Here is a 57,671-nt window from a genome sequence, read left to right as displayed (position 1 = left end):
AAGTTAAAACTCTCAAGGCCGTAAAACGCGAACGGGCTGGTAAGGGGTCCTCCCGTGCACTTCGCAACGACGGTCAGATTCCAGCAGTCATCTATGGTGACAAGCAGCCTGCTCTTTCGGTCGCTATCGACTATAAAACAGTTTATTACCTGATTTATGGCGGCGGCTTCAAATCTACCGTTTTCAACATCGAAGTTGACGGTCAGACCATCAAAGCTCAGCCTAAAGACTACCAGATGGATCGCGTTAAAGACACGCCTCTGCACGTAGACTTCATCCGCGTAGCATAAATTTCAAGCCTTCAGGCTTCTGATTTATCAAACATCTCCGGTGCAAACCGGAGATGTTTTTGTTTGTGATAGTGCAACAGCCTGATAAAACGCTTGCCATATCGAACTCTCGGAGACGACCATGCTGCTGATAACCGGCCTCGGCAATCCCGGCGCGCAATATGCGCGGAACCGTCATAATATCGGTTTTATGGCCGTGGATGAAATTCATTCCCGCCATCGCTTTTCGCCATGGTCGAAAAAGTTTCAGGGCCTGATTTCCGAAGGGATGATTGATGGTGAAAAGGTACTGCTGCTCAAGCCGCAGACTTTTATGAACCTCTCCGGTCAGTCTGTCGGCGAAGCAATGCGTTTCTACAAACTGGCAATCAGTGACCTTGTTGTGATCTATGACGAACTTGATCTGCCGCCTGCCAAATTGCGTGTCAAAGCCGGTGGCAGCGCCAATGGCCATAATGGCATCAAATCCATTGACCAGCATATGCACGGGTTACTGAACTCCAAGGAATATCGCCGTATGCGCCTTGGTATTGGTCATCCGGGCTCAAAAGATCTGGTGCATCATTATGTGCTGGGTGATTTTGCCAAAGCCGATAATGAATGGCTGGATCTGCTCTTTACCGGCATCGCCGACAATCTGTCCTATCTCGTCAAAAAAGACGATAACGGCTTTATGAATAAGTTGTCACTGGTCATGGGCGGCAAGCAGGATGCCAAAGCGGAAGCGCCGGTAAAAGCTGCACCCAAAGCCCAGAGCCATATCCGTCAGGCACGGCAGAATAATACGATTGCCCCCAAAGTTCCGACAACCGGCCCTATGGCCGATATGCTGGCCAAACTCTTTGGCAAAAAGGGCGACTAAACACAAAACGCGCTGCAAGCTGCAAATTTCAGCGGCTTTTTCCCGCAATTTACACCACTGCCCTTGACCTGTGCTTGCCCCATAGCGCATAGGCAATGGCAATATTCATTACGTTTCATGCTGAAGGATAAGGGCTGAACCGCACCATCGCCGGTTACTCTTAAAATTCGCACCAGACCGGATAAGGTTCTACCATGGGTTTCAAATGCGGTATCGTTGGCCTGCCAAATGTCGGCAAGTCCACCCTCTTCAACGCACTGACCAAAACGGCTGCGGCACAGGCTGCAAACTATCCTTTCTGCACCATTGAGCCGAATACCGGTGAAGTTGCAGTGCCGGACAGCCGCATGCGCCAGATCGCCGATATTGCCGGCTCAAAAGAACTGATCCCGACCCGTATCAACTTTGTTGATATTGCCGGTCTGGTACGCGGGGCTTCCAAAGGCGAAGGTCTGGGCAACCAGTTTCTGGCCAATATCCGTGAAGTCGACGCCATTGTTCATGTGCTGCGCTGCTTTGAAGACGATGACATCACCCATGTCGAAGGCCGTATTGATCCGGTATCCGATGCGCAGACTGTTGAAACAGAATTGATGCTCTCCGATCTCGAAAGCCTTGAGCGCCGTATCGTGCAGATCCGCAAGCGCGCAACCGGCAAAGACAAAGAAGCAACAACGGTTCTGCCGATGATGGAAGAATCCCTGAAGCTGCTTCAGAATGGTGAGCCTGTTCGTATGCTGCTGAAAGGCATTGCACCGGATGATCTGCTGATCCTCAAGGGTCTGAACCTGCTGACTTCCAAACCTGTGCTTTATGTCTGCAATGTCGCCGAAGGTGATGCAGCAAACGGCAACGAACACACTGAAGCTGTTGCCAAAATGGCAAAAGAACAGGGTGCGGAAACTGTTATCATTTCCGCAGCGATTGAAGCGGAAGTTTCGCAGCTGCCTGATGAAGATGCACAGCTGTTCCTTGGTGAAATGGGTCTGGAAGAGCCAGGTCTCGATCGCCTGATCCGTGCGGGCTACACCCTGCTTGATCTGATCACCTATTTCACAGCAGGACCAAAAGAAACCCGCGCATGGACTGTTCATCGCGGTGCTAAAGCTCCGCAGGCAGCCGGTGTGATCCATACGGATTTTGAACGCGGCTTCATCCGCGCACAGACTATCGCGTTTAATGACTACGTTACCTTTAAGGGTGAAGTCGGTGCTAAAGAAGCCGGTAAAGCCCGCGATGAAGGCAAAGAATATGTGGTTCAGGACGGCGATGTGATGCTGTTCAAATTCAACACCTGATTTTATTTATTGTCGAATTTAAAGCCCTGCTCTGCAGGGCTTTTTTGTATCTGTGCAATTTAACAAAACATCATTTGACGTTTACGTAAAAGATCATAGGATACAACACCGAAAACAAAGCAGCCACATATCACTATTGCACGGCAGCTTGTCATATAAACGGAGGAGAGCGCCGTTGAGCCAGCCCCATTTCACCTATAATGATTTTATCGTCGGCGACAGCCTGCAACTCGGCTCCAGACTGGTGACTGCGGAAGAAGTCATTGCCTTTGCCAGCGAGTTTGACCCGCAGCCTTTTCATATGAGCGAAGAAGCAGGCAAGGCGTCTATTCTCGGCGGGCTTTCCGCTTCCGGCTGGCATACCTGTGCCATGCTGATGCGTATGATGGCTGACCGCTTTATCAGCAATTCAGACAGTCAGGGGGCACCCGGTGTGGAATATGTCAAATGGCTGAAACCTGTACTGGCCGGAGACACAATCAGCGCAACCACAACAGTGCTGGAAAAGCGTATCTCCCGTTCACAACCTGCACTCGGCATCATCCGGCTGAACCACAAGATCACCAACCAGAATGACATCCCGGTTTGCGAAGCGCAGGGTTCAATTTTCATGCGCGTGAATATTCAGGAGGTGTGATGATGGAAAAGACCAGCAAGCTGTCCATTCTTGAAGAGAATATCGGCAAAACAGTTACCATCGGCTCTTATGAATTTACCGAGGCGAAAATTATCCGCTTTGCTGAAAAATATGATCCGCAGGTCTTTCATACTGATCCGGTTGCAGCCAAAGAGAGCTTTTTCGGTGCACTCTGTGCCTCAGGCTGGCACACGACTGCGGTCTGGATGCGCCTGAATGTGCAGTCCATGATTGGTATAGTTAAAACCTGCATGGAGCGTGGAGAAACGCCGCCGGTTTTCGGCCCCTCACCCGGTTTTGAAAATCTGCGCTGGGAGCATCCGGTCTTTGCAGGCGATGTGATCGCCTATACCGCACAGATCACCGGTATTCGCCCGCTGGCGACGAAGCCGGGTTGGTCTATGCTCAGCCATCACTCCACAGGCACCAATCAGCATGGCGAGCGCGTGATGCAATTTGACGGTGCCGCTCTGGTAAAGCTGCCCTGACCGCAAGCACATTAGAAATATAAAAAGCCTGCCTGATTGCTCAGGCAGGCTTTTTATTAGAGCGCCGTGTGCCAGTCTTGGCAAACAAAACTCGCTCTAACACTTAAAAATGAGAGCATAGTTTTTACCTTAAACTGATCCAAGTTAAAGAAATTATGCTCTAATCTCACAGGTAAGCAGACTTAATCGCCTTCAAATTCCAGCAAGGTGCGAACCTGCACACCAAGCTCTTCCAGCTTTTTGCGTCCGCCCAGATCAGGCAGATCGATAATGAAACAGGCTGCAACAATTTCAGCTTTCATCTGGCGCAGCAGATTGACTGCCGCAACAGCCGTACCGCCGGTTGCAATCAGATCGTCAACGAGAATGACTCGTTCGCCCGGATGAATTGCATCACTGTGCATTTCCATTTCATCCAGACCATATTCCAGACTATAGGCAATGCGCACAGTCTCAAAAGGCAGTTTGCCTTTTTTACGGATCGGCACGAAACCGGCCGACAACTGGTGCGCCATTGCGCCACCGAGAATAAAGCCACGGGCTTCTACGCCGGCAATCTTGTCAGCTTTGCCACCGGCAAAAGGAAATACCAGTTCATCAATCGCACGACGAAACGCTTGGGGATTCCCCATCAGAGTTGTTACATCACGAAACATCACACCCGGATGCGGATAGTCCGGAATTGTACGCAAAGAAGCCTTCAGAAATTCTTGGGTCTCGTTATTCATGGCAAATCCTTGCTTATCATTCTCTGGCCGTAATCAGCGACTGGCGGTTATCCGGCAGATAATAGCTCTATAGCGTTACATTTTCCTCTGCCTCTGCGTAAACGCAGCGATACAGAGCCAACTTTCAAAACGTCACATAAAAAAGGACGCCTTAAGCGCCCTTTTTCTTATTTAAAGGATCACACGATCAGTGTGAAGCCAATTAGTGCTTAATACTCGCAAAAACACGACGTTTCGTTGCGTAAACAATTGCCCCCAGCAACAGCAGGAACACAATAACGCGGAAACCGGTCTTCTTACGCGCTTCCATATGCGGCTCTGCAGCCCACATCAGGAAGGCAGAAATATCGCGCGAATATTGCTCAACCGTTTCCGGCGAACCGTCATCATAAGTCACCTGACCGTCGCTGAGCGGCTTGGCCATAGCAAGTGACTTACCGGCAATAAAGGCAGGATTATAATGCGTGCCTTCCGGAATTTGCATACCCGCAGGCGGTGTCTCATCATAGCTGGTCAGCAGGGCGTGAATATAATCAGGACCCGCTTCCGCATATTGTGTGAAAATATCAAACACAAATGTCGGGAAGCCACGTTCAACACCACGCGCCTTGGCGATCAGCGAGAAATCCGGCGGAACTGCATTATTATTGGCAGCCGCCGCAGCTTCCGCATTCGCGAAAGGTGACGGGAAATAATCGCCCGGACGCGCTGCACGGGTGAACATTTCACCATCAGCATTCGGACCATCCTGCACTTCATATTCCGCAGCGAAAGCTTTGATCTGGTCATCATTATAACCAAGATCGCTCAGTGTGCGGAACGATACCAGTTTCATCGAGTGACAGGCGGAGCAGACTTCCTTGTAGATTTTCAGGCCGCGCTGCAACTGTGCCTTGTCATAGGTGCCGAAAGGCCCTGCGAATGACCAGCTTTCCTGTGTCGGATGCTTGATCGGGTAATGTGCCGGTTCTGCTTCACTGCCCGCAGTCTCAGCCTGTACAGCGCCCAGTGTGAGCGCTGTGGCCAGACCGAAAGCAGCAAGACCGGTAAAGAACATTTTCATAACTGTACTCTTCCTATCTGGTGCTGCAATCAGGCTTTAGCATCTGTTTTTGCAACTTCATCATCCGAGCCGAGAACCGCTTCAGTGATGGAGTTTGGTATACGCTTCGGCTTTTCAACCAAACCGAGTACCGGCAGAATGATGATAAAGAATGCGAAATAATACAGCGTACCGATCTGTGCCATCAGGGTATAGACACCCTCAGCAGGACGGGAACCGAGCCAGCCGAGGAAAATCGCATTGGCGACAAATACCCAGAAGAACATCTTGAACCAAGGACGGTAAACCGCCGAACGTACCTTCGATGTATCAAGCCATGGCAGCACAAACAGGATAGCAATCGAACCAAACATCACCAGAACGCCGCCAAGTTTGGAGTCGATCGGGCCGACATTGAAGGTGATCGCACGCAGCATCGCATAGAACGGCAGGAAGTACCATTCGGGAACGATATGCGCAGGGGTTACCATCGCATTTGCTTCAATATAGTTATCCGGATGGCCGAGATAGTTCGGCATATAGAAGATGAAATAGGCGAAGAAGATGAAGAACACGACCGCACCGAATGCGTCTTTGATCGTCGCATAAGGTGTGAATGGCAGTGTATCTGTCTTCGTTTTCACTTCAATACCGGTCGGGTTTGTCTGACCGGTCACATGCAGTGCCCATACGTGCAGCACAACAACACCGGCAATCATGAACGGCAGAAGATAGTGCAGCGAGAAGAAGCGGTTCAGTGTCGGATTATCCACGGCAAAACCGCCAAGCAGCAGCTGCTGGATCGGTTCACCGATAATCGGAAACGCCGTGAAGAAGCCGGTGATAACGGTCGCACCCCAGAAGGACATCTGTCCCCATGGCAGCACATAGCCCATGAATGCGGTTGCCATCATCAGCAGGAAAATTACCACGCCGAGGATCCACAGCAGTTCGCGCGGAGCCTTATAGGAACCGTAATACATACCGCGGGCGATATGCAGATAAACCGCAATAAAGAAGAAGGATGCACCATTGGAGTGCATATAACGCAGCAGCCAGCCGGAATTGACATCACGCATGATCTTTTCAACCGAGCCGAATGCCAGCTGGGTAGATGCTGCATAATGCATAGCCAGCACAATACCGGTCAACAGCTGAGCTATCAGCATGAAGGCCAGAATGCCGCCGAATGTATACATATAATTCAGGTTACGCGGAACCGGATAAGCAATAAACGAGTCATAGACGAGGCGCGGTAGAGGCAGCCTTGCGTCAACCCATTTTTCGATACCGGTCTTTGGCGTATATGAAGAGTGTCCGCCGCTCATAAAATTTCTCCTCAGACCACTCAACCGACTTTAATGACGGTATCGGAAATGAATGCAAATTCCGGAATGTGCATGTTTTCCGGTGCCGGACCGCTGCGGATACGGCCAGCCGTATCATAAGTCGAGCCGTGGCACGGGCAGAACCATCCGCCGAATTCACCGGATTCACCAAGCGGCACGCACCCCAGATGGGTACAAACGCCGATCATGACAATCCAGTTTTCTTTGCCTTCACCGGCAGTGCGTTCCAGATCCGAAGCCGGTGCGTCTGCTGCCAGATTGGCATTACGCGCCAGAGGGTCCTTCAATGCAGACATCGGTGTGTTCTTGGCATCTTCGATTTCTTTAGCCGTACGGTTACGGATAAATACCGGCTTACCGCGCCATTTTACTGTCAGCGATCCGCCTTCCGCGAGGGACGAAACGTCCACTTCAATGGATGCCGCCGCAAGGGTTGAAGCATCCGGCCGCATCTGGTCGATAAATGGCCATGCCAAGCCGGCAGCACCGACTACGCCGGCCATTCCCGTCGCTATGTACAGAAAATCACGCCGTGTCGGCTCAGCTGTGTCGTGTGCGCTCACGTACCACTTCCTTTTTGACTTGCATGTTGAACTGTCCTCTGTTGTCCGCGAGCACATTCGTCCGTAATTATGTGACGTTTTGTGCTGAGAGCTGTAAGACCTGAAAACAGATACAAACCGGACATAACTCCCCCACCTTGTTCAAGGTTTAGGCATGATAAAAAAGCTTGTCCAGTCATCTGAGGCACTTACGGCACCATGTCGCAGGCATGGAAACCGGCAAAGTGAAGGCCGCACTATGGTCAAAAAACGGCTTTATTCACCCGTATCAATCGCAAAACACCTGTGACTATTTCATGCAAAATCAAACGGGGAAGAACAGGCAAACGGCAATTCCGCACTTGTTATAAAATCACCCGCGAACATCTATCAAAACAGAACTGCTCTCTGCCTGAACCGGTCAGGAAATCCTGTTTACTTATATGCAATATAAAATAAGAAGCGGCAGGCTGCAGATGCAACAACCGCATAAAAAGTTATAAAACCGTCATAAAACGCTGCATTTCCGTCATCAACCGACATAAGAACTCTGTTTTGACCAATCACGCGCAAAGTTCACGCGGGGAGAATTCTCCCCGCAGTTCAGATTTCCTCATCAGTCTCACCAAGAAAGTCACCGGACTGACGCGCCCATAAACCGGCATAAATACCACCTGAAGCAATCAGCTCTTCATGCGTACCGCTTTCAGCAATCCGGCCATGATCCAGCACAACGAGGCGGTCAAGCTGTGCAATTGTCGACAGGCGATGTGCAATGGCGATCACAGTTTTACCTGTCATCAGCCTCGTCAGATTTTCCTGAATAGCTGCCTCCACCTCTGAATCGAGAGCCGATGTGGCTTCATCAAGAATAAGAATCGGCGCTTTTTTCAAAACGGCACGCGCAATACTGATTCTCTGCCGCTGACCGCCCGATAATTTAACTCCTCGCTCACCGACATAAGCATCATAGGCTTTACGGCCTTTGTAATCTTCCAATGCGCCGATAAATTCCTCAGCCTCGGCCTGACTGGCCGCAAAGCGCAGCTCTTCCTCAGAGGCATCAGCTTTAGCCAGCATAATATTGTCACGCAAAGAGCGATGCAGCAGCGCCGTCTCCTGACTGACCACCGCAAAAGCAGAACGCAGCGAAGTTTGCGTCACATCGCGCACATCCTGCCCGTCAATGCACACAGAGCCGGTATCAACATCGTAGAGCCGCAGCATCAGATTAATCAGCGTGGTTTTACCCGCACCGGAATGACCGATCAGTCCGATACGTTCGCCGCCGCGAATGGCAAGACTGATATCGCTCAGCACACCTGCCTTCTCCCTGTTTTCATTCTCAGAGCCATAACGGAAAGTCACATGAGCGATATCAATAGCACCGGAGGTCACCTTCAGTGGCTTGGCATCGCGTTTGTCTTCCATACCGAGCGGTGCAGAGATCAGCCGCATGGAGTTTTCAATAACGCCATAAGAGCGCAGCATACCGTTCATCTGCATCATCAAACGGCCAAGCAGCATATTCAGGCGCAGCACCAAACCGAGCGTAAAAGCCACCTCACCCACTGTCGCCTGTCCTTTGGTCCACAGGTCAATGGAAAATGCTGCTACCAATACAATCATCAGGCTGGAAAGCGCGGTCATAGAAACACGCATTCCTGTCAGCGTGCGCATAAAAGGCAGCATGGTCTTGATATAGCTGGCAAAACCTGATCGCAGATAGGCCTGATCCATATCCGGCGTATTCAGCTTGATGGTCTGAATATTGGTGTAGCTGTCGACAATGCGGCCATTGATAAGCGAACCGGCCTCAGCACTGGCCTCGGCCTGTTTACGCATAGTCGGCAGATAAAGCCGGGCGATCCACGCAAACAGCACCATCCACACCACCACCAGCGCGGCGAGACGCCAATCAAGCTGACCAAACAGCAACAGCGTCGTAACGCTGTAAATGATCATAAACCAGACCACCTGAATGAAGCTGGTAATCAGATCACCCGCCGCCTGCCCTGCCTGCCAGACTTTGGTGGCAATACGGCCTGAAAAATCATTCTGGAAAAAAGCATAGGACTGACGCAGCACATAGGAGTTCGCCTGCCAGCGGATCAGATTGTAAAATCCGGGCGTGATTGTCTGGTCATCAAGCAATGAGCTGAGCGCGGTCATCAGCACCCGCACGACCAGCACGATAAAACCCATCATCAAGAGTTCGGCACCGGCAGCAACATATAGCCCGTGCCAGCTACGCTCCATTGCGCTCTGGTCAAGAATATCCACAATGCGTCCGGTGAAATAGAACAGGCCGGCTTCCAGAAGCGGCAGAATACCACCGGCAATCAGAGCCAGCAGCAAAGGCCAGCGCGCCTGATAAATATAATGCCAGAGAAATCGTAATGTAGTTTGCGGCGGGCGTTTACCGTCAAAATCCTGTAACGGATCAATCCAGCTTTCAAACCAGCGGTAAATCATATTCATCGGAAAGCCTTTCCGCAGCACCCCGCAGCCAAACATGATGAAGTTATCAATGGAAAGGCGCATGTAAAACAATATCAGCAGGCATACTGCAAATGATCTTAAATTATAAAGTAAAAAAGAGTTCTGTCCGTTATGCAAACAGGACAAAATATTTTAAATAAGGGAAAATGACAGCCGCTTCGGCGAAGCGGCTGTCATTCTTATTCGTCTGCGCAATAATTACTGCGCAGGCTCAGACTGTGCTACTTTTTCTTCTTCATCGAAGCCAAGGAAACCACCGGACTGACGTGCCCACAGCGAGGCATAAATACCGCCCTGTGCAATCAGTTCGTCATGAGTACCATCTTCAATGATACGCCCCTCATCCATAACGATCAGACGATCAAGTGCAGCAATGGTCGACAGACGATGTGCAATTGCAATCACGGTCTTACCTTCCATCAGTCTGTACAGACTGTCCTGAATCGCCGCTTCCACTTCGGAATCGAGCGCAGATGTCGCTTCATCCAGAATAAGGATCGGAGCATCTTTCAGGATCACACGGGCAATTGCCACACGTTGACGCTGACCACCGGACAGTTTCACACCACGTTCACCAACATGCGCATCAAAGCCCTGACGGCCTTTGAGATCTGTCAGATGCGGCAGGAACTGATCGGCCTGCGCCTGTGCAACAGCTTCCAGCATCATTTCATCGGTTGCATCCGGACGGCCATAGCCGACATTGTCACGAACCGAGCGATGAAGCAGTGACGTATCCTGTGTCACCATACCGATATTGGCACGCAGACTGTCCTGTGTGACCTTGGCAATATCCTGACCGTCGATCAGAATTTTACCCTGCTCAAGGTCATAGAAACGCAGCAACAAATTGACCAGCGTCGACTTTCCTGCACCGGAACGGCCAACGAGACCGATCTTTTCACCCGGACGAATATTCAACGACAGATCATTGATGATGCCTTTGCCTTTGCCATAGTGGAAACCGATCCGGTCAAATGTAATCTCACCGGAACGCACATGCAGTGGTTTTGCACCTTCGTGATCAACCACTTTACGCGGCTGCGCGATGGAGCGCATACCATCCTGCACTGTACCGATATTCTCGAACAGGGCAGACATTTCCCACATGATCCACTGGGACATACCGTTCAGACGCAGACACAGGGCAATACCGATCGCCACCGCACCAACCGATGCAACATTGTCGATCCATAGTTTGATACCCAGACTACCTACCGAAAACAGCAGCACCGAGTTCATAAAATACAATGAACCGAAAAACTGCGTTACCATACGCATCTGACGATTCACTGTACCCTGAAACTGCTCCAGACTGTCACGGACATAGCTTTCCTCGCGATGGGTATGCGAGAATAGTTTGACCGTAGCAATATTGGTGTAGCTGTCGACAATACGGCCCGTCATTTCTGAACGGGCATCCGCCTGTGCTTCGGAGATCACACGCAGACGCGGAATGAAATAGCGAAGCAGGCCGATATAGGCCAGCAACCAGACAACAAACGGGATCATCAGACGCCAGTCAGCTGTGGCTGCAATAAACAATGTACCGGTGAAGTAAACCGCTACATAGACCATCACATCCGCAAGTTTGATCACCGTTTCACGCACAGCCAATGCGGTTTGCATCAGCTTGGTGGAGATACGTCCGGCAAATTCATCCTGAAAGAATGTCATAGACTGACGGATCAGATAACGGTGCATCAGCCAGCGCACCCGCATCGGGAAATTCCCGATCAGGGTCTGGTGTGAAACCAAAGATTGCAGCAAGACAACCAAGGGCAGGATCACCAGAATAACGCCGCCGATCAGAGCCAGCTTCAAGCCTTCCTGCTGCAGGAAGGTCTCACGACTATGCTCACCCAGCCAGTCCACGACATTGCCGAGGAATGCAAACAGCGACACTTCAAAGATTGCGATCAGCGCTGTCAGCAGCGCCATCACAATAATCCAGCCCCACGCGCCGCGGCTGTAATACATACAGAATTTGAACAAGCCCTTCGGCGGTTGTTCAAGCGGAACATCCGGATAGGCGTTCAGCTTCTTTTCGAACCAACGAAACATTTTCGACCTCAAATACGGGCTATCCCGTGCGAAAACCAATTCCCCCGCATCATTTTCATAAAACGAAGAAGGCAAGGGTCAGTTTTGATTCATTTGGGTTCTGCCATTCACTTCAGCAACTGAATATGAGGCAGAATTTCAGCATTTTTAAAGCATCAGGAAATCAACGGATACATAACCCGAAACACTCAGATGCGGTTTGAGGATTAAATGCGTGAGTACACTTAACCGGAAGATAGATGGAAGAATCGTATTTGACCTGCAGATCCGACGGCACAACTCATCATCGGTTTCAGGCTATCAGGTGGTTTGCTACAGCAATCTGATATATACGCTCATTTTAACAGTCCCGTTCAGCGCAACGCCCGCAAAAACAATTCGGGAGAAGATACCACAGCTTCGATTGGTGCGGTACCCGCCATGAAAGTTACCGGAGCGGGGTTAATCACGCCGGATACAGATGCGGCTGCAACTGGGCAAAGATTCAAAGAAATCTTAATGTTCATCACAGCCTCCTTCATGGTCAATCTGGTAAAATGGATGCCCCGTATAGCACTATGTTATTTTATCAGCTAGTCACGGATGGTTCTTTTCTTTTCACTTTACCGAGAACACATTAAACTGTGGCAGATTGCACACAATTCTTATTGTTTGAAATTATATGCTATAGGCCGCTTATCTGATGTCACCCGAAACAGAAGCAGCCTGATGACAATACATATCGCCCTCTTCCAGCCCGACATTCCCGGCAATACCGGAACCATCCTGCGCATGGCAGCCTGTCTCGGACTGGCCGTGCATGTGATTGAGCCTGCCGGTTTTGACCTCTCCGACCGCGGGCTGAAACGTGCCGGTATGGATTATCTGGAACAGGCAGCCCTGACCCGTCATCTCGACTGGGAGCATTTCAACAAATGGCGTCTGTCGGAAAACCGCAGGCTGGTATTGCTCTCCACCAAAGCCGCGCAACCCTATACGGATTTCAGCTACCGGCCGGATGACATTTTGCTGTTTGGCCGTGAATCTGCCGGCGTGCCGGATTACGTGCATGAGACCTGTGAAGAGCGGATTATCATCCCGATGGTCGAAGGCGCACGCTCACTCAACCTCGCTCTATCGGTGGCGATGGCTGCCGGAGAATTTATCCGACAAGGTAAAAGCTAGAGGCTATTCGACAGGGTAAAATCTAAATCCGATGCCAAAAAATTATTAAATACCAGATAGTTAAAAATAGAAACGGAATCATGTTCTGATCCCTTTGAATCAGAACATGAGCAAACAACGGTAACTTGCTTAGTCGGAGCTTGGCAGTCGTCGGATGGTGAATTCAATCACATCATTAGGACGCACATACCAGCTTTCAATTTCTGTCCAGTAAGCGGCTTTCGGATAGGTTTCAAACCATTCCCGTGCCTTAACCCGCGCTATACTGCGTGGCAGTGAAAATGTTTCGCGGATATAGCCGTCGCTGATATTCGGCTTCACGCCGGATGCTGCTTTGCGCATCTGCCTGCGCAAACCTTCCAATGGCGGTTTCGGCGGAATGGATGTCATAAGCGATCTCCTTTACAGCGCCCTGACGGGCTCAAAAGACAAAGCAGAATAAGCATCACGCTCAACACTCAAATATGTTTACACACACTACAAGCAGAAGCTGCACAGCGATTTACAACTCTACGGAGCATGTCTCCCAAAAGTGGAAACCGGTGTTGGGATCAAGACATGCGTCAAAACAAACTGTTAGAGCCAGCATCATGAATTCCACTAAATGCGACACGCTCTTGTGCAATTTACAGCAGAATCTCATCCGAAACGAGTCATTTCCGCGCCTGTTATCGCTGTAAAGTATGAATGAAATCTGTCATTTTCCGAAAAGCAGAAAGCTTTCATAAACATAATCCGGTTTATGAAGACTATATAACCTGTTGACAGCTGCTGATATGCTGGCGCTGCGGACTGAATCCGCGGCCTCCAAAACATAATAAGGAACCAAGCATGCAACGTCCGGATCTTCCAGCTCATCTTCCAGATAATCTTGAAGACAAAAAACAACTGGCACAAAACTGGTTCGAAGAATTACGTGACCGTATCTGCTCCCTGTTTGAAACGCTTGAGGACGAAGTCGCAGGCCCGCTCAGCGACCGTGAAGCCGGACGTTTTGTCCGCACCCCTTGGGAGAAGGACGAAGGTCGTGGCGGCGGCGGTGTCATGTCGATGATGCATGGCCGTGTTTTTGAAAAAGTCGGCGTTCATGTCTCTACGGTTTATGGTGAGTTTTCACCGGAGTTCCGCGCACAAATTCCTGGTGCCGATGAGGACCCGCGCTATTGGGCAAGCGGCATCTCGCTGATTGCACATCCGCAAAATCCGAATGTTCCGGCAGTGCATATGAATACCCGTATGGTTGTCACAACCCGCCAGTGGTTCGGCGGTGGAGCTGATCTGACGCCGGTGCTGGATCGTCGCCGCACACAGAAAGATGCCGACAGTCAGGCCTTCCATAAAGCACTGAATTTCGTCTGCAACAAACATGCAGGCATTGCCGATTACAACCGTATGAAACAATGGTGCGATGAATATTTTTATCTGCCGCACCGTCAGGAATCACGAGGTATCGGCGGCATTTTCTATGACTGGCTGCATACAGCTGACGAACAGGGCGGCTGGGATGCAGACTTTGCATTCACCCGCGATGTCGGCCGCTGCTTTGCCGTCGTCTATCCGCATATTGTGCGCCAGAATTTCAACCAGCCATGGACAGAGGCTGACCGTGAAGAACAGCTGATCCGCCGTGGCCGCTACGTGGAATTCAATCTGCTGCATGACCGTGGCACGATCTTTGGACTCAAGACCGGCGGTAATATCGCCTCGATCCTGTCTTCCATGCCGCCAGTGGTGAAATGGCCTTAATATAGATACTAAAACGGGGGCATCAGCCCCCGTTTTTTATTCGAGCGCCATGTACCAGACTTGGCACACGGCGCTCTAACGCTTTAAAATTGAAAGATAGCCTTTCCTTAAACTGATCCGGGTTTAAGGAGTTATGTTCCCGTCAAAATTTTTCAGGAATTGCCCGCGGATCAGCATACCCGGGCTCGTCTTTACGGGTTTATCAAAAACCTTCATATTGGCAAAAACCAGCTGACGGCCATCCTTTTCCGCCCAACCGACAAACCAGCCTAAGCGCTGTTCCCCTGCAAAATCGCCTTTTGCATCACGAAGCCGCGCAGCACCGGTTTTGCCGGTAACTTTCCAACCTTTCTCAGACATAAGAACCGTCATGGCAGCTTTGGTTTTCTGCTGCGCCTGTTTAGAAACAGGCAGTGTCTCATGCACAAGCTTGTTCAGAAACTGTACCTGTTCGTCGGGTGAAATTTCCAGTGAAGAACCAATCCATGAACCTGTCAGCCCGTCCTGTTTTCCGGCTCTGCCAGAAACATCCTTATTCCCGTAATCAAGTGCTGCAACAGCTTCCGAAAACTGCTTCTGTCCCAACTGTTTGGTAATCTCACGGGAATACCAGACAACTGATTTCTCCAGCCATCGTGCCGGATCAACGGCAATCCGGTCACGTTCCGGCGCTTCCATTTCAGGCTTCCACTGCCAGACCGGCTCATGTTCGGATTGCAGGATATTTTTATCAAAACCAATAACAGCAAGCGGCACTTTAAACGTCGATGCAGGAGTAAAGCGTTTGTCGCAAACACCTTTACGGGAAAGGATTTTCTGCGTTGCGGCATCCATGACCACAGCACATTCAGCCACAATCCCCTTCTCTCCGGCGTGAGCCTGAAAACTCGTGCCGCTTGTCAGCGCGAAAGCCAGCAATGCCGCTGATCGCAATTTTTTATCCATGATACGCAACTCCGGAATTCTGAAAATATTTAAATCATCTCAGATGAATCTTTTTACGTAAAAACCGCACTAATCATCTGAACCCGCAGCTAAAAACACAAAAGGGGCGGAATTTCCGCCCCGCTGTGTCAGGATAATGTTGCTAACAAGTTTTCTTTACTGTGCTCAAATCCGGAAGCCAGCCATGCCGCCTCCAGTGCTTTGAGCTGCTTGCCAAGCTCGGGACCTTTCTCAAAGCCCAGCTTCATCAGATCAGCTCCGCTAACCGGAAATACCGGTATCTCCGCATGTTCTGCCACATCCAGCAAACGACTATATTGCCCTGCCCGCATCATCGCCTGATTATCATTTTCAGCTTCTGCGCGCGCAGACACCAATGCCAGTTTAATCCGGTCAACCAATGCCTGCCGTGAGCCGCCATAGATAAGCTTGATCAGACCTGTCTCTGATAGTTCCGGCTTTGGCACATCAGCCAGCGCCCATGCCTCAAGACGGGCTTTATCCGCATTAGACAAACGCAGTCTCTTGCCAAGCTCAGCCATGCGCGCTGCATCCGGCGGCACAATCGCCTGCAAACGCAACAGAGCATCCGGCTTCCAGCCCAGATCGCGCTCAGAGCGCACCAGCGCATGAATAGCATCAATGCCCCATTTCTCACTCTCCGGCAAAATCTGGGTCAGCACACCGGATTGACGCATCCATAGCAATGCGCGTGACGGATCGGGGGCAGAAAGCAGCTTTTTCAGCTCTGACCACACCCGTTCGGCGGACAATGTTTGCAAATGGCTTTTCAGCTTGGCACAGGCTTTCAGCCCCGTCGCATCCGGCCGCCCTGAGCCATACCACGCGAAGAAACGGAAGAAGCGCAGAATACGCAGATAATCTTCCGTAATCCGTGTCTCCGCATCACCGATAAAACGCAACTCGCGCTTTTCAATATCTGCAAGCCCGCCGACATGATCCACCACTTCACCATTGGCACGGACATAAAGCGCATTAACGGTAAAGTCCCGCCGCTCGGCATCAACCTGCCAGTCGCGGCCAAAAGCGACTGTGGCCTGCCGTCCGTGTGTTTCCACATCGGCGCGCAGCGTTGTCACCTCATAGGGCACACCATGGGCAACAACAGTCACTGTGCCATGGTCAATGCCGGTCGGCACGACTTTAAAACCACATTTTTCGGCGCGCGCTTTGGTCTCTTCCGGCAGGGTTGTGGAAGCAATATCAATATCACCCACCGGTTCACCCAGAAGCGTATTGCGCACGGCACCGCCAACCACCCGCGCCTCTTCACCATCTTCTGAAAGTGCTGCCAGCAATTGCTGCAAAGACGGCACGGCAAGCCATTCCGCACGATCTGCAATATTCAGCACTGTCATTGTCTTTTTACTCACGCATAGAGCCTTTCATAGAGGCTGCGGATAATCCCCGCTGTTGCGCCCCAGATATTCCGATTCTGATAATGGATGGCATAGAAAAACCGCTCATGCCCTGCAAACATCCGGCTCTCGCGCTGATGTTGTTGCGGGTCCATCAGAAAATGCAGCGGCACTTCAAAAATATCAGCCACCTCATCGGGATTGGCTTGGAGTTCAAACGGTGTCTGTATCACAGCCAGCACCGGCGTAATCGTATAGCCGCTGCCGGTCATATATTGCGGCAAACGGCCGAGCGTCTGCGTCTGTCTTGCATCCAGTCCGATTTCCTCATGGGCTTCACGCAGAGCCGCATGTTCAGGACTCAGATCCTCAGCATCAATCTTGCCGCCGGGAAAAGCGACCTGACCGGAATGGCTGCGCATTTGTGCATTGCGCGTGGTCAGCAGTACACTGGCATGGTCACCATGATCCACCACAGGGATCAGCACCGCCGCCGGTTTGAGTTTAATTTTCAGCCGCGGATCAGCTCCCGTCATTACATGAGAGGCAGTCCATTGCGGATTGAGCGCATGATCGCCGGACAAAGGCAGGCCGCCTGAATCAAATTCATCAGATCCCGCCATAACGCTTTGTTTCTGTTCAACTCTCCGCATCAGATCCTGTGCGGTAAAAATACGATCAGTCATCAGATCTTTCATTCTGTCACTGTAAATTTTCAGCAGCCATCACCGGAAATATCCGGCCATTGGAACGCAGGGCAAACATCCGCTGTCCGTCAATCATCAGTTCCTCCCCGAGAGCTGCCAGATCATACATAACCGCACGGCTGACCAGCGCCTCCAGACGCCCTCTCACCAATATATAAGGTTTGAAACCGCCGGTTTCACTATCGGTCACAAAACGCAACGGATGCTGCTCCCCTGCCTCAACCACATCACCGACATTGGTGCGGAAAGTGAGAACCTGCGTCTCCCCCTCACCGGAAACATGCATCTCCACAGCATTGAAATGCGCATCCTCCACCCGAATGGCGATTTTCTCAACCGGTGTCACCAGATAGGTTCTACCGTCGGCATCCTTGCGCAGCACAGTCGAGAACAAGCGCACCAATGCAGGGCGGCCGATTGGCGTGCCCATATAGAACCATGTGCCATCGGCTTTGATTTCCATATCCAGCTCGCCGCAAAAATCCGGCTCCCAGCGCTCCACCGGCGGCAGACCTTTGCCTTCTTTGCCTTCAGGCAACTGACTGGCGGCACGGCGCATCAGCGCATCAAGTCCGCTTGCAGAATGAGAATCAACATCGGCAGTTTCTTTATTTTTCGATATATTACCGCTGTTCATTTCAGTTTCCTGTTAAGACCTGTGCCTGACAGTCCGGTGCATTCCGGTTAATGCGAACTGTGCCATTTACGCTCCCGTCAGCATGACATAGTCTTGCCCGATGATTCAAGTAAACCAGATAAAGCATCTGATCTGGAATAAAGAGGACATCATGAATTTTACCGCTGCGTCGAAAATTGATCCTGATGCCGTGATACGGGCTGCCGATCAGGCTGCCAGTGACATTAATCTGATCCGCCAGCAAATCGGACAGGTTATTTACGGTCAGGAGCAGGCGGTTGAAAATACACTGGTCGCTTTGCTGGCCGGTGGCCATGCCCTGCTCGTCGGTGTACCGGGGCTTGCCAAAACCCGTCTGGTGGAAACGCTGGGTACTGTCCTCGGCCTTGATGAAAAGCGCATCCAGTTTACACCTGATCTGATGCCGTCCGATATTATCGGTTCTGAAGTCATGGATCAGGACAGCGACGGACGCCGTTCATTCCGTTATATTAAAGGGCCGGTTTTCGCCCAGCTGCTGATGGCCGATGAGATCAACCGTGCCTCCCCGCGCACGCAGTCTGCTTTGTTGCAGGCGATGCAGGAATATCATGTCAGCGTTGCCGGTCAGCGCCATGATCTGCCAAGCCCGTTCCATGTACTGGCAACCCAGAACCCGCTGGAACAGGAAGGCACCTATCCGCTGCCGGAAGCGCAGCTCGACCGTTTTCTGATGCAGATCGATCTGGATTATCCGGATATCGATGCGGAACGTGCGGTGCTACTCAACACCACCGGCACAGCACAGGCACGGCCAGCCAAAGTGATTGAAGCCGCGCGATTGCAGGAAATCCAGCAGCTGATCCGTCAGATGCCGGTACCGGAAACCGTGCTTGAAGCCATTCTGAAGCTGGTGCGCTCAGCCCGTCCTGATGCCGATAACGACCATGCGAAAAACCATATCAGCTGGGGTCCCGGCCCGCGTGCCGGACAGGCACTGATGCTCTGCACCCGCGCCCGCGCGCTCTATGAAGGACGCCTTGCTCCTTCTGTTGATGATGTGAAAGCCTTGGCAGAGCCGGTTCTCCAGCATCGTATGGCTCTGAACTTTGCCGCGCGCGCTGATGGTGTGGGCGTGCGTGATGTGATTGCCAAACTGACACAGGCGCTCAACTGATGACAGCAACCGGTGCCATAACCCGTTCTGAACAGGCTGTCGACCTGCTGGCGCACTCGCGCAGGCAGGCAGCACTGATGCCTGATCTGATCACGCAGGCACGCCATATTGCCGGCTCTGTCATCAATGGCTGGCATGGCAGGCGCAAACGCGGCACCGGCGATAATTTCTGGCAGTTCCGGCCTTATATGCAGGGTGATATGCTCTCGCGTATCGACTGGCGGCGCTCAGCCCGTGACGATCATACCTATATGCGTGACCGTGAATGGGAAACGGCGCATACAATCTGGTTATGGTGTGATCCGTCGCCGTCTATGCTCTATCAGTCCCGTTTCAGTCCGGTTTCCAAACAGCATCGCGCATTGGTGCTGACGCTGGCTTTGGCCGAATTGTTCAGCCGCTCCGGTGAACGTATTGCTTATCCTGATGTATTGCCGCCATTGCTCGCCCGCAATGGTGCAGAGCGTCTGGCAACCGCCTTATTGCAAACCGGTACTTTAGCAGCGCAACCTGATCTTCAGCCTTTGCAGCGTTTTAATGAACTGGTGCTGATCAGCGATTTTCTGCAGCCTGCCGATATACTCAGCACCCAGCTTGACCAGATTGCCAGACGCGGTATCCGTGCGCATCTCATCGCCGTTGTCGATCCTGCAGAGGCGGATTTTCCGTTTTCCGGCCGCACAGAATTCAGGGACCCTGTGTCCGGTCAAATTCTCGTCGCCGGTCGTGCGCAGAATTATGCGGAAGATTATCGCAGGCTCTATCAGGCACAGCGTGATTTTTTGCGTGAAACCTGCACCCGTTTTGGCTGGAGTTTTATCACCAGCACTACAGATAAACCGGCAGCACAGGCTCTGACCACATTATATGGCTTTCTCGGACATCTTTCTTCCACCGGCGGAGGCGCCGCGTAAATGCCGCTGATTTTTACTGCTCCGTGGCTGCTTGCCGGTCTTCTCACTCTGCCCGTAATCTGGTGGCTGTTGCGTGCAACGCCGCCCAAACCGGCACAGGAACCGTTTCCGCCACTTGCCATCCTCGCCAAGATTGCCCGTCATGATCAGGAGGCCAGTAAAAGCCCGTGGTGGCTGACGCTGCTGCGTCTGGCTCTGGCCGCTCTGGTGATCTTCGCCGTTGCAGGGCCGGTGTGGAAACCACAGCCGATCACTTTCACCGGTGCGCAGCCGGTTGTCATCATGATCGACAATGGCTGGGCTTCAGCGCCGCAATGGGCAGCTTATGAAAATCAGGCGCAATGGCTGATCGCCAATGCTGAGAAAAATGATGCGCCGGTCTATCTGATTGCCACTGCCGACCCGCAAAACACAGCAAGCGGGCCTTTCACGGCCGCGCAGGCGCTGGAACGCTTACAGGCACTGGAACCGCGCGCTGTTCCGGTTGAACGTCTGGCTGCCGCTGAACGTCTTGGCACTGCTCTGAACAATACAGCTGACAGCCGCATTTTTTATCTGAATGACGGACTGGAGACTGCGCAGGATCAGCAAGCCTTTACGGCTCTCGACAAGCTGAATGCCACGACCATCCAGCTGATTATGCCGGACAGCCAGCAGCTTTTTGCTGTTCAGGGGGTAGCCAATCAGCAAAACGCATTGGTAATTGATCTGTTGCGTCCGTCCAATGATGTGCAGGCAGCCAAAGTTCAGCTCAGCGCCTATGATAATCAGGGGCGTGTGCTGGCGCAAACACAGGCGGATTTTGCCGAGAAAGAAACCAAGACCGTAGCGCAAATGACCATTCCGGTTGAGTTGCGCAATGATATTGCCATGGTGCGGGCAGATCAGATGCGCCATGCCGCAGCCACATGGCTGCTGGATGAGAATAACCGCCGCCGCCGTGTCGGCCTGCTGGATGCAAGTAATGCGGACAAAGCACATTCGCTGTTATCGCCATTGCATTATATTTCCTCGGCGCTGGCACCTTTTGCTGACCTTATTAACGCCAATGATCGCGATCTCAGCCAGTCAGTTGACCGCCTGCTGGAACAGAAACCCTCCGTCATTGTTTTGTCGGATATCGGCAGACTGCCGGAAAACACAGCGGCGAAACTGATGCAATGGGTTGAAAACGGCGGCACATTGCTGCGTTTTGCCGGCCCGCGTCTGGCGGCAGCACAAAGTGATACAGACACCAAACGCGATCCGCTGCTGCCGGTACAGTTACGCAGCGGCCAGCGCAATCTTGGTGGTACTTTGTCATGGTCAACGCCGCAGCCCGTTGCGCCTGCACCGGAAAACAGCCCGTTCCGCAATATTCAGCTGCCCGATGATGTCACAGTGTTGCGCCAGGTTCTGGCAGAACCATCACCGGATCTGATGCAAAAAAGCTGGCTCAATCTTGCCGATGGTACACCACTGATTACCGGCGAGAACCGTGGTGCGGGGCGCTTGGTTCTGTTTCATATCGCGCCGGATATCGGCTGGTCTAATCTGCCGCTCTCAGGCGGGTTTGTTGATCTTCTGCGCAGGCTTACCGAAACATCCGGCGCACAGGCCGCCAATACAGCCGGTGAACAAACAATTACACTGCCTGCTTATCGTCTGCTGGATGCCGCAGGCAATCTGACAGGTCAGCCCGCCGCCGCGCAGCCGCTGGTGATTGAAAAAGGCAAAACACCGGAAGCATCCCTGCTTAATCCGCCCGGACTTTACGGCACAGAACAGGCTTATAAAGCACTGAACCTGATGAAGAGTGATACAATTCTGAACCCGCTTACCAAACCGGAAATAACGACCAATCTTGCAATGGTACCGGCCACCAAGGCACAGACAGTTAATCTGCAAGGTCCGTTCTTTGCGCTGGCCGCAATATTGCTGGCGCTAGATGGTTTGCTGATGCTGTGGATCGGCGGCACCTTCTCACGAAACAGGTCGCACAGTTTCACCGGCAAAGCGTCCGGCACAGTGAAATCCCTGCTTATCCTGTTCGCTTTATCCGCAAGTCTGACAGCTATGCCCTTCATAGTGCAGCCGGTTCTGGCACAGGAAAAACAGGTCAGAGACGACAGTAAGCCTGAGGATCAGGCAAAGATTGACGTGCTGGATGTTACCCATCTCGCTTATGTCATTACCGGCGACAAAGCGACAGATGATGTAAGCCGTGTCGGGCTCACCGGTCTCAACCAGTTTGTTGCGGATAAAACTTCACTGGAACCCGGTGCACCGGTCGGTATTAATCCCGAAAAAGATGAACTCGCCTTCTATCCGATGATCTATTGGCCGGTTGATGAAAAAGCATCTTTTCCGAGTGAAAAAGCGCTGCAGCGCATTGATGCCTATATGCAGCAGGGCGGCACGGTGATTTTCGACACCCGCGACCAGCTCTCCGGCGATACCGGCGGATTGAATGGCACCAGCCCTGCCACCCAGCGCCTGCGTGATATGCTGGATGCAATGAATGTCCCGCCTCTTGCACCCGTTGCCGATAATCATGTGCTGAGCAAAACCTTTTTCCTGATGCCGGATTTTCCCGGACGCTATCGCGGCAGCCCGCTTTGGGCGGAAGCTCCTGCCGATAATCTGGATGCCGCTGACCAGCCCGCCGACAGGCCTGTTCGCAACGGCGACGGCGTCAGCTCGATCCTCATTACCGCCAATGATCTGGCCGGTGCATGGGCGATGGATGAAAACTGGCAACCGCTATATCCGACCGTGCCGAATGATCCGATGCAGCGGATCTATGCGCTGCGCGGCGGTGTGAATATGGTTATGTATGTGCTGACCGGTAATTACAAAGCAGATCAGGTGCATGTGCCCGCTTTGCTGGAACGGCTGGGGAACTGATGATGAGCCTGTTTTCCCTGCATTTCTCCCCCCTGCTACCACCGCTTTGGCTCGGGCTTTGTCTGGCTCCGCTGGCTCTCATTACTCTGGCTGGCTTGTTCCTGCGCAAACGCGGCAGCTGGCTGCGTTTTGGCGGTTTTGCAGCGCTTGCACTGGCCTTATTTAATCCGGAGATTACGCGCGAACAGCGCGAGCAGCTTAAAACCATTGTCGGCATTGTGGTTGATCGCAGCGCCAGCCAGTCTCAGGGCAACCGTACACAGGATACAGATTCTGCGCTTGAAGCGCTGAAACAAAAGCTCGGCGCACAATCCGATATTGAAACACGGATTATCGAAGCCGGTTCCGGTACTGAAAACCGTGACAATACACGCTTATTTACAGCCCTGAATGAAGGCCTGCGCGATGTGCCGCCGTCACGCATCGGCGGTGCGGTTATGATTACTGATGGTCAGGTTCATGATGTGCCTGCCAAAACAGACGAGCTGAATTTTAAGGCACCGCTTCATGCGCTGATTACCGGCACCGGCGATGAATTCGACCGCAGTATCCGCTTCATCCGCGTGCCGCGCTTCGGCCTCAGCGGCAAGCCGCAGGAACTGGTTTTCCGTGTGGAAGATGCCGGTAAAATTCCGGTGGATGCATCACAGTCCAGCGTCACCATCCGTATCAATGGCGAACTGGTCGCCACAGTTCCGGCGGCTATTGGTCAGGATGTTAAAACCGAGATCACCCTGCCCCATGCCGGTCGTAACATTGTGGAAATCGCCACAGAACCGCTGAACGGTGAAGTCACCGCCGCCAATAATCAGGCCGTTGCACTGATCGATGCCATCCGCGAAAATCTGCGTGTGCTGCTGGTATCCGGTGAACCGAATAATGGCGAACGCACATGGCGCAACCTGCTGAAATCCGACACATCTGTCGATCTCGTGCATTTCACCATTCTGCGTCCGCCGGAAAAGCAGGATGACACGCCGATCAATGAATTATCGCTGATTGTCTTTCCGACGCGCGAATTATTCGTCGATAAAGTAGAAGATTTCGATCTGATTATTTTCGATCGCTATCAGCACCGTAATGTGCTGCCGCTGCTCTATTATGATTATATCGCCCAATATGTGCAAAATGGTGGTGCCCTGCTGATCGCCGCAGGCCCTGAATATGCAGACAGTATGTCGATTGCACGCACGCCGCTGCTTAGCGTTTTACCTGCATTGCCAACCGGTGATGTCACGGAAAAAGGCTTTTATCCGCGTCTGACGGAAGCCGGTAAGCGCCATCCTGTCACACGCGGGCTGGAAGGCAGTGAACAGGAACCGCCGCAATGGGGGCGCTGGTTCCGCTCGATTGATATTGCCACACCGCAGGGCGAAACCGTCATGCAGGGACCTGACAACAAGCCGCTGATGGTGCTCGGCCATCAGGGTAAAGGCCGTGTCGGTATGTTGCTGTCCGATCAGGGCTGGCTCTGGGCGCGTGATTTTGAAGGCGGCGGGCCATACGCATCGCTCTATCGCCGCATGGCACACTGGCTGATGCAGGAACCGGAGCTGGAAGAAGAAGCGCTGACGGCCAAAGGCACTGCGGATCGTCTGGAGATTACCCGCCAGACTATGAGCGACAAGGCTGCTCCGGCCAAAGTCACCACGCCATCCGGCAAAATCATTGAAGTGCCGCTGACGCAATCCGTTGCCGGACAGTTCACAGCGCAATTACCGGCCGATGAACAGGGACTGTATAAGATTGAGAACGGCGATTATTCCGTGCTCGCCCATGTCGGCAATGTGGACACGCCGGAACTGCGCGACAGTATTTCTACAACACAAAAATTACTGCCTGTGGCGCAGGCCAGCGGCGGTAATGTTCTGCGTCTGAAAGAAACAACTGAACAGGCTGCAATCTCCGTGCCCGATGTTTCGCTGATGAACCCGTCGCAAAAACAAAGCCCTGCCACTCTTCTGGGGCTGCGGCCTACTCAGGATACAAGTCTGGTTGCAGTGCATCGCATTCCGCTTTTCACCAGCCTGCTGGCTTTAGCCGCACTGCTGCTTATTCTCGGCGGCACATGGTATCGTGAAGGGCGATAGAGCATTTCACAGTCAAGTTGAATCAACTTGACGGCAGTGATAATGCGACCGCTCAAGAATCCAGAGCGTATCCCGAAAAATGTGAAGCGCCTACGCAGGGAAATCAGTTCACTGGACTGATTTCTCGTCCTGCTTCGATCGGAAAAGATACGCGGCAAATAAGGAAATGAAGCGGTTTCAGATCACTGAAACCGCTTTTTACATCAAAGCTGGTTGAGATGCTTAACCTGCCCCGCCAGCTGATTGAGCGTTGGGCCTGACAGAGTTTCAGCTCCCGGCAGAATACAGGCAAGAAGCCGCTCCGGATTAACCGGTGCCGGCATAATCACCTTATTGGCATCCACTTTTTCAAAGCCGAAAGCATTATAATAAGGCGCATCGCCAACAAGCAGGCTCAGCCTGTGCCCTGCTTTTGCTGAGGCTTCCATCGACTGGTTCATCAGTATCCGGCCAATGCCGCGGCTTTTCCAGCCATCCCGCACGACCAGCGGCCCCAGCAGTAAAGCAGGTGTAGTGCCGATAGCAATCGGTGTCATTCTGATTGAGCCGATCAGCCTTCCGCCATGAAGAGCCACAAAAGACAAGTCGCGGTCATGCGCCCCGCCCTCGCGGATACGCGCAGCGGCACGGACAAATCTGCCCGGGCCAAAAGCAAGCGCATTGATTTCTTCGATTTCCGCATCGTGGGCGCAGGTTTCCTGCGTGTAAGTCAGTTCAGACTGCAACATGGCACATCACTATTTCAGAGATTTAGACTTCAGAATTATCGCGTGATTTGTCGCCGCTATCGGGCATAAAAACGCAAACAGGTATCCACCGGTGCCGCGCACCGTTTACAATTTCATCGTCGGATGAACTGCAGACCTGTCAATTCCGTTCTCCTGAAAGGTGAATAGCCGCAAACTGATGCGGTGTGTTTGCTTAACATCATTTTTTTTGATCGTAAAGAGCCGAGCCGAAAAACAAAACATCGTCCTGTTTTCAGGACAGCGTGTTTCGTAAAAACAGCCAGATCAGGCGAGACTTTCCGATATTATGTATTACATTAAGGATACGAATTTATTGGCAGCAACTGTTGATGAGCAATCCGGTTCCGCCATCAGACAAAAGGAATATTCTTATGGGTCTCTTAGTTGACGGCAAATGGCACGACCAATGGTATGATACGAAAGCCACAGACGGCCGCTTTGTCCGCTCCGCTTCGCAATTCCGCAACTGGATTACAGCAGATGGCAGCGCAGGCCCCAGCGGCACCGGCGGTTTCAAAGCCGAATCCGGCCGCTATCACCTCTATGTATCACTGGCCTGTCCGTGGGCGCACCGCACACTGATTTTCCGCGCACTGAAGAAACTGGAAAATGTCATCAGCGTCTCTGTTGTTGATTATCTGATGGCGGAAGAAGGCTGGACACTGACCGGCAAAGACGGCGCAACGCCGGATCATCTCTATGGTGCCAAACGCCTCTATGAAATCTATACCCGTGCCGATCCGAACTATTCCGGCCGTGTCACCGTGCCGGTTCTCTGGGACAAACAGCAGCAGACCATTGTCTCCAATGAATCCGCTGAAATCATCCGCATGCTCAACACCGCCTTCAATGAATTCGGTGACGCGTCGCTTGACTTCTATCCCGAAGATCTCCGCGCAGAAATTGATGCAATGAATGAGTTCGTCTATCCGAACATCAATAACGGCGTTTACCGTGCAGGCTTTGCCACCTCTCAGGAGGCCTATGAAGAAGCCTATAGCAATGTGTTTGATGCTCTGGACAAGATCGAGACCATTCTCGGCAAACAACGCTATCTTACCGGCTCCCGTCTGACTGAAGCGGACTGGCGCCTGTTCACCACACTGATCCGTTTTGATCCGGTCTATGTCGGCCATTTCAAATGCAATAAAGCACGGATTGCCGACTATCCGAATATTTCAAATTATGTGCGTGAGCTTTATCAGATGCCCGGCGTTGCCGGTACAGTGAATTTCACACATATTAAAAACCACTATTATATGAGCCATAAAACGATCAACCCGACCGGTGTCGTCCCCCTCGGCCCGCAGCTTGATTATGATGCACCGCATGACCGTGCCCGTTTCAGCTAAGCCCGCATATTAAGTGACAGTTTTATCACACCGCATAGCGAACATACCGTTATGCGGTGTTTTATTATCTGCAATTGATTTCAATCAATGGAAAGCCGCCTGCCCGCTGTCAGTTTGCCTTCATTCTCAGACTTTAAGGAAAACAGACATGGCTATCCTCCCGGCAAATCGTCATACATGTGCTCTTCTGGCCGCAACTGCTCTCACCGCTATCGCTATGCAGCCTGCACTGGCCGCAGATGCGATCATCGCACCGGTTGAACCGCAGGTATCAGAGCCACTTCCGGTGGCACTCAGCCCGTGGCAGGTTCGTGTACGTGCGCTTGGCGTCATCACAGAAAATAAAGGCCATGTGAATGAAGTTCCGGGTTCCGGCCTGAAATATTCCAACACAGTGGTACCGGAACTCGATATTTCCTACTACTTCACCAATAATATTGCAGCTGAACTGATCCTCGGCACTACCTATGCCAATGTTAATGGTAAAGGCGCGATCGACGGTCTGGATGTCGGTAAAGTCTGGCTGCTGCCACCAACTCTGACCTTGCAATATCACTTCACAGATTTCGGCGCGTTTAAGCCTTATGTCGGTGCCGGTGTGAATTACAGCATCTTTTACAACCAGAAATCTCATGATGCCGATTATCTGAAAGTTAAAAACACTTTCGGCGGCGCACTTCAGGTTGGTTTCGACTATATGATCGACGATCATTGGGGCTTCAACTTCGACGTGAAGAAACTCTATCTGCGTCCTGATTTTGATGTAACCGTTGGCGGCGCTCAGATGAGCGGCAAAGCCAAACTTGACCCATGGCTGATCGGTACCGGTATCACTTACCGCTTCTGATATGAGTCATTAAAAAAGCCCGCTGAAAAGCGGGCTTTTTTGTATCTCAAATCTTATTCCGCACCGATCAGATCACCCCAGCCGGCGCGACGCGCCTGCGCAAACAAGGCTTTGTCCCGTTTGGTAATCAGATGTTCTGCAACCTGTCCGTCATCGCTGCATAGTTTAGCAATAACTTTCCCGCCACCGGTTTTCGGCTGCATCAGCACCCGCTGACCTGAAAGGGATACCGGCTGACGGCTGACAGCCAGATAACTAAACTTTTCATCCTCCCAAGGCACATCTGCCTCTTTGGTCAGACGGTGGATTTTGGAACGCGCCACGCGGCGGGAGAAATGACACCAGTCCGGTGTCTGCACAGCGCAAGCCTGACTATGGGTGCAAGGCGCTGCGAGATGCCCGCCCAGAGCCTGCAATTGTGCTCTGGCATCGAGAATGCGCTGCCAGCCTGCCGGTGTTCCGGGCTCCACAATCACAAACATACCTTCCGTCAGGTTCCATAATTGCACAATCAACTGTTGCCGTGCAGGCTCATTCAGTTCATCCAGCACATAGGCCAGTGTCACAAGTTCTGCAGCTTTGGCGTCTTTCAGCCCCGTTGTCACATCGGCAGCACGCCATTGCACATCGGCCACCGGCGCATGAGCGGAAAGCTTCTCGCCCACAGCGCGGATTGCATTGCTGCCTTCCAGAAGAAGCGATGTTTCAATCTCCTGCCAGACGACAGATGCCGCCCATAATGCGGTTCCGGGTCCTGCACCAATATCCAGATGACTGCGCGGGGCAAATTCAGGGCTGATATCAGCCGCTTGTTGCAAAGCAGAGGTCACAGCGGCAAAAGTCGCAGGCAAACGCGCAGCCAGATAGGCATGTGCTGCCAGTTCGTCGGATAGATGCCATTTTCCATCGCGCGTCTCGGCACGGTAACGACGGCTGAGGATGCCGGAAGCCCGCTGCAGATCCGCCAGCGCCACGCCTTGCAACTGCGCATCTACAGCCTGTCTCAATGCTGCCGGTAATTCCATAATTCTATCTCACGTAAAAAAACTCTGCCGCGCTATAGAGCATTTCCAGCAAAAGTGTGAAACGGTTTTGCGTAGGATAATGCGACAAAGAAATAAATAGAGCGGTTCCCTTAAACAGGAACCGCTCTAACACGCGGCAGAGCAATTTAAAACATTAACAATTGCGGCAATCAGCGTTCCAGAACCTGACGGATATCCACCAGATTGGAGCGTACGCGCAGAATGTGGAAACCCATCGTCGTCAGATGGGACGGCGTGAACCATGCATCCTGACGGCCATTGGAAACGATGGTTGGCTGCATATCCAGTGCCGAGCGTAATTGTTGCTCCATTGTATCCCACAAACCATCGAGATGCTTCTCAGCCAACACAGCTTTAAAGTCAGAATGCGTTGCGCGGATCAGTCCGTAATAAGCGTAGAGCTGACCATAGGCGAACCAGAACCGGTCATCGGCACGGGTATCAAACCAGCCTGCATGATAATTATCAGAACGGTCTTTCAGAATGGCAGATGTCGAGCCGAGATCGCTGGCAATACGATCCACATACTGGATCAGATTGTCCGCACGGGCATCGAAAGTTGCCTCGCATTTTTCAAGACGCGCATTGAAAGCACGCAGCTCTTTAATAGCGGAACGATAATAGCTTGGTGTCGGTGTTTTCGGGCCAAACGGGCTTAAGCCGAAATACCATGTATCCTCACGGAACTGCATATTACCGCGGGCTTTTTGCAGATCATTATCAATCTGCGACGTGCCGCGCAGGCGGCCGAGAGAATCCACCAGTTCAATCGTTGTGCGGCGTACTGCCGAATGCACACCGCGCTGGAACGAGGCTTTATTATCCAGAAACGGTGTCCGGTCCCAATCCAGCCCGAAGAAACCTGTTTTATAGAACAGCATGGAAGAGACCCATGCATTCTGGTTCACATTGAAATCGGTCAGTTCAGCGGTCACTTCAGCCAGAGCCGATGGTGCACAAACCCGCGCCCCTGCTGGTTGCGATAAAGCCATTTGCGGCGCAGGTTGCTGGCTGGCTGGCTCAGTCGAAGGCGCTGCATTATTTGTCGTGCTATCATTATTCCCAGCGGCACCTTCCGCTGGCAGTGCCGTCGGATCAGCAGGCGATGTGCTTTCTGCCGATGATGGTGATGGGGCTGACGGTGATGTAAGCGCTTTTGACGGCTCGACAATTTCACCGGGTGTGACAGCACTTTGATAGGCATATTTTGCAGGATAATCCGGATCAAAATTCGTCCAGACCTGTGTCTGCACTACGAAATAACCATACAGGCCCGCCCAACCGATAACGGCTACGGCGATAAGGGTTTTCCACAAGACGCTGAGGCTCTGAAAAACGCGCCACAACGCGCCGAAAGGCACTGCGATCAGCCGCACAAGTGCTGCAATCATACGCCCTATAAAAGCAAAGATATTTCCGATGACCGTCACGATCTTGTCCTTTGTGTCAGCTCTTGCCCCACGTCCTGAACAGAACGCAGCCCGAAAGGTATTTTCCTGTAAACCCTTGCATAGTTTCAAAGAAATACGCAACAGCGCCGGATTTTTTAAACAGCAATCATTCAATCCGATACAACCTGCTCAGCACGTCTTACCTGAAACAGGCACAAGCGGCACCAGTATGTCCGGCACCGGCGCCTTACAGAGAAACCCGGCGCTTTACAGAGAAACAATGTCATTACGACTTTGATATAAACCGCAACAGCGCAGGTTCAACCGGTGAGTCTGAATTTAATTTTCAGCTTTAGCCTTGAAATTACTGCATATTATTTTTAGCCTGCCTCATTCCGACGTTAATTGTCGTGTTTGCGGATTCCATGATCACAAAACTGCTTGAAGACTCCGGACTTTGATGCTTGTTTAGATTTGGGACCGGGACATGTCGCGCAAAACAGTGCTGCGGTTTTCTGATCAAACTGCATAAGAACAAACAACAGAGCAGTTTCGGGGAAGCGGAAATGCTCTGCTATAAATAAATATAATCCCGTCGATGGAGATATTCATGCGTTTTCTGCCAGTGAAACATCTGTACCCTGCCAACCTGTCCTTCGCTAAAAGCCGCAAATCCGTGCTGGCACTCACCTGTGCCGCATTAATGGCGGGCAGTGCCGGCAGTGCATGGGCGGCAGAACCTGAAGCCTGTTCCACAATCCGCTTCTCTGATGTCGGCTGGACAGATATTACCTCGACCACAGCCGTTGCCACAGAAATTCTCAAAGGTCTTGGCTATAAAACAGACATTAAAATTCTGTCTGTGCCGGTGACCTATGCTTCGCTCAGCAAAAAAGATATCGACGTGTTCCTCGGTTTCTGGAACCCGTCCATGGCTGCTGATCTCCAGCCATATCTTGATGACAAGACCGTCATCACCCTGCGCACCAATCTGACCGGCGCGAAATACACATTGGCAGTGCCTGCTTTCGCCTATGATGAAGGTCTGAAAAGCTTTGCCGATATCGCAAAATTCAAAGATCAGCTTGGCAATAAAATTTACGGTATTGAACCGGGCAATGACGGCAACCGCCTGATCCTCGACATGATTTCCAAAGGTGCTTTTGATCTGAAGGGCTTTGAACTGGCAGAGTCTTCCGAGCAGGGTATGCTGGCGCAGGTTGCCAAAGATATTAAAGCCAAGAAGCCGGTTGTGTTCCTCGGCTGGGAACCACATCCGATGAATTCCCGTTTTGAAATGCGTTATCTGGAGGGCGGCGACGACTTTTTCGGCCCTAATCTCGGTGGCGCGAAAGTCGAGACCAATATCTGGAACGGCTACACAGAACAATGTCCGAATGTCGGAAAGTTTCTGAGCAACCAAGAATTCACCCTTGAAATGGAAAACCAGATCATGGGTAAAATTCTGGATGATGGTGAAGATCCGGCCAAAGCAGCAGCGGCATGGATCAAAGCTAATCCGGATGCACTTAACGCGTGGCTGAAAGACGTTACCACTTTTGATGGTAAAGACGGCCTTGCAGCTGTCAAACAAACTTTCGGTCTCTGACCGGTAAACAGACAATCTGCTGCCGGTATCATACGGGCAGCAGATTTACCGGTGCGACTATTCATGGTTTTCACAAACCAAACCCGATTGAAAAATATACTGACAGGAAAACGGGGACCTGACTTTTGGACTGGCTGACATCACAAAAAATTCCCGTCGGGCGTACAGCGAAAAATACTGTCACCTGGTTAACTGAAAATCTGAGCTGGCTGTTTGATGGTATTGCCGCCATCATGCAGACATTGATTGACGGTTTACTGGCCGCGCTCAAATTTCCGCATCCCTTTATCCTGATTGCCATTTTTGCAGCAATCGCATGGGGGCTGCAAAGAAAAGTCTCGACTGTCATTCTGACGATTATCGGGTTTTTATTCATCCTCAATCAGGGTTATTGGGATCAGACGCTGGAAACCCTGACACTGGTTCTGTCGGCCTGTTTCATCTGTATGGCGCTTGGCGTACCATTAGGCATTGCAACGGCACACCGGCCCAAACTCTATGCGGTGGTGCGCCCGATCCTTGATCTGATGCAGACATTGCCGACCTTTGTTTATCTCATTCCGGCGATTGTATTTTTCGGTATCGGTATGGTGCCGGGTCTGCTGGCAACAGCCATTTTTGTGCTGCCCGCCCCTGTCCGCCTCACCCATCTCGGTATTTCCTCAACGCCGGAGCATCTGAGAGAAGCCGGAGAGGCTTTCGGCGCTTCGCGTCGCCAGCTGCTCTGGAAGATTGAACTGCCTTATGCCATGCCGCAAATTCTGGCTGGTCTTACCCAAACCATCATGCTGTCTTTGTCGATGGTTGTGATTGCAGCGCTTGTCGGCGCTAACGGACTCGGCGTACCGGTTGTGCGTGCCCTTAACTCGGTCAATACCGCGCTCGGTTTTGAAGCAGGACTGGTGATTGTGGTTGTCGCCATCATCCTCGACCGCATTTTCCGTCCGGGCAGGGAAAAATAATCATGGCCTCTATCAGTCTTCAGAATATCAGTATTGTTTTCGGCAATAAAACGGACAAGGCGCTGGATCTTGCCGATCAGGGCTTTACCCGCTCGGAAATTCAGGCAGAAACCGGCCATATTCTCGGCGTGCATAATTGCTCCCTCGATATCCGCGAGGGTGAGCTGCTCGTCCTGATGGGATTGTCCGGCTCCGGAAAATCCACGCTTTTGCGCGCGATTAACCGCCTCAACCCGATCAGTCGCGGGTGTGTTACCGTTTATAATCAGGGTGCCGAAATCAATGTAACAGCAGCCGGCACTGCACAATTACGCGCTCTGCGCACCCATGTGGTGTCCATGGTGTTTCAGCAATTCGGCCTGTTGCCATGGCGTACGGTTGAAGACAATGTCGGCTTCGGCCTTGAAATTGCGGGCTTAAGCAAACAGGCGCGCAAGGAAGCGGTACAGAACCAGCTGGAACTGGTCGGATTGCAGGATTGGGCAAAACGTAAGGTCGGTGAATTATCCGGCGGTATGCAGCAACGTGTCGGTCTTGCCCGCGCCTTTGCAACCGGCGCACCAATCCTGCTAATGGATGAGCCCTTCTCCGCGCTCGATCCGCTGATCCGTGCACGCTTACAGGATGAGTTGCTGCATTTGCAGGACCACCTGAAGAAAACCATTGTCTTTGTCAGCCATGATCTGGATGAGGCAATGAAACTCGGCAACCGCATCGCGATCATGGAAGGCGGCCGCATTATTCAATGCGGAAGCGGGCAGGATATTTTGCTTAATCCGGCCGATGATTATGTGGCTGATTTTGTGGCGAATATGAACCCGCTGGGTGTGCTGCTCGCTGCCGATATCATGTCTCCGCTTGACCGCAGCGCCCCGCCACGCCCTTTTGCGGCAACGGCAAAACCGGAAACCGCTATTCAGGATATTATGCAGGCGATGGTGCGCAATAATGGCGACGTCGGCGTTGTGCATAATGGTGCGATTGTCGGCAAAATTTCTGCCGATGATGTGGTGCGCAGCCTCACCCGCCACCGAAGATAATTTTAAACCTGCAAACAAAACGCCGCGCTGAAAGATCAGCGCGGCGTTTTTATTATCACTGTAATCAAGGTTTAAGCTGCTGAACGCTTTTTCGCACGTTCAGTCACACGCTGACGAATACTTTCGATATCCGAACGCGGAGTGGCCGAGAACAGTTTCTTCGTATAGTCATGACGCGGATGGTTAAACACCTCGTCACGTGTACCATATTCAACAACCTCACCGTAATACATCACCATCACCTCATCGGCGATATAGCGCACCACAGACAAATCATGGCTGATGAAAACATAGGTCAGTTCAAACTCTTCTTGCAGATCAGCAAGAAGATTAAGCACCTGCGCTTGTACAGAGAGATCGAGCGCCGAGACCGGCTCATCCAGCACCAGAAGGCGCGGGCTGAGCATCAAAGCACGGGCAATCGCAATACGCTGGCGCTGACCGCCCGAGAACATATGCGGATAGCGATTGAAGTGCTCACGGCCAAGACCGACTTTGAGCAACATCTGCATCGCTTTTTCCTGACGCTCTTTCGCTGTCATATTGGTGTTCAGCAGCAGTGGTTCTGCAAGCACATCACCGATTTTCTGACGCGGATTGAGCGAACCATACGGGTTCTGAAACACGATCTGCACACGCTGGCGCATTTCATGAGTCAGACCATCGGTAGCAATATTCACCGGATGACCGTCAATCAGCAATTCGCCGGATGTCTGCGGGTCAATCAGAGTCAGAATGCGGGCAAGTGTTGACTTGCCGCAACCGCTTTCACCAACGATAGCCAATGTCTTGCCCTTCTCGACCGAGAAGCTGACATTTTTCACAGCATGGACAGTTTTCGCCTTGGAAAACAAACCGCCGCCGGTGTGATAATCCCGCACGATATTACGGGCTTCAAGAACGATCTCACTCATTGGGCAGCTCCTGACGATGCGGCATTCTGCAAAACAAAATCCGAAACCGTTGGCAAGCGGTCACCGGTTGCATTTTCCGGCAGAGCTGAAAGCAGCGCTTTGGTATAAGGATTCTGCGGATTCTCAAACAATGAGAGCACATCCGCATCTTCCATTTTATGACCTTTATACTGCACGATAACGCGGTCTGCGGTTTCTGCAACAACCCCCATATCATGGGTAATCATAATCAGCCCCATACCGTGCTCTTCCTGCAAACGCATCAACAGATCAAGGATCTGCTTCTGAATGGTCACATCAAGCGCAGTTGTCGGTTCATCCGCAATCAGTAGTTTCGGGTTGCAGGCAATCGCAATGGCAATCATCACGCGCTGGCACTGACCACCGGACATCTGATGCGGATAGCTGCCCAGACGGTCGGCGGCATCACGAATGCCCACCAGTTGCAGAAGCTCAATCGCACGGGCACGGCGCTGCGCTTTACCCATATTCAGATGGAAACGCAGAACTTCCTCAAGCTGGAAACCAACGGTGAAGCACGGGTTAAGGCTGGCAATCGGCTCCTGAAAAATCATCGAGATTTCACGACCGATAATTGTCCGGCGCTCTTTCTCACTCATATTGAGCAGATCACGGCCGTCAAACAGCATTTTATCCGCAGTGACTGTTGCAGTCTTCGGCAACAATCCCATCACCGCCAGCATACCAACGGATTTGCCCGAACCGGATTCACCGACGATGGCCAGAACCTCACCGGCATCGACAGAAATATCGATGCCGTCCACGGCCTTGAAAGCACCTGTTGACGTGTCAAAGGCAACTGTCAGGTTTTTGATTTCTAAAAGAGCCATTTATCAGCTCCTCTTCAGTTTTGGATCAAGCGCATCGCGCAGACCGTCGCCAACCAGATTGATCGCGAGAACCGTAATCAGAATGGCAAGCCCCGGGAATGTAACAACCCACCATGCACGGGTGATAAACTCACGCGCTTCAGCAAGCATTGTACCCCATTCCGGTGTCGGCGGCTGTGCACCCATGCCAAGAAAGCCCAGAGCAGCAGCATCAAGGATCGCATTGGAGAAGGACAAAGTACCCTGCACGATCAGCGGTGCCATGCAATTTGGCAGAATGGTTTTGAACATCAGACGCAGACGGCTGGCACCGGCCAGACGGGCTGCAACCACATATTCACGGTTCTTTTCTGCCATCACGGCTGCACGGGTCAGACGCGCAAAATGCGGCTGCAAAACCAGCGCGATAGCGATCATCGCATTCATCAGACCAGGTCCGAGAATTGCGACCAAAACCAACGCCAGAATAAGCGACGGGAAGGATAGGATGATATCCATCACACGCATGATGATTGTATCAACCACGCCACCGAAGAAACCGGCGATCAGACCAACGGTCACACCGGAAATCAGCGAAAGCACGACCACAACAAGACCGATAAACAGCGAATATTGTGAACCGTAAATCAGACGGGACAGAACATCGCGGCCAACCGCATCGGTACCGAGCAGAAATGCGGCTTTACCGCCTTCCTGCCAGGCCGGCGGGGTTAGCAATGCATCGCGATATTGCTGTGTCGGATCATGGGGAGCCAGCAAAGGTGCCAGAACAGCCACCAGAACCAGCGCTACGAAGACGATCAGGCCGAGAACCGCACCGCGGTTAACGCTGAAATAATACCAGAAATCGGCAAGCTGGCGTCGCAAAGACACATCAACTGACTTTTCCATTGGTACAGTAGAATTACTCATTGGAAGCCTCACTTATGCCGGATGCGCGGGTTGATTAAGCCGTAAAGCAAATCAACAGCCAGATTAACGACCATCACAAGGATGGCGATCAGAAGCAAACCGCCCTGAACAGATGGATAGTCACGACGGAAAATACTGTCGATCATCCATTTGCCGATCCCCGGCCAGGAGAAAATAGTTTCAGTCAGAATAGCACCGCCAAGCAAAACGCCGACCTGCAAACCGATTGTGGTAATAACCGGAATAAGCGCATTGCGCAGAGCATGCAGTCCGATAACACGACGCTGGCCAAGGCCTTTAGCGCGTGCTGTGCGGACATAATCCTCACCCAATACTTCAAGCATAGCCGAGCGGGTCTGACGTGCAATAACCGCCATCGGAATTGTTGCCAATACGACTGTCGGCAGGATCAGATGCGAAAGCGCAGAGGTAAAAGCCCCCTTCTGTCCCGAAAGCAGACTGTCAATCAGCATAAAACCGGTAACCGGCGGGAAAAAATACATCAGTGAAATACGGCCGGAAACCGGTGTCCACTGTAAAATACCCGAAAACAGGATGATAAGCAGCAGGCCCCACCAGAAAATCGGCATGGAATAGCCGACCAGCGCTACGCCCATTGATGTCTGATCAAACCACGAACCGCGCTTAACCGCCGCGAAAACACCGGCAGGAATACCGATCAGAACCGCGAGCACAATAGCACACAGCGCCAGTTCGACTGTCGCCGGAAAAAGCGTGAAAAACTCGGTAATAACCGGTTTTTTGGTAACCATGGACATGCCGAAATCGCCGTGTAGCAAATTCCAGATATAATCCAGATATTGCTGCCACATCGGCTTGTCAAAACCGAACTGCTTCATCAGCTCCGCATGTCGCTCCGGCGATACGCCGCGCTCACCTGCCATCAGCAGGACCGGATCACCCGGCAAAACGCGTACGAAGCCAAAAGCAAGAATAGTGATGCCGAAAAATGTCGGTATCAGATAGGCAATTTTGCTTAAAATGAATCGTATCATGAATATAGCAAGACCGGGCGCTGAAATATTTCATCCAGCGCCCGGTCATTCTCCTTTTAAGAATTACTCGGAAATATCAACACCGTCGAAACGGTAATCACCGAGCGGGCTCATCTTAAAGCCCGTAACTTTGGCAGACATCGGCACATAAACTGTGGAATGTGCCAGTGTGTTCCAAGGAGCCTGCTCCTTGAAAATTACCTGTGCCTGTTCGTAGAGCTTAACGCGCTCTGCCTGATCGGAAGTGACTTTCGCCTTCTGGATCAGATCTTCAAATGGCTGGTAGCACCATTGTGCACGGTTGTTGCTGCCAACACCGGAACAGCCGAGCAGAACGCCGAGGAAGTTATCCGGATCACCATTATCACCGGTCCAGCCGAGAATAACTGCGCCGTCACGATCTTTTTCGCCGGACTTCTTGAGATATTCACCCCATTCCATCGAAACGATCTCAGCTGTTACACCGACTTTGGCCAGATCGGCCTGCATCAGCTCAGCAGTACGACGTGCATTCGGCATATAAGGACGGCTTACAGGCATCGCCCAAAGCTTCATCTTCAGATCTTTTACGCCGGCCGCTTCCAGAGCCTTTTTCGAGGCTTCAGGATCATATTTGTCGTCTTCAATCGCGTTATTGTAACCCCACATTGTCGGCGGGATCGGGTTTTTGGCAACCTGACCGGAACCCTGGAACACGGCCTCAATAATCGCCTGCTTGTTTACAGCCTGATTGAGTGCCTTACGTACTTCCGGCTTATCGAAAGGCGCAACAAGGGTATTATATGCAAAATATGCAATATTCAGACCGGCCTGTTCGTCAACCTTCAGATTGCTGTCAGCCTGCAAACCTTTGATATCTGCCGGAGCCGGATAAGACATCAGATGGCATTCGCCGGCTTTCAGCTTCTGCGCACGAACTGCGGCATCGGTTGTGATCGCGAAAACCAGATCGTCGATTTTCTGTTTTTCAGCCCAGTAATCAGGGTTCGCTTTAAAGCGGATAACCGCATCTTTCTGATAGGCTACAAAAGTAAACGCACCTGTTCCGACCGGGAACTGGTTGAGGTTTTCTCTTTTACCTTCTGCTTCCAGCTTGTCTGCATATTCTTTCGACATAATGGATACGAAAGGCATCGCAATATTGGCAAGGAATGGTGCTTCAGGACGTGTCAGCACGAACTTAACGGTATTATCATCAACTTTGACGATATCCTTGATCAGCGTGCCCATTTCCATACTGTCGAAATATTCGTAGGAAATACCGGCAGTATACTGGTGCCAGGAATTGTCTTTGTTGCGCTGACGGTCGAATGAGAACAAAACGTCATCAGCATTGAAATCGCGGGTTGGTGTAAAATAATCCGTTGTCTGGAATTTTACGCCTTTACGCAGATGGAATGTATATTCCAGACCATCTTCGGACACTTCCCATTTCTCAGCGAGACCTGGCTCAACAACAGTTGTACCGTTCTCAAATTCAACCAGACGGTTATAAACCGGATGCGCAGACGCATCAAAAGTATCACCACCTGTATAAGGTGCCGGATCAAACCCCTCCGGCGATGCCGGCGAGCAATATACCAGCGTCTTTGCGGATGCAGCGCCGGAAAAACCCGCCATCATGGCAGCGGTCAGCGCAGTCGCAGCAAGAAGTTTAGTGTGAAATTTCATTATAGGCCTCCACCCGATAACAAGCTGCAACGCCCCACGTCGCAGTCTGAGGCGTAAAGAAGCATTTTGCGCGGCAAAAAGGCAAGTTGAATTTACGTCTTGGTCAACGGCGCAGAAAAAATAATTCTGCTACATAATTAGGCGGAAAAAATATATATTTGATTTTTAATGGAAATTTCGGCTTTTCAACCGTTTCAATTTCATAAAGCACACAGGATTTTTTTGTGGTTTGCTGATAATAATCAGCCTGTTTGCGCCGGCTTCTGTCAGAATCGGAACAGTACCAGACGTTACGCAAGCCATTGATAGATCAGGACAAGACACAGAAAATGAGGCAGGATTATGAGTGAAAAGAAAGATGTTATCCAGCAGACAACCGATGAAGCACGTGTGCTCGCGGTGCAGCTGATTACAAATGCAACTTATGGCTCACTTGCAGTGCTTGATCCGGCTACCGGTCGTCCGAGCGTAACGCGCGTTGCAATCACCACCGATACGGACAACACCCCCCTGCTTCTGGCATCCGGACTTGCCACCCATACGCCGGCTCTTGACGCCAATGCCGTCTGCTCTCTGCTGCTTGGCGAGCCTGCTGATAAAGGTGATCCGCTGGTTCATCCGCGAATTACTCTTGCCTGTTCAGCAGAGAAGTTCATGCGCGGTCAGGAGGGATACCAGCGCCTGCGGGATTTGTTTCTTGAAAAGCGCCCTAAAGTTAAACTCTATATTGATCTCGGCGATTTTGTTATTTTCCGCCTCAATGTGGAAAGTGCCGGTCTCAACGGCGGTTTCGGGAAAGCTTTCCATTTAAAGGCTGAAGATATTGTGCTGCCGCAATAAATATCAGTGGCTTTCCCAATATCCCGGATGCGACATTTGCGACTAAAAAGATCATTTGCAAATGATAAGACGAGCTCAATCTGATTGAGCTCCGTCTGACCGCTGTTACCTTCGACTTGATTTTTTCTCTATCAATACTCTGAATTCATGAAATCACAAAAATGTGTACTTATCACAAAGCCTTCTCATACACTTTGAAACTCAACGGTTATTTCTTAGAAAAATCACCAATATTTGTTATTAATATTTTAGTTTAAAATGACATTTTTAATATTTTAGAAATTGCTAAATATGGAATAGGTTAATTAATTTCAAATCAATTTATCACTCACTTAAAGAGTAATTATTCTGTACGTTTTAAAATAATTCTTGCAAATATCAATTCTATTGGTAGTTGTAATAGTGCGCTGATTTCTTTCTTATAAGCGCACTATCAAAATTGCTGTCATACGGGGGTAGGACTGCACATGAAACATGATAATATCTACGCAAATCTTGTCGATAACGCGGATCAGGCTGCCGATTTTCTTTCGGCTCTGGCTAATAATAAAAGGCTGCTGATCCTTTGCAAGCTGTTGCATAATGAAATGTCTGTGGGAAGTCTTGCTAAAGCAATCGACCTCAGCCAATCTGCATTATCTCAGCACCTTGCAAAACTGCGCGCGCTTAATCTTGTATCTACAAGACGCGACGCCCAGACAATCTACTATGTTGTTTCATCACCGCATATTGAGCTGGTGCTTTCAACATTAGGGAGTCTGTATCTGGCACGAAGCGAGAAAAGACGGGAAGCTTTTGCTTAAACGGAACTGATGAATAATCAGAATAAAGATAATTCCGTCATATTTATTAATGACTTAGCAGATAAGCGCCTCGGCGCTTATCTCAATATTAAAGAAAAAGACCTTACAGGGCGTGAAGCCCGCTTCATTGCAGAAGGCAAGGTCGTTTTACGTGTTCTGCTGAACTCGTCTCAGTTCGAAGCTGAATCTCTTCTTATTACCGAGAACAAACTAGCCGGTCTTCAGGATATTTTACCTCTGGTTCCGGAGCATGTCCCTGTTTATGTAGTCTCGCCATCCGATATGGATCAGATTGCGGGTTTCAATGTTCACCGGGGTATTCTCGCTGTCGGGAAAAGAAAAAGCCTTCATAATATTCAGAATTTTATAGAGATTTTACCTGAGAATGCCCTTATCCTGATACTCTGCGGCATATCCAATCATGACAATATCGGGTCAATTTTTCGTAATGCGGCGGCCTTTGAGGCCAATTGCGTCATGCTGGATGAAACATGCTGCGACCCGCTTTACCGGAAAGCAATCCGCGTTTCTGTCGGTGCAACACTACAGGTTCCCTATGTCCATAACGGTAATATCGACGATATTGTAAAAACCGTTGCCGAAGCAGGTATCAACCTCATCGCACTATCACCGCAAAGCCCCCAATCGCTTTATGATCTGCCTGTAAAAGGACGAACAGCGCTTTTGCTGGGCACTGAGGGGGAAGGCCTGCCACAGCATTTGCTTACCTCTTTGCAAAGCGCCCGTATCCCTATGTCCCGCCGGTTTGACAGCCTGAATGTTGCAACAGCTTCAGGCATCGCATTATCATGCCTTAGCCGCGCATATTTTGATTAAACAATGAAATCTCGAACGATCTGCTTCACATAATCAAAAGCAAGCTGGTCACTTTACCGAATAGTCAGCCAGATATATACAACCTTAAATAGAATTATAAAACTCTAAATTATTAGTTCAACAAAATATTAAACATATGAATATCAACGCTCTTTTCAGAGTGAGAATCTAAACTCAATTTTATTGATGAACAGTATCAATCTCGGAAATATCTGTTTCAGCTTCTGGCTGTTAATCTATTGCAATATATTTTCTGGATTTTTTCAATTAATCGCACCAGACAAAGATGAAATATTCATCTGACACACTATATCGAGCACAAGAGTCTCTAATAAAAGCAGAAATCAATTTTACAAGCTTATATTTTCTGAAAAAAATCTTAGCACATAAATAATCCGGAGCAAACAAATGTATCATTCATTTGTTCACCCCGGATTACAATTCTCAATCTTCAGGAATAATCACACAGATTAAGCTGCAGACACCGAACCGGATGTCGTTTCTGCGCCATTACCAGTCAGCTCACGCAGCATTTTTTCTGCTTCCGGAGCGCGTTCAGAACGGGCAATGAAACCGCCGCCGAATACGCGTGCCGTATTGCTGTCATCAGAATAGAGCACACAAGCCTGTCCCGGAGCGATACCGCTTTCACCATCGATCAGCTCAACCCAGGTCTGTCCGTCCGCATGGTGCAGCACGGCAGGCTTTGGCGGACGTGTTGAACGCACTTTGGCAAAGACTTCCATACCTTCCGCAGGCAGATCAGCAAGCGGACCATCTCCCAGCCAGTTCATATCACGCAGAAACACTTTGTGTGTTTCCAGCGCTTCACGCGGGCCGACGATAACACGCGCATGGACAGCATCCAGATGCACAACATAAAGAGGTTCACCGGTGGCAATACCAATACCGCGACGCTGACCAACTGTATAATGAACAATACCGTCATGATCGCCCAGCACACGGCCGTCAATATGCACGATATGACCGCGTGTCGCCGCTTCCGGCTTCAAACGGGAAATAATATCGGAATATTTGCCCTGCGGAACAAAGCAAATGTCCTGACTGTCCTGCTTCTTCGCAACAGTCAGACCCATTTCCTCAGCCATTTCACGAACCTGCGCTTTTGGCAGATTACCAAGCGGGAAGCGCAGATAATCAATCTGCTCCTGCGTGGTGGCGAAAAGGAAGTAGCTCTGATCGCGATCCGCATCAACAGGGCGGAATAGAGCGCGGTGAGCGCCGTTTGTACCGCTGCGGATATAGTGACCTGTCGCAAGTGCTGCCGCACCCAGATCACGCGCTGTGGCCAGCAAATCAGCAAATTTTACTGTCTGGTTACAGGCAACACACGGGATCGGTGTTTCACCGCTCACATAGCTGTTGGCAAAAGGATTGATCACGGCTTCGCGGAAGCGTGCTTCATAATCCAAAACATAATGCGGGATACCCAGGCTTTCGGAAACGCGGCGAGCATCTTCAATGTCCTGTCCTGCACAGCAGGAACCGGCGCGGTGTACGGCAGCGCCATGATCATAGAGCTGAAGGGTTACACCAACAACATCATAGCCTTCGCGCTTGAGAATACCGGCAACAACCGAAGAATCAACGCCCCCTGACATTGCAACAACAATGCGCGTATCTTCCGGCTTTCCCGGCAAATCGAGGCTGTTCAGTTTCATGATTAGGTCCATATCCGGGGTAAAAACCCGATATCTTGCTTCAAATTCTCCCCTTATATAGGCCATTGTGACCCGCCTTGCCAAGATGCCGCAGGGCAAAGGAGATTTTTTAATAAAATATTTTGAGCCGAAAACGAGTAAAAAAGCCTCAAAACGGCTTAAATATGGCGTTTTCAAGCTCTTTCTACATAATCTTTAATGAAAATTATTATTTATTACCAGAGCCTTACCGAGTGCTTAGCTCTTTTTTAAAGCTGTGACGCTATCGTGAAGCGTGATTAGGTCCTTGAGTGTTGTGTAGAGAGTACAATGACCGATCTGGTAAGACCACGAGTAAAGTACGTCATCGGTCCGGATGGAAGTCCGCTCACCGTTGCAGATCTTCCGCCGTCGAATACACGGCGCTGGGTTATCCGCCGCAAGGCTGAAGTTGTTGCCGCTGTACGCGGCGGCCTCCTCAGTCTTGAGGAAGCCTGTCAGCGTTATACGCTGACAGTCGAAGAGTTTCTGTCTTGGCAGTTGTCCATCGACGAGCATGGTCTCGCCGGTTTGCGGACAACACGCATTCAACAATACAGACACTAAATTCATCTCCCCTCTTTTAAGGGCAGATGAAAACAAAATAAGGATATGCCGTACGCGGCGCATTCTACAGATCAAGCCGGAGAGTTCTGCTCTCCGGCTTTCTTTGTTTTCAGGGGCTTAAATCGTACCGTCTCATCTCAGCCCCCTCGCCTTCACCAACATCCATATCCGGAAACAAAAAAATGCATAATTCCTTAGACCGCTGGGTTTAAGGAATTATGCATTAATAGGCCTGTAATCACGCTCCAATAATATCAGAGCGGCTCGACGAAGCAGAACTGGTTTAGATTTTGGCTATGATGTGACGAAAATGGTGATTTTCGAGCACCGAAGCACAGCGTACTGATAGTACGTGAGCATCGGAAGCGGAGAAAGTTGCCATTTGCAGGCCATCAGAGCCGAAATCCAGACCGAAATATCAGCCGATCATGACACGACGATCGTAGACTGGGGCCTCTTCAATCTCTTTGAGCTTGCCATCACGGGTTTCCAGTGCTTCGGCGCGGGAGAGATCGGCTTCGGCTTCCAGAAGCTCGGCTTCGGCGGCTTCTTTCTGGGCGGTCAGGTCGCGGATCGAATCAAAAAGATTGTCACGGCGTTGTCGGGCAGCTTTGGCAAAGGTCGGATAAGCAAAATGCGTGATATCCGTAATCCCTGCTTTACGCTCTTCAGACTGGATTTGCGCATCAAGCTCACCAGCCATCCGCTCAAACTCGCCCATCATCAGGTCCAGCTGACCAATTTGCCGGCGTTTTTCTTTAACCTGAAACAGTTTCAGCCGGACAAGACTCTCACGTGGCTTCATACGCATTACTCCTTGAACACCAAGTTCCCAGGCAATTTTTAAACACTTGCTGCCTGCGACCACCCTCTACGCAAAGAAATCACTTAATTTCGAAACAAAAAATTAAGATTTCGGGCTTTTGGTAACCATTCCTTTACGTACAGCGTTAATCATAGCCGTTAGGACTTAAGGCTAGGTAAATTAACTGTGTTTTTTCAGCAACATTAAAACTTTGAATCCAATGAGTCACTTATAACTATTTCTTAAACTAATTTGTTAAGAAATTTTTCAAGTGATTATCCTGTAAATTCAATTAGTTAACTGAAAATTCTATAAGACTCATATTTACTATTGCCAATGAGAATCATATTTTGTTAACCATTCAGTGGCAGACTTGGTTCAAAGCGAGTGCTGTTAGGCAATTAACTGCTGGATCAGGTTAAGCGGCGGAAAAAAGGATTCTGAAGATGCGCGTTCTTTTGATTGAAGACGATAGTGCAATCGCACAAAGCATCGAGTTGATGCTCAAGTCAGAGAGCTTCAATGTTTATACGACAGATCTGGGCGAAGAAGGCATCGATCTGGGTAAGCTCTATGACTATGATATCATTCTGCTCGATCTTAACTTGCCGGATATGTCAGGTTATGAAGTGCTGCGCACATTGCGACTGTCCAAGGTAAAAACCCCTATCCTCATCCTGTCCGGTATGGCTGGCATTGAAGATAAGGTTCGCGGCCTCGGTTTCGGCGCTGACGACTATATGACCAAACCTTTCCATAAAGATGAGCTGATTGCCCGTATTCACGCAATCGTTCGTCGCTCGAAAGGCCATGCACAGTCCGTGATCACCACCGGCGATCTGATCGTTAATCTGGATGCCAAGACTGTTGAAGTCGGCGGCCAGCGCGTTCACCTCACCGGCAAAGAATATCAGATGCTGGAGCTGCTCTCTCTGCGTAAGGGTACAACCCTCACCAAGGAAATGTTCCTTAACCACCTCTATGGCGGCATGGACGAACCGGAACTGAAAATCATCGACGTTTTCATCTGCAAACTGCGCAAGAAGCTCGATGCTGTTTCCGGCAGCCAGAACTATATTGAAACTGTCTGGGGTCGTGGCTATGTGCTGCGCGATCAGGACAGCATGGATCACCGCGAAATCGCATAAGTTCTTATGCAATTCCGGTTTCAAAAAGCCCCGCTTCTGCGGGGTTTTTTATTGCCCATCGTCAGAAATATTAAAAAGCCGCGCAATTCAAAACTGCGCGGCTTTCAAGTTTAACTGATAGTCAGAGCTGATTAATCGTCAGCCAGCGTACCGGCATCTGCGGCAAGTGTACCGTCATCGGCTTCAGGCACATCGCCCTGAAAAGCCGGTTCAACTTCTGCTTTCTGCGCACGGAAGACGATTTCTTCTTCGCTCACATCAATAATGATTTCCATACCGGCTTCCTGTGCCAGCAACAATGTGTAGTAAGGCTGCACTGAATGCGCATCAATAGCCTCTTCCGGAATAATACCGTCGTGCAATTCCTTAAATTTCGGCGGAACGCGCAGCATACGACCGCGTGTTTTAATGCTGATTTTCGGATCGGTTTCCGCATCTTCCAGCACCACATCCAGATTACCGCCCCGCGGAATGGAAGAAATGCCGATCAGGATCAGGTTCAACAGCAGCTTCACCTGATTCTTAGGCAGGAAAGCGCGGTTGCCGGTCCAGGTAAATTCAGGCTTTTCATTCGCCATATAGGCGGTGGCAACATTCTGTGCATCACCGGTATCGATCTGCACACCGGCAGAACCGGCAGCGCCGAAAGCGATACGGGCAAATTGCAGACGGGCAGACGCATTACGCGCACTGGCAGCAATCAGCGCCATTGCATCTTCATCCGCACCGCCCTCTTCCAATAATTCCAGACCATTATTAATCGCACCGACCGGTGAAATAATGTCATGGCAAATGCGGCTGCACAGCAATGCGCCGAGATCAACCGCAGAAAGAACAACAGGCAAGGCCATTGATTGCATCTCCAAATTTCATATCTGCCTGCCGGCAGGCTTCGACAAAGTTCCGGCTCAGCTTTGCGGGCAAAATCTGTCACATCGCAAAGCGAATCACCGGAACATAAACTGATAACAGGACGCCATGGCATCCTTGTGCCGCGATTATGCGCCAAGAGGCTTAATGATTACCAAATAACAGGACAAAAACAGCTTTAATGCTTTTTCATTAAGCCATTGAAAGGACAATTTTTCATATAAACAATTCGACAAGGTTTTTGACGCTACAATAAGGGTCATATCCGTGCGGAAGGCTATAAAAATCAAACAGCCATTTCGCCAAACCACCGTATCCTGCTGTTCCGGCAAGATACATACCGGATAAAGCAATCAGCAGAATTGCTGCTCCGGACAGGGATTTAAGCATGTGCAGCAATAGTTTGTGCATGTTTGGAAATGCGGACAACAACACCTGTTCAGGGTGTTCATTGTTCCCGTCAGACAGAATGAGCCAAGCAGCCAGAAGGATTTTTTTATGGCTACCCTAAACCTGTCCTCTTTCCGCGTGCATATTGCATCGGTCATAATAGGATTACTGGCTCTGATAAGCGTCATACCGCAGCAGGCCAAAGCCAATGAAGGCTTCAGCATGGAGGAAATTGTTGCCTCCGGCCACCGTTTTTTTGGCTCGACCTCAGGCGGCATTGCCTCCGCCATTGAAAAAGCATTTCAGAGTTACGGCCTGCCAAACGGGTATATTCTGGGCGAAGAAGGCTCCGGCGCCTTTGTAGGCGGCCTCACTTATGGTGAAGGCACACTCTATACCAAAAATGCCGGCGATCATAAGACCTACTGGCAAGGGCCATCCCTTGGCTGGGATTTCGGCGGTCAGGGCTCGCGCGTCATGATGCTGGTTTACAATCTTGATGATGTGAACATGCTCTATGGGCGCTATGCGGGTGTTTCAGGCTCTGCCTATATTATTGCCGGTGCAGGTTTTAATGTTCTGAAGCGCGGCAATATTCTGCTGGTACCGATCCGTACCGGTCTCGGTGGCCGTCTCGGCGTCAATATCGGCTATCTCAAGCTGACACCAAGCGCGACATGGAACCCGTTCTGATCGCAAATATATGACCGGAGAGAGAATTGGATAATTCTCTCTTTTCCAAATGCATCCCGTATATTTTCCGGATCAGATGCGCATTCAGTCAAAGGGACAGAGCAGTAATCCGGTTAAATCAGACCGGAATGCACTCTGAATGATTTAAATTTCATGCATTCATGTCATAATCTGAAAGCACCGGAGATCGGCAGATCGTGATACAATCCGTACTGGTTTTCCTGCTGGGCTTTTTATGCGCAGTCTTTCTGATTTTGCTGGCAGCGCCATTGTTCTGGCGACGCGCAAATTATCTGTGGCAAAAACAGATGAATGCCCAGCTGCCGCTTTCGCTGACAGCCATTGAAGCAGACAGGGATATGCTGCGTGCATCCCATGCCGCAGCGCTCCGAAAAGCAGAAATGCAGGCCTCGGAAATCCGCGGGAAGCACTCACAGGCATTGCTGAAAATCAGCACGGATCGTCATGAAATTGAGAAGATTCTGCCTTTGCAGCAAGAGCTTGAAATTGCCAGAATACAACAGAAAGACGACCGGCAGACTTTAAACGCTGCGCAGGAGCAGATGAAGAAGCTTCAGCAGAAACAGCAGGCGGCATTTGACGAAAACGGCCGGATGCAACGTCAGAACGAAGCCCTGAGCCATCTCAGTGATACGTTGCGTGAAGAGGTCTCCCGCCGTGAAAGCGAAGCAGACCGGTTGCGGCGTGAAGCAGGCGATCTGCGGCAGGAAAAGAAACAACTTAACAGCTTGAAGTCAGAACTGGCTTCTCAGGTGGCATCATTGAAAACATCTCTTGAAAGCGAGAAACAGCGTAATCAGGCGCTTGAAGAAAAACTGCATCGTCTGATTTCAGAACTTTCAGATGCGCAGGAAAAACTCGAACGACATAGCAAGACGATGCGCTCCGGCGAAAAATCCGCTGAAAATGAAAGCCGGACACTGAGCGAGCAGGACAATCAGTTGCGGGAAACCATCAGTGAACTCGCGGCTGAAATGGTTGCCAGAACAGCTGCACAGGAAGGTGGAAACTCCCCTATCCACGCATTGCTGAAAGAACCGGACACAGAACCGGCCGCTCCGGCCAAAAGCACAAAAAAAACAAAAGCGTCAAAACAGAAAAGCCTGGCAGGACGCATTAAAAAGATCACTATCTGACAATAATTAATCGGACAGTAGCCTTCCTTAAAATCGCACAGCCAAAACCAGAGCCATATGCAGCTGGCGTTAAAGCATGTCGCAACTAAATGGGTACATTGCGACACGCTCTGGCTTTTTAATGATCGTCAGCAACCCCACGCCGCCAATAGGCAACCGCCATATGATCATCGCGTTTCAGACCACAGTCTTTACGCCAGAAACCGCGAATAGCTTTAAAAGCATCAAATTCACAGCCTGCCCATGCGAACAACCGACGGCCTTCGTTTTGCACCGGCATAGCCTGTTTTACCGCATCAATCAGCAGTGTTGTTGTACCGGCTTCCGCGCCGTTACGATGCAACCATTTCAGATCAAGCTGTGCCTGAGTTTCCAGTAGCTGCTCTTCCGCACTGTCGGCCACTTCAATACGGACAATGGCCGATGCCGTAGCCGGCAGTCTTTCCAGAATACGGGAAATAGCAGGTAAAGCGGTTTCGTCACCGATCAGGATAAAATCATCCCCCGCCGGCATATCCCCGCCCCCCGGGCCGGTCATACCGATAATATCACCGGTCTGCGCCTGCATGGCCCATTCTGTTCCCGGTGCCTCAATCGTGCTGGGATGCACGACCATATCAATATCAACCCAGCCCTGCTCAACATCAATGGTCCGGATTGTATAGACACGGTTTTGCAGACGATGCTCACCATCCGGCCAGACCGGACGACCATCGGCACCAAGATGAGGCCATTTCGGTTTGAGCGGCGGTTTAGGCGGTAATATCAGGCGGATATGAAGCCCGCCACTGGCATAGCGCCCCAGATCATCGCCCTGCAATCTTATCCGGCGCATATGCGGCGTAATATTGCGCACGGCAATGACCTTCATTTCGCGGAAAAACGGTGGCAGACTACCCTCGCCTGCGCCGTCGCCCTCCCAGCGAAAACTCAGAGCTTCAGCACCCGCATGGTGGACAATACCTTCCGCGACGGCAAATTTCAGATAAGACAGATCGCTTTCATTGGCAGCCTCGGCGGTTACGGTAAAACGCTCATGCTCCAGCCTGAGTTTTGCCACGCCCATCAGCAGCGGAATTATACCTTCATTCCCTGTGCGCTTCACAGCATAATGTTCGCCATAGACACGCATCAAATTTTCGAAAATTGTTTCTGCCTGCGCGGAGGAAACTTCCGTTTGCGCAATAAATACAGGTTTATTCATAATCTCTCCTGCAGTCTCTGCCGGTTAAAACCGGCGGGTTATCTGCAGCTAACACTCCATAATATGAATTTTCAATTCATATTTTAATTTACAGCCATACTTGCTGCTCGTCTGAAAAAGCAAAAAGGCCGAATGTTTCCATCCGGCCTTTAAGATCATAACTGAAAGCGGAAAATTCCGGTTACTTACCGTGGAACTCACGAATCGCAGCGATAACGCGCTCCTGATCTTCCTCGGAGAGGTAGGCATGCATCGGCAGGCTGAGAATGCGTGACGGCAGAGCTTCAGACACCGGCAGACCACCTGGTGCAACCGTGTAATGCTTATAAGCAGTCTGCAAATGCAGCGGCTTCACATAATAGATAACCGAAGGAATACCCTTCGCCTGCAGATGGGCTTTCAGCTCATCACGGCGTTCGGTTTCAATCGAATACTGTGCCCATGCGGAACGGATACCGGCAGCCGGACGGGTTACCTTAACAATATCTCCCAGACCTTCTGCATAACGATTAGCAACCTTTTGACGGGTTTCCATTTCGTCTTCGAGAATGGCCATTTTTTCCAGCAGAACCGCAGCCTGAATTGTATCCAGGCGGGAGTTCAGACCAATGCGCACATTGTCATACTGGGTTTCGCCTTTACCGTGGAAATGAATGGAGCGCAGAACATCGTTCAGCTCATCATCATTGGTAAAAATCGCACCACCATCGCCATAGCAGCCGAGCGGCTTGGCAGGGTAGAAACTGGTCGCACCGACATGACCGAAAGAACCGCACATGGCATTATCACGCTTACCGCCGATCGACTGGGCAGCATCGGAAATAACCTTGAGGCCTTCTTTATCAGCAATTGTCATAATGGCGCGGTAATCAGCAGGCAGACCGAACAGATCAACCGGAATGATCGCCTTTGGTGTCAGACGGCCTTCTTTGCGCACAGCATCAATTGCTGCCTGCAGCTGTTCCACATTCATATTGTAGGTGTCTTCTTCGACATCCACAAAAACTGCTTCCGCACCAACCAGCGCCACCACTTCAGCGGTTGCTGCAAAGGTAAAGCTCGGGCAGAAAACTGCATCGCCGGGGCCGACGCCCATAGCCATCAGCGGCATCTGCAATGCGTCTGTACCATTGGCACAGGCCAGAACATGTTTTACGCCAACATAATCGGCAAGCTGCTTCTCAAACTCAGCAACTTCAGGTCCGAGAATATACTTGCCTTCCGCGACCACTTTAAGAACAGCAGCGTTAAGACGGTCTTCAATGCGAGCGCGCTGGCTCACAAGATCAATGAATTGCATGTCGGCTCCAATATCGATTGATCCGCATCATGCACGCGCGCACCCGCGAATCGAGTAGTATGTAGTCCCTCATAAGAGACTTCGCCATGGTGCATTCTTCACTGTTTGGCAAACAATGTAACACAGCTTGAAGCAATGGCAGAACATCGCGTCTCCCTTGTTCCGCACAGCAGTCGCGAAGACCGGCTCGCCGGTTCTTATACCAGAAAAGCCGCTCAATCGCGTTGTTTTATTCGTATCCTGCAGTCTGTCCACATGGATACAGTCTGATTATCCCGTTTAGCCCCTCAGACTATGAGCCAATCTATCAGTACCGTCAGCATGACAAAGAGCCGGATATCTCAAATATCTGTGATTCCGGTTAGCGAACCGGATGGTTCACAGTGCCTTTGGTCAAAATCCGCAACACACTCACGGCCTCTGCGCCATTGGTGCGCGGTGTTTCACGCGTTTCAATGCAATGGATAAAATGTTCCAGTTCACGGGTCAGCGGCATGCCTTCTTGTACCGGCACATATTCCGGATCAGCCTTAGTGAATGCGATCTGCCCGTTTTCCTGCCAGACTTTATGACGATACAGGGTCAGCTTGCGCTCCCACGGCTCAGCATCGTCAAAAACAGCCATCGCCTTGTCGCCGACAACAGCAAGACGGCGATCCATGATCGGGTTCAGGCGTGAAGCGAACAGATGGCTGCGGATACCATCAGGGAATTCCATATGCAGATGAGCAAAATCGCTCAAATGATCGATCATGGCCGCACCTTCACCGCGCACTGCAGAAGGTTCAGAGCCGGTCAGCGCCAGAATCATCGACAGATCATGCGGTGCAAGATCCCACAGCGCATCATTCTGGCCGTGGAACTTGCCAAGACCAATACGATGCGCCTGAATATAGCCGATTTTGCCCAGCTCGCCGTTTTGTGCCAGTTCCAGCAGTTTCTCAAATGCCGGATGGAAACGCAGAATATGGCCAACCATAAAGATACGGCCATGTTTCTCAGCCGCTTGTACTGCGGCCTCGCCATCAGCAACAGTCAGAGCGATCGGCTTTTCAACCAGAACATCTTTGCCATGTTCAACTGCGCGGATAGCATATTGCGCATGAAACTGCGCAGGCAGCGCCATAACAATTGCGTCGATATCTTTTGAAACAAAAAGATCATCAACACTGATTTGCGCCACATCATAATCCGCAGCAAATTTTGCGGAGCGCGCCGGATCAATGTCACTGACAGCAACGAGTGCGCCCAGACCTTTAAGAGTACGGATATGATTGTTGCCCCAATAGCCACAACCGAGAACTGCGATACGCGGTGCCATATTTTCCTGCCTTTGCTTGTTGAAAACTCAATAACTTTGCAAAAGTTGGATTTCAATACCGATTAATGCATAACAGTGCTTGACAGCTATGCGCATACCGACTTATACGACCCCCGTTCCCAACGAGAACATTGCTTCGCGAAGCAGCTGAAAAGCTCTGAAGCATCGTGGGGCGGAGTAGCTCAGTAGGTTAGAGCAGAGGAATCATAATCCTTGTGTCGGCGGTTCGAATCCGTCCTCCGCTACCAACAAATCTTCCAATAAAATCAAATAGATATAAAAAACAAATCTGGAACATCGCACAAATTATATGTCGCATTGTGCTGCAAACTAGATTCGTTAAATTTCAAGCAGTTACACATAGCCACGGCCAATCCATGCGACATGGGATGCGACATGTCAGGCTCCAGAATTCTCTATATCAATCAGCAAAAGAACAGGGAAGCGATGACCACAGAAGCACCAATTATAAAAACCAGAAAAGCATTTTGTGCTAACTGCAAAGGTGACCGTCATTGCGAGATCAAAGGGCATCATCGCGAATATGAAAGCGACTCTAGGTCTGGAATAGATTGGTGGCGTAACTGGTATTTATTAGTGTGCCGTGGTTGCGAGCACGTTTTTGCCCAATCTGTTTCTAGCGATTCCGAATCTTTCTATCCAATTGGCTATGATTGTTCAGGAAATATCGAGTATGATCAGGATGAAGTTATTAATTATTGGCCGGCTCAATTTAAAAGAGAACGGCCTAATTGGTTTGACGTCATGCATAATTATATAACACATGACCGCGCATCCGATTTTCAATCCTGCTTATTACAGGTTTATACCGCATTAGATCATGATCTGAACATATTGGCGGCGATAGGCATTCGGACTACTTTTGACGTTGCATCAGAAATTCTTGGAATTGATACTGAACAGCCATTTGATAAAAAATTGAAACAAATGCTGCTACAAAATTATATAACTGCATCTCAAAAAGATAATCTCGATGTACTTATTAACGCTGGAAATGCATCTGCACATCGTGGGTGGGATCCATCTTTTGATGAGCTGAATGCATTGATGGGAGCTCTTGAAGATTTCATAAACGATAGATTTGTTCGACCTGAACAAGAGAAGAAGACAGCTGAAAAAGTGGCTTTAATTAAAGATAAGGTTCCTGCCAGGAAAAAACGCCAAAAGAAAATCGAGGCAACGTAATCTCAATGTAGTCTTGGCGGCTCAATCTTGTTTCATTTTTTGCTCTAGCTTTGAGAGTATCAACGTCCGCAGTGTCCCACGGACCGGCCACGGTCTTAGCGCCAGAGCACGGCCACGGAGCGCAGCAAGATTTATCTGGTCAAATGCGGCCATAAAATCACCGGCACGCTGTTCTGCTAAGTCTGGCCGTTGAATCACAATGTCTGAGACGGCGCCGATAGTCTCAGACCACAGCTCATCAATATTGCCGGTACTTTGCTTAATGGTACGCACCACAAAGATCAAATGCCCTTCACCGTGTGCGTCCCGTATGGCTTTCATAGTGCCTCTGGCGTGACTTTCACCTCTCGCCCTGCGCCGGCGCGTCGGCACAAGCCGAACACCCAGCTGATCCATCAAACTATCAAGCCGGCCTTTTGCCATCTGAGCACCTATTGAACCGAACCTGCAGCCAGCGTTTCACCCAATGCATGAGCTGCACGTTCTGCTTCAGACTTGCTAAATTTCAGCGATTGGCGAATATCGGCGGCCTTATTGAAAGCCTTTTCATCTTCAAGTCGCTGCTTGTGCCGCGCCTCGGCATCAGCCAGCTCTGCAAGCTGCCTTTCACACTCCGGTACCGAGCGCTTATAACTCTCAACCGTCTGGCGATTGCGATACGTATTTTCATCATCAATCGACTGCTGATTACGTCGTTCCCGATCTTCCAGCTTTCGAAGATAGCCGCGAATATGCAGCGCCTCGACAATCAAATCCGCCGTATCGCGGGTGCCTGGGCGAACTGTCAGACCATAGACCCCAAGAGCAAGCCAATGCTGGCCGTGATTACCCTGAGAAAAATAATCACTTTTAATCTGTTCAACTTCCTTCGCTGTCGGCGCATGAAGTTCGACGCCCTGATGAAGATAGTTATTGATATAACTTAAGCGCTTCTCAGCAGCCTGCTTGCTGCCAGCTCCATGACTGACAATGCTCCCGATCGATAGTGGCCAGTCCGGACATGCATCCGCTTTTGGCCAGAATTTCTCCGGATTGAATGTCTGTGTAAGATCAGCTTGCGACATATCAATTGCCCTCCGGCAGACGATAGGCACCCAATCGTACATTGCCCTGATAAGCTACACGATCATCATTGCCGCCCTCTGGCAGCTTGTAGTTCGCAACCTGCGTACCGCTATTGATACGCATGCCGGCATTCTGCATCGTCTCTTTCTCACGCAATGCCAGCTCTGCTCGGTACGGACGCAAAACCTCAGACAGTGCCGCATCAATCTTCTCACGGGAAAACCCTTTAAGCTTTTCTTCTATTCTGCCGACCTCCGCCTGCAGCTCAGCCCATTCTGCTTCAGTCGGCTGTGTCTTGGGCACTGTATTATGGATTGCTACTCTCATTTTCCGGATCCTTTATTTGTTACGATGTCTACTTGTTAAAAACATGGCTGCAGCAATGGACGGCTTTCCAACCAAGGACAAAGCGCCGGCTGCGGCGTTTGCAATATCGTCATGCTGCCCTGGCGCATGATCAATGATGTCTTTGCCTCCACGCGATGCGCGGCGTTCCAGCCCTCTCAGCTCATCTGTCATGCGTGAATTCTCGATAAGGCGCACACTGCCGCTATTCATTGCCGGCACCAGATCCAGATAGAGCTCGCTGCGCGTCTTTTCAGAAAGCAAATAAGAAATACCGTGAACCTTGAAGCGTTCACGCGGCCACTCCCCACCATACCGGTCACCGGTGACAGCGCTTAAGCCATAGGATTTCAGGGTAAGGCTAAATTCCTTCGCTACTGCCTCAGGAGAAAACGGAGGCCTGACCTCTCTGATCAGATCCAGAACCGCCAGATCACCTTCAGCATGAGCAATAGCCAAAGTCATTGCATCGGCCGACCCGCCGGACGGATCAACAAAGCCATAATATCGCTGACCCGAACAATACGGCCGTTCCCGCACTCCGAAGTCTACGCATTGCTCTATGACTTCCGGCGTAATGAGAGCTTCAACGTCAGTCCTGAACTCGCCGCCATACTCGGCCATTGCTACGGCCGGATCGCGTTTATATGCCCTCTCAATGACCTTATCGCTCAAAGTCGGGTTCAAAACTTTAGATGCGGCTTTCGAAACCAAGATGAGCGGGTCACCTTCAGCGCCGTAATTCTGCCGGTAGGTTTTATACAGCTCACCTTTACGGGCATAAGGACTGCTAATCACAATAAGCATGCCACCGGTGGTCGCCAGTGACGGCCGAACCGCTTCTAAAATCTCTCCATCCGGATTTTTAGAGCCATCAATATGCCAGAACGCAATTTCATCACTGATAACACTTACCGATGTAATACCGCGCACAGTCCTGAAGTTCGCCGGCCGGATCTCAATATCAACGCTGGTGCTTAAACTGATCGTCTCTGTCGTAGTATTCTCAATCAGCTCGCAAAGCGAAGGTGAGTTTTCCAGAACACCGGAGATATGCATAAAGGCTCGCTGAGCCTGCGTCATGCTTGCAGCCATTACCGGCAGCACGCCGCGCTCCCCTGGGGCAAGACAATCACCCCAATCGCATAGCGCAGCAATATAAGCCCCCAGCGTGCCGGCAGCACGCGTTTTACCACCACGGCGCCCAACGATGTTCCAAAACTCATCTACACGCTCATGCGGAGCCTCTGGACGGCCTGTGACACTCTCGAACAGCTTGCGCTCATCTTCGGTGAGAGCTTCCCCCATAGCCGCCATGAGAAGGACACGCCAAAGCAACCAACTCTCTCCGGGTAATGCCCCGCCTAGTAACTGCGGATCTTCTAAAGCCTCTCGGATACTGACGCGTGGCTTCATGCGGCGCTACGCTCCGCTAAAATCTGATCAAGCTTTCGTTTGGATGTTGCAGGGTTCCCGATACCGAGCTCACGCAGGGTGCGCGTCAGGCTATTGCTCCACGCAAGGTATTGGCGGCTGTCACGCTCACTGAGCGCACTCTGGACTTGTCCCGTTTTATTTCCGCCTCTTTATCTCGTTTCGGCGGTTATCTGTTCGAATTGAGCGGGCGATATTCC

At 50.8% G+C, this 57,671-nt stretch carries 53 protein-coding genes, 1 tRNA gene and 2 pseudogenes (1 of these 56 running past the window's edge); 25 read left to right on the top strand and 31 right to left on the bottom strand.

Annotation, left to right across the window (positions count from 1 at the left end; genetic code table 11):
- From rplY to HBA93_RS10555, 5 genes and pseudogenes are all read left to right on the top strand, one after another.
- Positions 1 to 287: pseudogene (gene rplY, locus HBA93_RS10575) on the top strand (50S ribosomal protein L25) (its annotated part extends 7 nt beyond the left edge of the window); the annotation flags it as partial.
- A gap of 124 nt (positions 288 to 411) precedes the next feature.
- Entirely contained in the window at positions 412 to 1,152 is a 741-nt protein-coding gene (pth, locus tag HBA93_RS10570; protein ID WP_221723251.1) for an aminoacyl-tRNA hydrolase, read from the top strand.
- A 194-nt stretch (positions 1,153 to 1,346) separates the two neighbouring features.
- Positions 1,347 to 2,450, top strand: coding sequence for a redox-regulated ATPase YchF (ychF, locus tag HBA93_RS10565; protein WP_121991522.1), 1,104 nt, complete (start codon positions 1,347 to 1,349; stop codon positions 2,448 to 2,450).
- Positions 2,451 to 2,625: 175 nt separating this feature from the next.
- Positions 2,626 to 3,087 (top strand): MaoC family dehydratase, encoded by a 462-nt coding sequence (locus HBA93_RS10560; protein WP_221723250.1) that lies wholly within the window; start codon positions 2,626 to 2,628, stop codon positions 3,085 to 3,087.
- Positions 3,088 to 3,107: 20 nt separating this feature from the next.
- Positions 3,108 to 3,575: a MaoC family dehydratase gene (locus tag HBA93_RS10555; protein ID WP_221723337.1), complete on the top strand. Its 468-nt coding sequence runs from the start codon at positions 3,108 to 3,110 to the stop codon at positions 3,573 to 3,575.
- Positions 3,576 to 3,757: 182 nt separating this feature from the next.
- On the opposite strand, the gene HBA93_RS10550 is transcribed toward HBA93_RS10555, so the two are convergent.
- From HBA93_RS10550 to HBA93_RS10520, 7 genes are all read right to left on the bottom strand, one after another.
- Complete coding sequence (locus tag HBA93_RS10550) at positions 3,758 to 4,303, bottom strand: adenine phosphoribosyltransferase (protein WP_121991523.1); 546 nt, start codon at positions 4,301 to 4,303, stop codon at positions 3,758 to 3,760.
- Between the two features lie 202 nt (positions 4,304 to 4,505).
- Entirely contained in the window at positions 4,506 to 5,366 is an 861-nt protein-coding gene (locus tag HBA93_RS10545; protein ID WP_221723249.1) for a cytochrome c1, read from the bottom strand.
- Between the two features lie 29 nt (positions 5,367 to 5,395).
- Complete coding sequence (locus tag HBA93_RS10540; RefSeq protein ID WP_221723248.1) at positions 5,396 to 6,673, bottom strand: cytochrome b; 1,278 nt, start codon at positions 6,671 to 6,673, stop codon at positions 5,396 to 5,398.
- A gap of 20 nt (positions 6,674 to 6,693) precedes the next feature.
- Positions 6,694 to 7,257 (bottom strand): ubiquinol-cytochrome c reductase iron-sulfur subunit, encoded by a 564-nt coding sequence (gene petA / locus HBA93_RS10535; RefSeq protein ID WP_121991526.1) that lies wholly within the window; start codon positions 7,255 to 7,257, stop codon positions 6,694 to 6,696.
- A gap of 582 nt (positions 7,258 to 7,839) precedes the next feature.
- Positions 7,840 to 9,717, bottom strand: a complete 1,878-nt coding sequence (locus HBA93_RS10530; protein WP_221723247.1) for an ABC transporter ATP-binding protein — start codon at positions 9,715 to 9,717, stop codon at positions 7,840 to 7,842.
- Between the two features lie 219 nt (positions 9,718 to 9,936).
- Positions 9,937 to 11,802 (bottom strand): ABC transporter ATP-binding protein, encoded by a 1,866-nt coding sequence (locus tag HBA93_RS10525; RefSeq protein WP_221723246.1) that lies wholly within the window; start codon positions 11,800 to 11,802, stop codon positions 9,937 to 9,939.
- Positions 11,803 to 12,155: 353 nt separating this feature from the next.
- Entirely contained in the window at positions 12,156 to 12,308 is a 153-nt protein-coding gene (locus HBA93_RS10520; RefSeq protein ID WP_162994423.1) for a hypothetical protein, read from the bottom strand.
- 202 nt (positions 12,309 to 12,510) lie between these two features.
- On the opposite strand from HBA93_RS10520, the gene HBA93_RS10515 reads away from it, so the two are divergent.
- Positions 12,511 to 12,966, top strand: coding sequence for a tRNA (cytidine(34)-2'-O)-methyltransferase (locus HBA93_RS10515; RefSeq protein ID WP_502910081.1), 456 nt, complete (start codon positions 12,511 to 12,513; stop codon positions 12,964 to 12,966).
- Between the two features lie 129 nt (positions 12,967 to 13,095).
- Here HBA93_RS10515 and HBA93_RS10510 read toward each other — a convergent pair whose 3' ends face one another.
- Complete coding sequence (locus HBA93_RS10510; RefSeq protein WP_022710117.1) at positions 13,096 to 13,356, bottom strand: hypothetical protein; 261 nt, start codon at positions 13,354 to 13,356, stop codon at positions 13,096 to 13,098.
- A 441-nt stretch (positions 13,357 to 13,797) separates the two neighbouring features.
- On the opposite strand from HBA93_RS10510, the gene hemF reads away from it, so the two are divergent.
- Positions 13,798 to 14,712: an oxygen-dependent coproporphyrinogen oxidase gene (hemF, locus tag HBA93_RS10505; protein ID WP_221723245.1), complete on the top strand. Its 915-nt coding sequence runs from the start codon at positions 13,798 to 13,800 to the stop codon at positions 14,710 to 14,712.
- Positions 14,713 to 14,835: 123 nt separating this feature from the next.
- Here the strand turns inward: hemF and blaOXA are convergent, their stop codons facing one another.
- The 4 genes from blaOXA to HBA93_RS10485 all read right to left on the bottom strand — a co-directional run bounded on the left by blaOXA (position 14,836) and on the right by HBA93_RS10485 (position 18,302).
- Positions 14,836 to 15,657, bottom strand: a complete 822-nt coding sequence (gene blaOXA / locus HBA93_RS10500; RefSeq protein WP_221723244.1) for a class D beta-lactamase — start codon at positions 15,655 to 15,657, stop codon at positions 14,836 to 14,838.
- A gap of 128 nt (positions 15,658 to 15,785) precedes the next feature.
- Positions 15,786 to 17,036, bottom strand: a complete 1,251-nt coding sequence (locus HBA93_RS10495; protein ID WP_221723335.1) for a CCA tRNA nucleotidyltransferase — start codon at positions 17,034 to 17,036, stop codon at positions 15,786 to 15,788.
- An 11-nt stretch (positions 17,037 to 17,047) separates the two neighbouring features.
- Entirely contained in the window at positions 17,048 to 17,659 is a 612-nt protein-coding gene (locus tag HBA93_RS10490) for a CoA pyrophosphatase (RefSeq protein ID WP_502910088.1), read from the bottom strand.
- 79 nt (positions 17,660 to 17,738) lie between these two features.
- On the bottom strand, positions 17,739 to 18,302 hold the full coding sequence (locus HBA93_RS10485) for a DUF1285 domain-containing protein (RefSeq protein ID WP_286201875.1): 564 nt from the start codon (positions 18,300 to 18,302) through the stop codon (positions 17,739 to 17,741).
- A gap of 229 nt (positions 18,303 to 18,531) precedes the next feature.
- On the opposite strand from HBA93_RS10485, the gene HBA93_RS10480 reads away from it, so the two are divergent.
- The 4 genes from HBA93_RS10480 to HBA93_RS10465 are packed head-to-tail and all read left to right on the top strand — an operon-like array spanning position 18,532 to position 25,426.
- Positions 18,532 to 19,536: an AAA family ATPase gene (locus HBA93_RS10480; protein WP_221723242.1), complete on the top strand. Its 1,005-nt coding sequence runs from the start codon at positions 18,532 to 18,534 to the stop codon at positions 19,534 to 19,536.
- Positions 19,536 to 20,450: a DUF58 domain-containing protein gene (locus HBA93_RS10475; RefSeq protein ID WP_221723241.1), complete on the top strand. Its 915-nt coding sequence runs from the start codon at positions 19,536 to 19,538 to the stop codon at positions 20,448 to 20,450. Before HBA93_RS10480 ends, HBA93_RS10475 begins: the two co-directional genes overlap by 1 nt.
- Positions 20,451 to 23,336 carry a DUF4159 domain-containing protein gene (locus tag HBA93_RS10470; protein ID WP_221723240.1) on the top strand — a complete coding sequence of 962 codons (2,886 nt, stop codon included), beginning with the start codon at positions 20,451 to 20,453 and terminating at the stop codon, positions 23,334 to 23,336. It abuts the gene before it with no gap.
- Positions 23,337 to 23,338: 2 nt separating this feature from the next.
- Complete coding sequence (locus HBA93_RS10465; RefSeq protein WP_221723239.1) at positions 23,339 to 25,426, top strand: glutamine amidotransferase; 2,088 nt, start codon at positions 23,339 to 23,341, stop codon at positions 25,424 to 25,426.
- 203 nt (positions 25,427 to 25,629) lie between these two features.
- On the opposite strand, the gene HBA93_RS10460 is transcribed toward HBA93_RS10465, so the two are convergent.
- Entirely contained in the window at positions 25,630 to 26,154 is a 525-nt protein-coding gene (locus HBA93_RS10460) for a GNAT family N-acetyltransferase (RefSeq protein ID WP_221723238.1), read from the bottom strand.
- A gap of 392 nt (positions 26,155 to 26,546) precedes the next feature.
- On the opposite strand from HBA93_RS10460, the gene HBA93_RS10455 reads away from it, so the two are divergent.
- Entirely contained in the window at positions 26,547 to 27,527 is a 981-nt protein-coding gene (locus HBA93_RS10455; protein WP_221723237.1) for a glutathione S-transferase family protein, read from the top strand.
- Between the two features lie 148 nt (positions 27,528 to 27,675).
- The gene (locus HBA93_RS10450) at positions 27,676 to 28,374 is read left to right on the top strand and encodes an OmpW/AlkL family protein (protein ID WP_116087839.1); all 699 of its coding nucleotides are present in this window, start codon (positions 27,676 to 27,678) and stop codon (positions 28,372 to 28,374) included.
- A 53-nt stretch (positions 28,375 to 28,427) separates the two neighbouring features.
- Here the strand turns inward: HBA93_RS10450 and HBA93_RS10445 are convergent, their stop codons facing one another.
- Positions 28,428 to 29,399, bottom strand: coding sequence for a small ribosomal subunit Rsm22 family protein (locus tag HBA93_RS10445; protein ID WP_221723236.1), 972 nt, complete (start codon positions 29,397 to 29,399; stop codon positions 28,428 to 28,430).
- Positions 29,400 to 29,569: 170 nt separating this feature from the next.
- Complete coding sequence (locus HBA93_RS10440; protein ID WP_221723334.1) at positions 29,570 to 30,811, bottom strand: DUF2333 family protein; 1,242 nt, start codon at positions 30,809 to 30,811, stop codon at positions 29,570 to 29,572.
- 703 nt (positions 30,812 to 31,514) lie between these two features.
- Between HBA93_RS10440 and HBA93_RS10435 the strand changes: the two genes are divergently transcribed.
- The 3 genes from HBA93_RS10435 to choV all read left to right on the top strand — a co-directional run bounded on the left by HBA93_RS10435 (position 31,515) and on the right by choV (position 34,422).
- Positions 31,515 to 32,420, top strand: coding sequence for a choline ABC transporter substrate-binding protein (locus tag HBA93_RS10435; RefSeq protein WP_221723333.1), 906 nt, complete (start codon positions 31,515 to 31,517; stop codon positions 32,418 to 32,420).
- Between the two features lie 125 nt (positions 32,421 to 32,545).
- Positions 32,546 to 33,382, top strand: coding sequence for a choline ABC transporter permease subunit (gene choW / locus HBA93_RS10430; protein ID WP_121991539.1), 837 nt, complete (start codon positions 32,546 to 32,548; stop codon positions 33,380 to 33,382).
- 2 nt (positions 33,383 to 33,384) lie between these two features.
- Positions 33,385 to 34,422: a choline ABC transporter ATP-binding protein gene (gene choV, locus HBA93_RS10425; RefSeq protein WP_121991540.1), complete on the top strand. Its 1,038-nt coding sequence runs from the start codon at positions 33,385 to 33,387 to the stop codon at positions 34,420 to 34,422.
- A gap of 71 nt (positions 34,423 to 34,493) precedes the next feature.
- Here the strand turns inward: choV and HBA93_RS10420 are convergent, their stop codons facing one another.
- From HBA93_RS10420 to HBA93_RS10400, 5 genes are all read right to left on the bottom strand, one after another.
- Entirely contained in the window at positions 34,494 to 35,336 is an 843-nt protein-coding gene (locus HBA93_RS10420; protein ID WP_121991541.1) for a dipeptide ABC transporter ATP-binding protein, read from the bottom strand.
- Complete coding sequence (locus HBA93_RS10415) at positions 35,333 to 36,187, bottom strand: ABC transporter ATP-binding protein (protein ID WP_221723235.1); 855 nt, start codon at positions 36,185 to 36,187, stop codon at positions 35,333 to 35,335. Before HBA93_RS10415 ends, HBA93_RS10420 begins: the two co-directional genes overlap by 4 nt.
- A gap of 3 nt (positions 36,188 to 36,190) precedes the next feature.
- Positions 36,191 to 37,099 carry an ABC transporter permease subunit gene (locus HBA93_RS10410; RefSeq protein WP_121991543.1) on the bottom strand — a complete coding sequence of 303 codons (909 nt, stop codon included), beginning with the start codon at positions 37,097 to 37,099 and terminating at the stop codon, positions 36,191 to 36,193.
- Positions 37,100 to 37,107: 8 nt separating this feature from the next.
- Positions 37,108 to 38,115, bottom strand: coding sequence for an ABC transporter permease subunit (locus tag HBA93_RS10405; protein ID WP_022710096.1), 1,008 nt, complete (start codon positions 38,113 to 38,115; stop codon positions 37,108 to 37,110).
- Between the two features lie 63 nt (positions 38,116 to 38,178).
- Entirely contained in the window at positions 38,179 to 39,786 is a 1,608-nt protein-coding gene (locus tag HBA93_RS10400) for an ABC transporter substrate-binding protein (protein WP_221723234.1), read from the bottom strand.
- A 342-nt stretch (positions 39,787 to 40,128) separates the two neighbouring features.
- Here HBA93_RS10400 and HBA93_RS10395 point away from each other — a divergent pair, with 342 nt between their 5' ends.
- The 3 genes from HBA93_RS10395 to HBA93_RS10385 all read left to right on the top strand — a co-directional run bounded on the left by HBA93_RS10395 (position 40,129) and on the right by HBA93_RS10385 (position 42,266).
- Positions 40,129 to 40,626 carry a HugZ family pyridoxamine 5'-phosphate oxidase gene (locus HBA93_RS10395; protein ID WP_121991546.1) on the top strand — a complete coding sequence of 166 codons (498 nt, stop codon included), beginning with the start codon at positions 40,129 to 40,131 and terminating at the stop codon, positions 40,624 to 40,626.
- 467 nt (positions 40,627 to 41,093) lie between these two features.
- Positions 41,094 to 41,429, top strand: coding sequence for an ArsR/SmtB family transcription factor (locus HBA93_RS10390; protein ID WP_022710093.1), 336 nt, complete (start codon positions 41,094 to 41,096; stop codon positions 41,427 to 41,429).
- A gap of 9 nt (positions 41,430 to 41,438) precedes the next feature.
- The gene (locus tag HBA93_RS10385; protein ID WP_221723233.1) at positions 41,439 to 42,266 is read left to right on the top strand and encodes a TrmH family RNA methyltransferase; all 828 of its coding nucleotides are present in this window, start codon (positions 41,439 to 41,441) and stop codon (positions 42,264 to 42,266) included.
- A 470-nt stretch (positions 42,267 to 42,736) separates the two neighbouring features.
- Here the strand turns inward: HBA93_RS10385 and mnmA are convergent, their stop codons facing one another.
- The gene (gene mnmA, locus HBA93_RS10380; RefSeq protein WP_221723232.1) at positions 42,737 to 43,948 is read right to left on the bottom strand and encodes a tRNA 2-thiouridine(34) synthase MnmA; all 1,212 of its coding nucleotides are present in this window, start codon (positions 43,946 to 43,948) and stop codon (positions 42,737 to 42,739) included.
- A gap of 309 nt (positions 43,949 to 44,257) precedes the next feature.
- On the opposite strand from mnmA, the gene sciP reads away from it, so the two are divergent.
- Positions 44,258 to 44,533, top strand: a complete 276-nt coding sequence (gene sciP / locus HBA93_RS10375; RefSeq protein ID WP_075655983.1) for a CtrA inhibitor SciP — start codon at positions 44,258 to 44,260, stop codon at positions 44,531 to 44,533.
- A gap of 418 nt (positions 44,534 to 44,951) precedes the next feature.
- Here the strand turns inward: sciP and HBA93_RS10370 are convergent, their stop codons facing one another.
- Positions 44,952 to 45,338: a flagellar export protein FliJ gene (locus HBA93_RS10370; RefSeq protein WP_121991548.1), complete on the bottom strand. Its 387-nt coding sequence runs from the start codon at positions 45,336 to 45,338 to the stop codon at positions 44,952 to 44,954.
- Between the two features lie 446 nt (positions 45,339 to 45,784).
- On the opposite strand from HBA93_RS10370, the gene ctrA reads away from it, so the two are divergent.
- A complete protein-coding gene (gene ctrA / locus HBA93_RS10365) occupies positions 45,785 to 46,486 on the top strand; it encodes a response regulator transcription factor CtrA (protein WP_022709454.1) in 702 nt (233 codons plus the stop codon).
- Positions 46,487 to 46,710: 224 nt separating this feature from the next.
- On the opposite strand, the pseudogene chpT reads toward ctrA, so the two are convergent.
- Together chpT and HBA93_RS10355 are read right to left on the bottom strand one after the other, a co-directional pair.
- Positions 46,711 to 47,337 (bottom strand): annotated as a pseudogene (gene chpT, locus HBA93_RS10360) (histidine phosphotransferase ChpT); the annotation flags it as partial.
- A 235-nt stretch (positions 47,338 to 47,572) separates the two neighbouring features.
- Positions 47,573 to 47,785, bottom strand: a complete 213-nt coding sequence (locus tag HBA93_RS10355) for a hypothetical protein (protein ID WP_163026185.1) — start codon at positions 47,783 to 47,785, stop codon at positions 47,573 to 47,575.
- A 69-nt stretch (positions 47,786 to 47,854) separates the two neighbouring features.
- On the opposite strand from HBA93_RS10355, the gene HBA93_RS10350 reads away from it, so the two are divergent.
- Positions 47,855 to 48,439, top strand: coding sequence for a DUF1134 domain-containing protein (locus HBA93_RS10350; RefSeq protein WP_121991550.1), 585 nt, complete (start codon positions 47,855 to 47,857; stop codon positions 48,437 to 48,439).
- Positions 48,440 to 48,636: 197 nt separating this feature from the next.
- Positions 48,637 to 49,596, top strand: coding sequence for a coiled-coil domain-containing protein (locus HBA93_RS10345; RefSeq protein WP_221723231.1), 960 nt, complete (start codon positions 48,637 to 48,639; stop codon positions 49,594 to 49,596).
- Between the two features lie 118 nt (positions 49,597 to 49,714).
- On the opposite strand, the gene HBA93_RS10340 is transcribed toward HBA93_RS10345, so the two are convergent.
- From HBA93_RS10340 to HBA93_RS10330, 3 genes are all read right to left on the bottom strand, one after another.
- Complete coding sequence (locus HBA93_RS10340; RefSeq protein WP_221723230.1) at positions 49,715 to 50,800, bottom strand: siderophore-interacting protein; 1,086 nt, start codon at positions 50,798 to 50,800, stop codon at positions 49,715 to 49,717.
- Positions 50,801 to 50,981: 181 nt separating this feature from the next.
- The gene (locus HBA93_RS10335; RefSeq protein WP_221723229.1) at positions 50,982 to 52,100 is read right to left on the bottom strand and encodes a DegT/DnrJ/EryC1/StrS family aminotransferase; all 1,119 of its coding nucleotides are present in this window, start codon (positions 52,098 to 52,100) and stop codon (positions 50,982 to 50,984) included.
- Between the two features lie 361 nt (positions 52,101 to 52,461).
- Positions 52,462 to 53,421, bottom strand: coding sequence for a Gfo/Idh/MocA family protein (locus HBA93_RS10330; RefSeq protein WP_221723228.1), 960 nt, complete (start codon positions 53,419 to 53,421; stop codon positions 52,462 to 52,464).
- 171 nt (positions 53,422 to 53,592) lie between these two features.
- On the opposite strand from HBA93_RS10330, the gene HBA93_RS10325 reads away from it, so the two are divergent.
- Both HBA93_RS10325 and HBA93_RS10320 read left to right on the top strand, forming a co-directional pair.
- A tRNA-Met gene (locus HBA93_RS10325) sits at positions 53,593 to 53,669 on the top strand.
- 148 nt (positions 53,670 to 53,817) lie between these two features.
- Entirely contained in the window at positions 53,818 to 54,627 is an 810-nt protein-coding gene (locus HBA93_RS10320; protein ID WP_221723227.1) for a DUF4145 domain-containing protein, read from the top strand.
- A gap of 21 nt (positions 54,628 to 54,648) precedes the next feature.
- Here HBA93_RS10320 and HBA93_RS10315 read toward each other — a convergent pair whose 3' ends face one another.
- The 4 genes from HBA93_RS10315 to HBA93_RS10300 form a co-directional block, all read right to left on the bottom strand.
- The gene (locus tag HBA93_RS10315; protein ID WP_286201866.1) at positions 54,649 to 54,948 is read right to left on the bottom strand and encodes a hypothetical protein; all 300 of its coding nucleotides are present in this window, start codon (positions 54,946 to 54,948) and stop codon (positions 54,649 to 54,651) included.
- 110 nt (positions 54,949 to 55,058) lie between these two features.
- Positions 55,059 to 55,691 (bottom strand): hypothetical protein, encoded by a 633-nt coding sequence (locus tag HBA93_RS10310; RefSeq protein WP_221723225.1) that lies wholly within the window; start codon positions 55,689 to 55,691, stop codon positions 55,059 to 55,061.
- Position 55,692: 1 nt separating this feature from the next.
- Positions 55,693 to 56,019, bottom strand: coding sequence for a hypothetical protein (locus tag HBA93_RS10305; protein WP_221723224.1), 327 nt, complete (start codon positions 56,017 to 56,019; stop codon positions 55,693 to 55,695).
- Between the two features lie 12 nt (positions 56,020 to 56,031).
- The gene (locus HBA93_RS10300) at positions 56,032 to 57,375 is read right to left on the bottom strand and encodes a hypothetical protein (protein ID WP_286201865.1); all 1,344 of its coding nucleotides are present in this window, start codon (positions 57,373 to 57,375) and stop codon (positions 56,032 to 56,034) included.
- Between the last annotated feature and the right edge of the window lie 296 nt (positions 57,376 to 57,671).

Origin of the sequence: Ochrobactrum sp. SFR4, assembly GCF_019730395.1 — a bacterium.
Lineage (GTDB): Bacteria > Pseudomonadota > Alphaproteobacteria > Rhizobiales > Rhizobiaceae > Pseudochrobactrum.
The sequence above is the reverse complement of the archived record's forward strand: the minus strand, read 5'-3'. Positions and strand labels throughout refer to the sequence as shown.

What these genes read in the sequence shown, in the direction of transcription:
- pth (WP_221723251.1), top strand. Translation starts at nt 412, where the DNA reads ATGCTGCTGATAACCGGCCTCGGCAATCCCGGCGCGCAATATGCGCGG.
- ychF (WP_121991522.1), top strand. Translation starts at nt 1,347, where the DNA reads ATGGGTTTCAAATGCGGTATCGTTGGCCTGCCAAATGTCGGCAAGTCC.
- HBA93_RS10550 (WP_121991523.1), bottom strand. Translation starts at nt 4,303, where the DNA reads ATGAATAACGAGACCCAAGAATTTCTGAAGGCTTCTTTGCGTACAATT.
- HBA93_RS10545 (WP_221723249.1), bottom strand. Translation starts at nt 5,366, where the DNA reads ATGAAAATGTTCTTTACCGGTCTTGCTGCTTTCGGTCTGGCCACAGCG.
- HBA93_RS10540 (WP_221723248.1), bottom strand. Translation starts at nt 6,673, where the DNA reads ATGAGCGGCGGACACTCTTCATATACGCCAAAGACCGGTATCGAAAAA.
- HBA93_RS10530 (WP_221723247.1), bottom strand. Translation starts at nt 9,717, where the DNA reads ATGAATATGATTTACCGCTGGTTTGAAAGCTGGATTGATCCGTTACAG.
- HBA93_RS10525 (WP_221723246.1), bottom strand. Translation starts at nt 11,802, where the DNA reads ATGTTTCGTTGGTTCGAAAAGAAGCTGAACGCCTATCCGGATGTTCCG.
- HBA93_RS10520 (WP_162994423.1), bottom strand. Translation starts at nt 12,308, where the DNA reads ATGAACATTAAGATTTCTTTGAATCTTTGCCCAGTTGCAGCCGCATCT.
- HBA93_RS10515 (WP_502910081.1), top strand. Translation starts at nt 12,511, where the DNA reads ATGACAATACATATCGCCCTCTTCCAGCCCGACATTCCCGGCAATACC.
- HBA93_RS10510 (WP_022710117.1), bottom strand. Translation starts at nt 13,356, where the DNA reads ATGACATCCATTCCGCCGAAACCGCCATTGGAAGGTTTGCGCAGGCAG.
- hemF (WP_221723245.1), top strand. Translation starts at nt 13,798, where the DNA reads ATGCAACGTCCGGATCTTCCAGCTCATCTTCCAGATAATCTTGAAGAC.
- blaOXA (WP_221723244.1), bottom strand. Translation starts at nt 15,657, where the DNA reads ATGGATAAAAAATTGCGATCAGCGGCATTGCTGGCTTTCGCGCTGACA.
- HBA93_RS10495 (WP_221723335.1), bottom strand. Translation starts at nt 17,036, where the DNA reads ATGACAGTGCTGAATATTGCAGATCGTGCGGAATGGCTTGCCGTGCCG.
- HBA93_RS10490 (WP_502910088.1), bottom strand. Translation starts at nt 17,659, where the DNA reads ATGGCGGGATCTGATGAATTTGATTCAGGCGGCCTGCCTTTGTCCGGC.
- HBA93_RS10485 (WP_286201875.1), bottom strand. Translation starts at nt 18,302, where the DNA reads ATGCGCCGTGCCGCCAGTCAGTTGCCTGAAGGCAAAGAAGGCAAAGGT.
- HBA93_RS10480 (WP_221723242.1), top strand. Translation starts at nt 18,532, where the DNA reads ATGAATTTTACCGCTGCGTCGAAAATTGATCCTGATGCCGTGATACGG.
- HBA93_RS10475 (WP_221723241.1), top strand. Translation starts at nt 19,536, where the DNA reads ATGACAGCAACCGGTGCCATAACCCGTTCTGAACAGGCTGTCGACCTG.
- HBA93_RS10470 (WP_221723240.1), top strand. Translation starts at nt 20,451, where the DNA reads ATGCCGCTGATTTTTACTGCTCCGTGGCTGCTTGCCGGTCTTCTCACT.
- HBA93_RS10465 (WP_221723239.1), top strand. Translation starts at nt 23,339, where the DNA reads ATGAGCCTGTTTTCCCTGCATTTCTCCCCCCTGCTACCACCGCTTTGG.
- HBA93_RS10460 (WP_221723238.1), bottom strand. Translation starts at nt 26,154, where the DNA reads ATGTTGCAGTCTGAACTGACTTACACGCAGGAAACCTGCGCCCACGAT.
- HBA93_RS10455 (WP_221723237.1), top strand. Translation starts at nt 26,547, where the DNA reads ATGGGTCTCTTAGTTGACGGCAAATGGCACGACCAATGGTATGATACG.
- HBA93_RS10450 (WP_116087839.1), top strand. Translation starts at nt 27,676, where the DNA reads ATGGCTATCCTCCCGGCAAATCGTCATACATGTGCTCTTCTGGCCGCA.
- HBA93_RS10445 (WP_221723236.1), bottom strand. Translation starts at nt 29,399, where the DNA reads ATGGAATTACCGGCAGCATTGAGACAGGCTGTAGATGCGCAGTTGCAA.
- HBA93_RS10440 (WP_221723334.1), bottom strand. Translation starts at nt 30,811, where the DNA reads ATGATTGCAGCACTTGTGCGGCTGATCGCAGTGCCTTTCGGCGCGTTG.
- HBA93_RS10435 (WP_221723333.1), top strand. Translation starts at nt 31,515, where the DNA reads ATGGCGGGCAGTGCCGGCAGTGCATGGGCGGCAGAACCTGAAGCCTGT.
- choV (WP_121991540.1), top strand. Translation starts at nt 33,385, where the DNA reads ATGGCCTCTATCAGTCTTCAGAATATCAGTATTGTTTTCGGCAATAAA.
- HBA93_RS10420 (WP_121991541.1), bottom strand. Translation starts at nt 35,336, where the DNA reads ATGAGTGAGATCGTTCTTGAAGCCCGTAATATCGTGCGGGATTATCAC.
- HBA93_RS10415 (WP_221723235.1), bottom strand. Translation starts at nt 36,187, where the DNA reads ATGGCTCTTTTAGAAATCAAAAACCTGACAGTTGCCTTTGACACGTCA.
- HBA93_RS10410 (WP_121991543.1), bottom strand. Translation starts at nt 37,099, where the DNA reads ATGAGTAATTCTACTGTACCAATGGAAAAGTCAGTTGATGTGTCTTTG.
- HBA93_RS10405 (WP_022710096.1), bottom strand. Translation starts at nt 38,115, where the DNA reads ATGATACGATTCATTTTAAGCAAAATTGCCTATCTGATACCGACATTT.
- HBA93_RS10400 (WP_221723234.1), bottom strand. Translation starts at nt 39,786, where the DNA reads ATGAAATTTCACACTAAACTTCTTGCTGCGACTGCGCTGACCGCTGCC.
- HBA93_RS10395 (WP_121991546.1), top strand. Translation starts at nt 40,129, where the DNA reads ATGAGTGAAAAGAAAGATGTTATCCAGCAGACAACCGATGAAGCACGT.
- HBA93_RS10390 (WP_022710093.1), top strand. Translation starts at nt 41,094, where the DNA reads ATGAAACATGATAATATCTACGCAAATCTTGTCGATAACGCGGATCAG.
- HBA93_RS10385 (WP_221723233.1), top strand. Translation starts at nt 41,439, where the DNA reads ATGAATAATCAGAATAAAGATAATTCCGTCATATTTATTAATGACTTA.
- mnmA (WP_221723232.1), bottom strand. Translation starts at nt 43,948, where the DNA reads ATGAAACTGAACAGCCTCGATTTGCCGGGAAAGCCGGAAGATACGCGC.
- sciP (WP_075655983.1), top strand. Translation starts at nt 44,258, where the DNA reads ATGACCGATCTGGTAAGACCACGAGTAAAGTACGTCATCGGTCCGGAT.
- HBA93_RS10370 (WP_121991548.1), bottom strand. Translation starts at nt 45,338, where the DNA reads ATGAAGCCACGTGAGAGTCTTGTCCGGCTGAAACTGTTTCAGGTTAAA.
- ctrA (WP_022709454.1), top strand. Translation starts at nt 45,785, where the DNA reads ATGCGCGTTCTTTTGATTGAAGACGATAGTGCAATCGCACAAAGCATC.
- HBA93_RS10350 (WP_121991550.1), top strand. Translation starts at nt 47,855, where the DNA reads ATGGCTACCCTAAACCTGTCCTCTTTCCGCGTGCATATTGCATCGGTC.
- HBA93_RS10340 (WP_221723230.1), bottom strand. Translation starts at nt 50,800, where the DNA reads ATGAATAAACCTGTATTTATTGCGCAAACGGAAGTTTCCTCCGCGCAG.
- HBA93_RS10335 (WP_221723229.1), bottom strand. Translation starts at nt 52,100, where the DNA reads ATGCAATTCATTGATCTTGTGAGCCAGCGCGCTCGCATTGAAGACCGT.
- HBA93_RS10330 (WP_221723228.1), bottom strand. Translation starts at nt 53,421, where the DNA reads ATGGCACCGCGTATCGCAGTTCTCGGTTGTGGCTATTGGGGCAACAAT.
- HBA93_RS10320 (WP_221723227.1), top strand. Translation starts at nt 53,818, where the DNA reads ATGTCAGGCTCCAGAATTCTCTATATCAATCAGCAAAAGAACAGGGAA.
- HBA93_RS10315 (WP_286201866.1), bottom strand. Translation starts at nt 54,948, where the DNA reads ATGAAAGCCATACGGGACGCACACGGTGAAGGGCATTTGATCTTTGTG.
- HBA93_RS10310 (WP_221723225.1), bottom strand. Translation starts at nt 55,691, where the DNA reads ATGTCGCAAGCTGATCTTACACAGACATTCAATCCGGAGAAATTCTGG.
- HBA93_RS10305 (WP_221723224.1), bottom strand. Translation starts at nt 56,019, where the DNA reads ATGAGAGTAGCAATCCATAATACAGTGCCCAAGACACAGCCGACTGAA.